At 27.7% G+C, this 49,234-nt stretch carries 30 protein-coding genes, 6 tRNA genes, 1 rRNA gene and 1 pseudogene; 29 read left to right on the forward strand and 9 right to left on the reverse strand.

The window, feature by feature from the left end; all coding sequences use genetic code 4:
• Positions 1 to 243 (forward strand): 23S ribosomal RNA (locus tag ACWXVU_RS01780); the annotation flags it as partial.
• Positions 244 to 807: 564 nt separating this feature from the next.
• Here ACWXVU_RS01780 and ACWXVU_RS01785 read toward each other — a convergent pair.
• Positions 808 to 1,356, reverse strand: a complete 549-nt coding sequence (locus tag ACWXVU_RS01785) for a deoxycytidylate deaminase (RefSeq protein WP_444705162.1) — start codon at positions 1,354 to 1,356, stop codon at positions 808 to 810.
• Between the two features lie 364 nt (positions 1,357 to 1,720).
• On the opposite strand from ACWXVU_RS01785, the gene ACWXVU_RS01790 reads away from it, so the two are divergent.
• From ACWXVU_RS01790 to ACWXVU_RS01855, 14 genes are all read left to right on the forward strand, one after another.
• A complete protein-coding gene (locus ACWXVU_RS01790; RefSeq protein WP_438340877.1) occupies positions 1,721 to 1,873 on the forward strand; it encodes a hypothetical protein in 153 nt (50 codons plus the stop codon).
• Between the two features lie 392 nt (positions 1,874 to 2,265).
• Positions 2,266 to 5,067: an OppA family ABC transporter substrate-binding lipoprotein gene (locus ACWXVU_RS01795; protein ID WP_456012057.1), complete on the forward strand. Its 2,802-nt coding sequence runs from the start codon at positions 2,266 to 2,268 to the stop codon at positions 5,065 to 5,067.
• Positions 5,068 to 5,075: 8 nt separating this feature from the next.
• A complete protein-coding gene (locus tag ACWXVU_RS01800) occupies positions 5,076 to 6,209 on the forward strand; it encodes an ABC transporter permease subunit (RefSeq protein WP_438340875.1) in 1,134 nt (377 codons plus the stop codon).
• 25 nt (positions 6,210 to 6,234) lie between these two features.
• Positions 6,235 to 7,536 carry an ABC transporter permease subunit gene (locus ACWXVU_RS01805; protein WP_438340874.1) on the forward strand — a complete coding sequence of 434 codons (1,302 nt, stop codon included), beginning with the start codon at positions 6,235 to 6,237 and terminating at the stop codon, positions 7,534 to 7,536.
• Between the two features lie 2 nt (positions 7,537 to 7,538).
• A complete protein-coding gene (locus tag ACWXVU_RS01810; RefSeq protein WP_438340873.1) occupies positions 7,539 to 8,669 on the forward strand; it encodes an oligopeptide/dipeptide ABC transporter ATP-binding protein in 1,131 nt (376 codons plus the stop codon).
• Complete coding sequence (locus ACWXVU_RS01815; RefSeq protein WP_456012058.1) at positions 8,659 to 11,166, forward strand: ATP-binding cassette domain-containing protein; 2,508 nt, start codon at positions 8,659 to 8,661, stop codon at positions 11,164 to 11,166. Before ACWXVU_RS01810 ends, ACWXVU_RS01815 begins: the two co-directional genes overlap by 11 nt.
• Before the next feature lie 96 nt (positions 11,167 to 11,262).
• On the forward strand, positions 11,263 to 11,769 hold the full coding sequence (locus tag ACWXVU_RS01820) for a hypothetical protein (RefSeq protein WP_438340871.1): 507 nt from the start codon (positions 11,263 to 11,265) through the stop codon (positions 11,767 to 11,769).
• A 45-nt stretch (positions 11,770 to 11,814) separates the two neighbouring features.
• Complete coding sequence (locus ACWXVU_RS01825; protein ID WP_456012059.1) at positions 11,815 to 12,543, forward strand: triose-phosphate isomerase; 729 nt, start codon at positions 11,815 to 11,817, stop codon at positions 12,541 to 12,543.
• Positions 12,544 to 12,927: 384 nt separating this feature from the next.
• On the forward strand, positions 12,928 to 16,683 hold the full coding sequence (locus tag ACWXVU_RS01830) for a hypothetical protein (RefSeq protein ID WP_456012061.1): 3,756 nt from the start codon (positions 12,928 to 12,930) through the stop codon (positions 16,681 to 16,683).
• A gap of 351 nt (positions 16,684 to 17,034) precedes the next feature.
• Positions 17,035 to 20,643, forward strand: coding sequence for a hypothetical protein (locus ACWXVU_RS01835; RefSeq protein ID WP_456012062.1), 3,609 nt, complete (start codon positions 17,035 to 17,037; stop codon positions 20,641 to 20,643).
• 182 nt (positions 20,644 to 20,825) lie between these two features.
• Positions 20,826 to 24,524 (forward strand): hypothetical protein, encoded by a 3,699-nt coding sequence (locus tag ACWXVU_RS01840; protein ID WP_456012063.1) that lies wholly within the window; start codon positions 20,826 to 20,828, stop codon positions 24,522 to 24,524.
• A 493-nt stretch (positions 24,525 to 25,017) separates the two neighbouring features.
• On the forward strand, positions 25,018 to 26,676 hold the full coding sequence (locus tag ACWXVU_RS01845) for a DNA methyltransferase (protein WP_456012064.1): 1,659 nt from the start codon (positions 25,018 to 25,020) through the stop codon (positions 26,674 to 26,676).
• Between the two features lies 1 nt (position 26,677).
• Positions 26,678 to 28,573, forward strand: a complete 1,896-nt coding sequence (locus ACWXVU_RS01850) for a DNA methyltransferase (RefSeq protein WP_438340865.1) — start codon at positions 26,678 to 26,680, stop codon at positions 28,571 to 28,573.
• A complete protein-coding gene (locus ACWXVU_RS01855; RefSeq protein WP_456012065.1) occupies positions 28,566 to 31,202 on the forward strand; it encodes a DEAD/DEAH box helicase family protein in 2,637 nt (878 codons plus the stop codon). The genes ACWXVU_RS01850 and ACWXVU_RS01855 overlap by 8 nt, the downstream gene beginning before the upstream one ends.
• A gap of 314 nt (positions 31,203 to 31,516) precedes the next feature.
• Here the strand turns inward: ACWXVU_RS01855 and ACWXVU_RS01860 are convergent, their stop codons facing one another.
• Genes ACWXVU_RS01860 through truB form a run of 3 tightly spaced genes read right to left on the reverse strand, consistent with a single transcriptional unit; the run spans position 31,517 to position 34,086 of the window.
• Positions 31,517 to 32,365: an FAD synthase gene (locus tag ACWXVU_RS01860; RefSeq protein WP_438340863.1), complete on the reverse strand. Its 849-nt coding sequence runs from the start codon at positions 32,363 to 32,365 to the stop codon at positions 31,517 to 31,519.
• Positions 32,366 to 32,418: 53 nt separating this feature from the next.
• Positions 32,419 to 33,225, reverse strand: coding sequence for a YcsE-related riboflavin metabolism phosphatase (locus ACWXVU_RS01865; protein WP_444705151.1), 807 nt, complete (start codon positions 33,223 to 33,225; stop codon positions 32,419 to 32,421).
• A gap of 9 nt (positions 33,226 to 33,234) precedes the next feature.
• Positions 33,235 to 34,086, reverse strand: a complete 852-nt coding sequence (gene truB, locus ACWXVU_RS01870; protein WP_456012066.1) for a tRNA pseudouridine(55) synthase TruB — start codon at positions 34,084 to 34,086, stop codon at positions 33,235 to 33,237.
• 348 nt (positions 34,087 to 34,434) lie between these two features.
• Here truB and ACWXVU_RS01875 point away from each other — a divergent pair.
• The 6 genes from ACWXVU_RS01875 to ACWXVU_RS01900 all read left to right on the forward strand — a co-directional run bounded on the left by ACWXVU_RS01875 (position 34,435) and on the right by ACWXVU_RS01900 (position 37,625).
• Positions 34,435 to 34,510, forward strand: a tRNA-Thr gene (locus ACWXVU_RS01875).
• Positions 34,511 to 34,515: 5 nt separating this feature from the next.
• Positions 34,516 to 34,599 (forward strand) — tRNA-Leu (locus ACWXVU_RS01880).
• Positions 34,600 to 34,713: 114 nt separating this feature from the next.
• On the forward strand, positions 34,714 to 35,136 hold the full coding sequence (gene dcm_N / locus ACWXVU_RS01885; RefSeq protein ID WP_456012067.1) for a DNA (cytosine-5-)-methyltransferase N-terminal subunit: 423 nt from the start codon (positions 34,714 to 34,716) through the stop codon (positions 35,134 to 35,136).
• Entirely contained in the window at positions 35,084 to 35,956 is an 873-nt protein-coding gene (gene dcm / locus ACWXVU_RS01890) for a DNA (cytosine-5-)-methyltransferase (protein WP_456012068.1), read from the forward strand. Before dcm_N ends, dcm begins: the two co-directional genes overlap by 53 nt.
• Before the next feature lie 8 nt (positions 35,957 to 35,964).
• Complete coding sequence (locus ACWXVU_RS01895) at positions 35,965 to 37,254, forward strand: MAG4270 family putative restriction endonuclease (protein ID WP_456012069.1); 1,290 nt, start codon at positions 35,965 to 35,967, stop codon at positions 37,252 to 37,254.
• Between the two features lie 230 nt (positions 37,255 to 37,484).
• Positions 37,485 to 37,625 carry a hypothetical protein gene (locus tag ACWXVU_RS01900; RefSeq protein ID WP_456012070.1) on the forward strand — a complete coding sequence of 47 codons (141 nt, stop codon included), beginning with the start codon at positions 37,485 to 37,487 and terminating at the stop codon, positions 37,623 to 37,625.
• 193 nt (positions 37,626 to 37,818) lie between these two features.
• Here the strand turns inward: ACWXVU_RS01900 and ACWXVU_RS01905 are convergent.
• From ACWXVU_RS01905 to ACWXVU_RS01920, 4 genes are all read right to left on the reverse strand, one after another.
• Positions 37,819 to 37,894, reverse strand: a tRNA-Val gene (locus ACWXVU_RS01905).
• Between the two features lie 3 nt (positions 37,895 to 37,897).
• A tRNA-Glu gene (locus ACWXVU_RS01910) sits at positions 37,898 to 37,973 on the reverse strand.
• A 4-nt stretch (positions 37,974 to 37,977) separates the two neighbouring features.
• A tRNA-Asn gene (locus tag ACWXVU_RS01915) sits at positions 37,978 to 38,052 on the reverse strand.
• Positions 38,053 to 38,160: 108 nt separating this feature from the next.
• A tRNA-Thr gene (locus ACWXVU_RS01920) sits at positions 38,161 to 38,236 on the reverse strand.
• Positions 38,237 to 38,407: 171 nt separating this feature from the next.
• Here ACWXVU_RS01920 and ACWXVU_RS01925 point away from each other — a divergent pair.
• From ACWXVU_RS01925 to ACWXVU_RS01950, 6 genes are all read left to right on the forward strand, one after another.
• Positions 38,408 to 38,848 carry a division/cell wall cluster transcriptional repressor MraZ gene (locus ACWXVU_RS01925; protein ID WP_438340860.1) on the forward strand — a complete coding sequence of 147 codons (441 nt, stop codon included), beginning with the start codon at positions 38,408 to 38,410 and terminating at the stop codon, positions 38,846 to 38,848.
• Positions 38,845 to 39,756, forward strand: coding sequence for a 16S rRNA (cytosine(1402)-N(4))-methyltransferase RsmH (gene rsmH / locus ACWXVU_RS01930; protein ID WP_456012075.1), 912 nt, complete (start codon positions 38,845 to 38,847; stop codon positions 39,754 to 39,756). The genes ACWXVU_RS01925 and rsmH overlap by 4 nt, the downstream gene beginning before the upstream one ends.
• A 3-nt stretch (positions 39,757 to 39,759) precedes the next feature.
• Positions 39,760 to 40,821, forward strand: coding sequence for a hypothetical protein (locus tag ACWXVU_RS01935; protein ID WP_455966235.1), 1,062 nt, complete (start codon positions 39,760 to 39,762; stop codon positions 40,819 to 40,821).
• Between the two features lie 66 nt (positions 40,822 to 40,887).
• Positions 40,888 to 42,021 (forward strand): cell division protein FtsZ, encoded by a 1,134-nt coding sequence (ftsZ, locus tag ACWXVU_RS01940; RefSeq protein ID WP_455966233.1) that lies wholly within the window; start codon positions 40,888 to 40,890, stop codon positions 42,019 to 42,021.
• Positions 42,022 to 42,287: 266 nt separating this feature from the next.
• Entirely contained in the window at positions 42,288 to 45,338 is a 3,051-nt protein-coding gene (locus tag ACWXVU_RS01945; protein WP_456012071.1) for a hypothetical protein, read from the forward strand.
• A 791-nt stretch (positions 45,339 to 46,129) separates the two neighbouring features.
• Entirely contained in the window at positions 46,130 to 47,680 is a 1,551-nt protein-coding gene (locus ACWXVU_RS01950) for a hypothetical protein (RefSeq protein ID WP_456012072.1), read from the forward strand.
• 432 nt (positions 47,681 to 48,112) lie between these two features.
• On the opposite strand, the gene ACWXVU_RS01955 is transcribed toward ACWXVU_RS01950, so the two are convergent.
• The gene (locus ACWXVU_RS01955) at positions 48,113 to 48,238 is read right to left on the reverse strand and encodes a hypothetical protein (protein WP_456012073.1); all 126 of its coding nucleotides are present in this window, start codon (positions 48,236 to 48,238) and stop codon (positions 48,113 to 48,115) included.
• Here ACWXVU_RS01955 and ACWXVU_RS01960 point away from each other — a divergent pair.
• A pseudogene (locus ACWXVU_RS01960) lies at positions 48,177 to 48,683 on the forward strand (IS256 family transposase). The gene ACWXVU_RS01955 and the pseudogene ACWXVU_RS01960 sit on opposite strands and share 62 nt — an antisense overlap.
• 127 nt (positions 48,684 to 48,810) lie before the next feature.
• Positions 48,811 to 49,023: a transposase gene (locus tag ACWXVU_RS01965; RefSeq protein WP_456012074.1), complete on the forward strand. Its 213-nt coding sequence runs from the start codon at positions 48,811 to 48,813 to the stop codon at positions 49,021 to 49,023.
• Positions 49,024 to 49,234: the final 211 nt, after the last annotated feature.

Below are 49,234 nucleotides of genomic sequence, written 5' to 3' on the forward strand. Positions count from 1 at the left end.
CTACTCTTAGTACGAGAGGACCGGAGTGGACGCACCGATGGTGTGCCAGTTGTTTTGCCAGAAGCATAGCTGGGTAGCCAAGTGCGGCAGGGATAACCGCTGAAAGCATCTAAGCGGGAAGCCCCCTCAGAGATGAGTATTCCCTATTAAATTCCTTATAGACTATGAGGTTGATAGGCTGGAGGTGTAAGTATAGCAATATATTCAGCTGACCAGTACTAATAAATTGATTGGTTTAATAGTGATTCTATAGAAGTTATCTAAAACAAAAAAGTCGATATTCAGTTTTCAGGGAACAAAAAAAGCTTGCTATAAATATAGGCAATTTTTTTTTATATTTTTAGTTGTTTAATTTTTCCCCAAAAAGTGGGAATTTTTTTTAATTTAATGATGGCTTTATTCTTTTTTTAACTTAAATTTTAGTGGTTTTTATAACCAAAACAAGTTTAAATTGATTTTTTTTATGTTTGATTTAATAAAATATTCATCGATATTTAATAAATCTAGCAACTCTTTTGAGCTCTCAATCATGTGGAGAAACTATAACAAAATAATTAAAATTATCAAGACCTGCTTGATAATTTTAATTATTTATTTCGTAAGAAATTATTTTGATTTTAAAGTAGACAAAAAAATAAAACAATTTCTTATGAAATTCCTAAAGTAGAACTATTTTTTTTCTAATTTTTTATTAGAAAATTGTTAATTCTTAGTCAAATTGCAATATTTTTATAGTTTAAAAATATTTATCAAACATATGATATTAAATTTATTTTTAAGACCTTAAAATTTAAATTAAATAAAAAATTATTTCTTTATTTTAAAATCAATATCAAAATCATTTTTTATTTTTATAAATTCAACACCAAAGGTGCTAAATATTTTTAGGCTAGCTTTAAAATCATCTGCTTCCGGTTTATATTCACTAGCATAATAAACTTTCGATATTTTTGATTGGACAATTAATTTTGCACAGTTATAGCATGGCGAATGTGTAACATAAATTGCTGAACCTGGTTCAATTTTAGAATTAGTTAGATTAGCATTAATTATAGCATTTGCTTCAGCATGAACAACATATGTATATTTTGAATGTAGCACATCATCAGAACAACTTGGTCGATTCCATGGAAAGGCTAGGTCATTATCAACCTCGGTGTTATTAAAACTAGTCGGCATTCCATTGTAACCTAATGAAATGACATAATTATTTGGGCTTACAATACAGGCTCCTACTTTTGTTGTCGGGTCCTTAGATCTAAATGCACTTAATTTGGCTAAGGACATAAAATATATGTCTCATTTAATATTGTCTTTATGTTCGTTAAAAATAATATTTTTTGTCTTTGAATTCATAATAGTAAAATTTTATCACAATTTTAAAAAATCAGACTCCGCAGACCCTGATCTAAATTATTTAGTGAAATAAGCAAAAAAGCTCGGATAAGACATTAACTATGTTAATCCAATTCATTATGCTAAATAATTAGCCATAACAAGTTGAATTAAAAAAATTATATCAAAAATATCTAATATTGCTTTATTTTTTTATTTTATTTTTTATATTAATAAAACTACTAAAACTAAGTCGATTTTTATAAATAAATTTAAAAAGTATTATATTTTTTTGCAAAAAAATTTTAAATGTTGTTAAAATAATAAATGTTAGGAAAAAATGATGGACATAAAAAAAATAAATGAAAATTATCAAATTTCTAGTATGTTCACAGCTATAATAGCTGCATTTTTTGCTATTGAAATTATTAATTTCAACAAGGGTATTATTAAGATGAATTCTATGAATTCGTGAAATAAAAATATTATTCTTGGAGGAATTTGTAATGCAACTTATACATTTAAATATCATAATTAATAAGATTAAAATTAAAAAGAATAATATAGATTTTTCATATTTCAACATTATTTACCGTCCTAAGATTATGGATTTTAGAGGTACATAATTACTCAATAAACATAAGAATTTTCTTAATAAAAAAGTATCTTTTAGCATTTTCTTAATAAAACCCAGATTTAAATAATTTCAATAAAAAAGTAATAAAAATCAATCAAAAATGTATTAAAAAAGTCACATTGAAAGACAAGAGAAAATGCGCCTCTTTAAGAGCAAAACCTAACAAAAGATTAAAAATAATTTATAATTATTTTGTAATTTTATATAAGTCATTTTATATAACTAGATAATAATTTTTTAAATACAATAACACCTTAATGACTTTTATGGAATTATAAAAAATGGAGATTAAAATGAAAAAAGCAAACAAAATATTATTAGCTTCTTTACCTTTACTTAGTGCTTCAGTACCCCTGCTTTTAGCAAGCTGCAGCAACAACTTACAAAGCGGTAAAGTTCATAAATACGTGTTTGAATATAACTCACCTTATACAGGACAAGCATTTGTATATGATGCTTCAAGATCGTATGGTGGATATGTAAGTGTCGCAACGACACAACAAACTTCAGCTGGTTTGGTTCGCATTGAAAATATCGGAGAACCAGTTTTAACTAACAAAGTCAAAAAGGATCAAAGTGGTAAAATAATTGGAACTGCTCAATATATCACAACTCCAACTTGAACAAAAAAGGCATTAGCAATGGCTTCTGCAGTTGTTATAACAGATAAAAATGGTTCTATAACAACATTTGATTCCGATGATGCCGATATCATGGCAGAGCCTAATGGCGAAAAAGACGGAGTTAAATATTACACTTCTGCTTCTGTAGAATTAAAATCGAATAATCAAAAATCTATCAACAGTTTTAACTTTGATAATAAATTAAAATCAGCTACTAAAGTTCAATTTATTATTCGAAAAGGTGTTTTTTGAGTTGACGAAACGGGTAAAAAGACGAAATATGAAGTTAATGCAAAAGATTTTTATTACTCGTGATTAAGAACACTTTCTGTCAGTCAATCATTCAGAGATAAAAATGGTGGTTCTGAGGAACTTGATAAAGAGGCTGCCAAAGTTTTATCAGATGCTTCTTCATCAGCCTTTACTGATAAAGAGGAGTATTCAAATGATTATTTATTCAGTCTTTTCGGTATTGATCATAAGAAGTTTTCTGTAGAAAAAGAATTTATACAAAAAGTAGGACTAGATGATGCTGTAACATTTGAAAAAATTTCTAATCATGATGATCCAGAATTTACAGAGTTCTTTAATAAGTTAATATTGAGAGATTATACCTTTCAGCCAGCTCCTTCGCAATATATTGATGAAAAGAATCAAACAGAGCAATTGCCAGTATATAACTATAACGGTTTGCAAAATGGTGAAACCAAAAAATTTGAAGATAAGATTAAAAAATTAGATAAAAATTCTATAGTATATAAGGTTGGAGCCTATTGATATGGAGTAAGTTTAAAAAACACTTTATATAATGGCGCATATTATATATCACCTCAAAAAGGCCAAGAGTTAATTCTTAAGAAAAATAAGAATTACTATGATCAAAAATTTGTGAATAGCCCTGATACTATTGAACAAATAGTGTTTATATATAATCAAAACGTTGCGGCAGAAACATTTGCAGACAGAATTTTTAATAAGTACAAAGAAGGTAGCGTTTCACAAATTGCATTTAGTCAATTAAATAAAGCACAACAAGATGAAATTTTGAGAGATGGTAATAAATTTGGATTGCGTTACATTCAAGTTGTAAATACAAATAGACCATTTTATAGAAACGTTGCACAACCATTTGTTAGAGCACTTCCTCAAGGGCAAAAAACTAATTTCTATGAATTCAATGATGCTTTTGCTAAATTAGTTTATGGGGCAACAAGAGACGAGCTATCAAAAGGTTTAAATGATCCAAGTGAATTTATATCTGGTCGTGGATTAATTTTTAGAACTTTAATAAATGCTGCAATTAATTGAGATGAGTTTGCTTCGCAAGCAACCAGTTCTCAGTCATCGGCATGAATAGCAAAAGTTGCAGATGGTTCACCAATTGGCGGTAGTGACCAACAATCATCAAAATTCAGAACTCCAAATGATGTCAGAGACAGAATAAACTCTTTATTTGCTCTAAAGGCAGATAAGTCTGGAAAAATTGATTTTGGCACAATAGGCAAAGAAATAAGTCCTAGCGAAAATGAAGAAGTGTTATTTAAAAAGAATGGAACGAGATCGCAAAAACTTGAATCTGCCGGTTTTGAACAAATTAAAGAAGAACTAAAGAAATTAATTGATAATTTTTATAAAGAATTTCCTGAATATAAAGACCAAGATATTGAGTTTAAATATGCCTTTCCATTTATAAATATACCTAAGGGATATAAAACAGCATTTGAAAGTATTCAAGAAACATTTTCACAATTACATCCAAAATTAAAATTATCAATATATTACACTGATAATAAAGATGATCCTAGATTTGATAATTTTAGATCAAGAGGATCAAATGGATCAGAAACTGTTTCGTGATCATACGACTACGACTCAATCGGTTCAGGATATGATGGCCTTTCATTTAGCGCAAACCTAGTTCCAACATTAACTTGAATAGCAGCAAATGATTCAGGTGATAAAAACAAATTAATAAAAGAAAATTATCCAAAAATTTATCAACTTGCAAAGGATATGGTTAAATATGCTAACGAGGATGGACCACATAAGTGAATTGGTTCAGTACCGTTTGCGGATCTTCATTTAGTTGAAAACAAATATAAGGGACAATACCTACCATATACTACCTCTGTTACCTTTGAAAAAAGAACTGAAAACGGGAAAGAACACTATTTTCTAAAAAGAGATAGCAATAATAAAGCAATCCCTTGGACATCACATGATGGCAAGCATGGAACAGATGCTTATGCATGAACAGCAGCATTTTGATTACAATATATTGCAAAACATACTAATGAACAAGCAATTGAGTTAATGGAACAATTTACATCATTCTTTAATATTGGATTCACATATGCAATTTTTAAACAAAAGAACGAATTTGGTAGAGCATTAGTCGAGAAAAAATTTGTCGTACCTGATTCAACAAATCCTGGTGTCGATCTATATGTAGATTGAAAGATTAAAAACTAATTTATACAATGTTTAGATATATACGTCAAAGAATATTATTTGCACTCCTGACATTGTTTATTATAACTTTTGTTGTATATACACTTGTCAGCGCTTTTGGGCAAAGTCCGGTTAAAGCAATAGTTGAAAAACTATTTCAAAATCCTAAAAATAAGCTCTCAATTGAGCAACTTACATATGACAATGAAATAGCTTTTGGGCTTAGATATGAAGATGGTACGCCCATTCCTATCATCGTAAGATATTTCCGTTATATCGGAAATATCTTTCGTGGTGATTTTGGATTTATTATTAATAAAGAAAATAATCCAAATCCTTCTGAATATACTAACATACAATTATTATTTTTTACCCCATTAAAATATTCGATTAGAATTACTCTTCCTGCATTTATTATTAGCTCAATTAGCGGTATAACTATTGGTGTTTTTGCCGGTTATAAAAGGGGAAAATTATTTGACTCTGGCGCTAATTTATTTGTTCTATTATTTGTAGCAATTCCTTCATTTGTTTTAGCTCCGATATTAATTACCATTTCACTAAAAATTGGTATTCCAACCGTAGTTCCGAGAGACGCTCTTGAACCAACATTCGGTAAATTATTTGTATCATATCTACCGCCTGTGTTAATTATTACCTTAACTTCAATGGCTGTATATGTTAGTTATACAAGAAATCAAGTAATTACTGTATTAACATCTAATTATGTTTTAATAGCGAAAACTAAAGGATTGAAGGCTACTCAAATATTTTTTAAGTATGTATTAAGAAATATTTCGATTCCATTATTTAGCTTATTATTTGGCTCATTCCTTGGGCTATTGTCTGGTTCAATTATTATTGAAAGATACTGAGATGTTCCGGGAACAAGTACTGTTATTGCTAATTCATTCCCAACTGGAGAAATTAATATTATTATGTTTTCAACGATATTCTTTACTGGAATTGGATTAGCTGCTGAGATATTTGTAGATGTAATGTTTGCTGTATTAGATCCAAAAATTACATATTCTGCACAAAATAAGAAAAATTATTGGCTATTTTTTAAAGCATTTTTAGAAAGAAAGAAACTTGAAAAAGATCTATATGCAAAAAGGGCATTGAATCAACAAAACCATAATTCTATGTCTCAAAATCCATAATGAAAGGTAGGTTAGAACGTTAAATATGGAAGATAATTTACAATCTCAGATTAAAGAATTTAACAAAAAATACAAAATAAGTTCTGAACTATCTAGAAAGTTCGGTTTTGTTTCTGAAAGTGATAAGGTTCAAACCTCCTCAATAGCAGGGCGCCCTAAAAAAATGGCTATTGAAATTATAAAAAGATTCTTTTCAAACCCAATTGTTGTTGTTTCGCTAATTGTGTTTTTGTTTATATTACTGGCATCATTATTAATTCCATCAAGTCTAGTCACAAATTATACCCCCAACAAACCAATTAATGGTTATGATTTTATTAACTCGTTGCCGCCGGCATATTCACCTTTTGTAACTAAAGCTATAACACCCGACGATCAGATTTATAAATTCTATAATTATGTTGTTAGTCATGGAAAGGAATTAGGACAAGAAGTTGAATGAAATAATTGATTTGCATTCTTTACAAATTCAACAACCATTGACACTAATGATCAAGGTCAATTATTTATTCACTATAATGCTTATCATTTATTTAAAGCGTGAGTTCTGAATGGTTTAATTAACTCAAGACCTAACGGAGTTTTACTAACTGATGAATATGTAACTAAGGTTTTAATACCGCAAGTTCCTACATTAAAAACCATTTTAGGAACCTCTTCAACTGGTTATGATATATGAGTTACAACGTGATATGCAACATGGAGAGGGATTGAAATTGCTATTATTACCACAATAATTCAAGCTGTGTTTGGCATCACTTTAGGTGCGGTCCTTGGTTTTTATGCGGGTAAATTAATTGATACAATCATTATGAGAATAATTAATATTTTTAATGCTCCACCAACAATTATTTGGATTCTTATATTTGTTGGAATCTTTGGGACAAACCAAATTTCTTTGATTTTAGCTATGTCTATTGCTGGATGGCCATTGTTTGTGGGTTTAACAAGGTTATACATAATAACTGTTAAAAACGAGGAATATATAACAGCCTCAAAAGCAATAGGTGCTTCTGCCTCAAGACAAATATTTGTTCACGCCTTGCCTGCAATTATTGGGAAAATTGCTAATTCATTTGTTAAAAATGTCCCAAGTGTAATTTTATGAGTTGCATCATTGGCATTTCTTGGTTTCTTTAAATCTGGGAATGATACTAACTTAGGTCAGATCTTAATTGAATCGGCCTCAGAAGCTAGTGAAAACGTATGAGTAATCCTACTTCCGACATTAATATTATTATTACTATCATTATCGCTAAACTTTATGGCTCTCGGTATTCATGATGCCCTTGATCCTAGAGTAATAACTAAGGGAAAGAGAAAATAATTATGTCACAAATTAAAAAACAAACTACTCAAAAGCGATCATATTTATATTCTAGATTTCAATCGCAAGAAATAATGGAAGATGATAAATTGTTAGAAGTAAGAAATTTACATGTAAGTTTTCCAGCAGGCAGAAAAAAAACTATTCATATTGTTCGTGGTGTTGACTTGGATGTTAAGCGTGGGCAAATTGTAGGATTAGTTGGTGAATCAGGCTCTGGCAAATCAGTAACATCAAAAACGTTAATTAATGTTAATGAGAATGGAATTATAAGCGCTGATAAAATTCAAATTGGTGATTTGGAACTAAGCAACATTTTTAAAAAAGAAAAATATTGGCAAATTGTTCGAGGTCAAAAAATTGGATATATTCCTCAAGACCCCTTAACATCGCTAAACCCAACTCGCACCATCGGGAAACAATTATTAGATGCACTTAATAATAATACTGAGTGAAGTGCTAAAACATATACTGAAAAAAAATCCTATTTATTAGGTTTACTAAAAACATTTGGTTTAAGGGATGTAGAAAAGATTTTTAGTGCTTATCCTCATACACTGTCAGGTGGTATGAAACAAAGAATTGTTATTACTATGGTAGTTGCTCTTAAACCAGATTTAATTATTGCTGATGAGCCAACTACTGCTCTTGATCCTACTGTTCAGGCTAGTGTTCTCGCTTTATTTGAAGAAATTAGACAAAAAATGGGGATTTCCATTATCTTAATTAGCCATAACATTTCCGTCATTGCGAAATTCTGCGATTATATTTATGTTATGTATGCCGGAAGAATTGTTGAAAAAGGTTCGAAAGAAGAAATTTTTACACAACCCGCTCACCCATACACATGAGCTTTAATATCTGCTATTCCTGAATCAAAAGAGGAAAAATTGTATAACATTAAAGGAACGCCACCAGATATGGCTAACCTTCCTGTTGGTGACCCTTTTGCTCCTCGTAATGATTACGCTCTTGAAATTGATTTTATCAAAGAACCTCCTTTAATCCCAATAACTGAAACACACTCAGCTGCTACTTGATTATTAAGTCCTGAAGCACCGAAGGTTGAACTCACAAAAGATCTACAAAATCGTTTAGAATTATTTAAAAAGGCATTTCAAAATGAAAAATAAAGAAGAAAGAAAAGTTATATTATCAATTGATAATCTTAAAAAATATTTTGTTAGTCAAGGTATCATTAATAAAGCTGTTGATGGTGTATCTTTTGATCTTCATGAAGGAGAAATTGTTGGCCTTATTGGTGAGTCTGGTTCAGGGAAGACAACTGTTGGTAGAACAATATTGAGACTTTATGATGATTATAATGGATTTGTGCGACTAGAAGATAAAATAATTTCAGGTAAGCATATTAGCCTATCGCTTAAAAAATATCTACGTAAAAACGTTCAAATGATTTTTCAAGATCCTCATGCTTCTTTAAATAGTCAGCAAAATATTTATACAATCCTAAGAGAACCGTTATTAGTCAACGGTATAATGAAAACTAAAATAAATGATATTTTCAAAGATTGGTTAGAAGTCAAAAAAACATTTAAATATACATTTCAAATTCAAGCCATGAAGCTAGAACTTCAAAATTATCAAGAAATTAATCGCCTTGCTAATCCTTTCTTTTCAAAATGAAAAAAGGCATTCGCTGATTTTAAATTAGATGAGGAATTGAGCCGTGAAGATAACTTTTCGTTGTTTTATGCTTACCTAGAAGAAAAACAAAGAATGGAAAGTTTGATTATTAATAATATGTATTCAAACGCTTCGTCGTTGATAAATTTCTATTATGAAATGCAATCTAAATACCGTCGCGAAGAATTATCTAAGGAAGAATTAGCATATCGAAAAGCACAAGAAGAATTTAAGAAAATTAGTAAATTAAGTTGTTTATCTTGTGAACAATATGATGATGTGAAGGAATTGGAATATCTTCTTACTAAGAAAAAACAACTAATAAAAGAGCATAAACATCAAATTTATATTTCTAAAAATACGTTTAGTAACTTCTGTGTGGAAAATAAAAATGAAAGAGGCTTAGTGAATATTGCACGACTAATGTCTACTGATTTAGATTTCTATTTGTATAATTTAAAAAATGAATATCTATTCAAAGCAAGAGTGATGACCTTAAATTCATTAAAAAAATGTCTAACATTTTTACATTATGAAGATATAAAACAATTGGTTAAAGAGCTTGAAAGTTATGTTTTGAACTTTTATAATACACATCTAGAAAAAATTGAGTATTCAAAGATAATGTTAGCGCAAATTAAGCAAACATTAAAAGAAAATTTTAAGTTTGATTTTTCTAAATATACTGAAATTTCCAATAGAAATGAGCAAAACTTTCGCGATGAGTTAGAACAATTAAATTCACAAATATCTACTTTAAAGCAAAGAATAGCGCTAAAACAAGTTCCACAATATTCACATCAAGAATTGTCACAAGCGCATAAAAAACTTAAAGAAGCCAAAGAACTGTATTTGCAAGGTCGCTCTAACTTCTTAGTAAGTTATAAGAAAATTATTGATGACTTGTATCAACAAATCCAAATTGAAAAGGCAGAGTATCAACGTTTAGTGGCTGATCAAACTATTTGCAATGATTTATACAAAAAACATAAATTTGAATTCATTAAATATGTTAAAAATCTTTATGATACTAAAATTAATTCTCTAACCGAGAAATATAACGTATTAAAAGAATCACTAAAAGCAAAACCTAATGATCTAAATATTTTTAAAACAAATAAAGATATCAAAAGGATTCTTGAAAAAATTCAGGCTATCAAAAAAGATAAAGATACTGTTGTTAAAATGTATAACTCTGATATTGCCTTGAAAGAGGATACATTAAAATCATTTAATATCGAAAGAGATTATTTAAGAAAAGACATTAAGCGTATTTATCTATTACTTGGTATTGACTATAAATGAGTTGAATTAAATCTTAATAAGAAAAATAGCGAAAATGTTGACGTTCATCATACGAAATGGTCTAAAAGATTTAATCTTTATGATTATAAGTTTTCATTTCCATTTGCTAAATATTTAATTTCAGAATTATTGTATAAAATGATTATTTATCGTTCTCTTGAAGATGTTGGTTTATTAAAACAATTTGCATATCGCTATCCACATGAATTTAGTGGCGGACAATTACAACGTATTGTTATTGCTCGTGCATTGATTACTGAACCAAAAGTTATTGTTGCCGATGAACCAATTGCTTCTCTTGATATTTCTATTCAGGCGCAAGTTGTTAATTTGTTAAAAGATTTATGTATTAGAAAAAATATTGGTTTAATATTTATTGCCCATGATTTGAGTATGATTGAATATGTTGCAGATAATGTGCAAATTATGCATTTAGGCAAGATTGTAGAAAGCGGTAAAACGGAAGCTATTTATAATAATCCTTTACACCCATATACAATTAATTTGTTTAAGGCAATTCCCAAAATATCAAATGCTAATGAAAAGTTTCAAAATGTTTCATTTAATATTGATTATATTTATGAGCAACAGTTTCCAAATATGCCAATTAATTATCAAGTTGATAAAGAACATTGAATATACGGAACAAAAGAACAAATTGCAAAATGAGTTAAAAAATAGTTTAACTAAACATTAGACGAATAATATTGTCTAATGTTTTTTTATCTGTTTTAATTATAATTAATTAAGTATAATTAGTAATTAAAGAGAACAGATATGAAGAAAAAAAATTATAGAAAAAGTCAATATAGAAAATCTGGAAGTTATTGATCACGAAGCTGAACACTAGGTAATATTATTTATTTTTTTATTTCAATTTTTTTAATGATTTTAATGATATTATTAACAGGTTTTTTAAAAAAGCAGAGTTCTGTAAAAATAACATGGTCTAATGCAATTAGTGTTGGTTGTGTAACTGTTATGGGTATTGGCTTATTGGTCTTAATTTCTCGTAGCGGATTTGGTAAAGGATTGGCCTCGCCGATATTAAGCTTTTATCATAATTATCGCATTAACATGCGCGCTAAGGCTAAATATTATTCTGGTATGAATCAATTTGAAAAAGATAAGATTTTAAATAGTGAAAGAAATGCTTATAATATCGAACAAGCAAAAAAAAGCAAGAACAAAAATATTTTAGGGTCAACTAACTTGGCTTCATATCTCATTATCGGCATTTCCTCCCTTACACTAGTTATTGGTATGCTAGCAATACATTTATAAGAATTTTAATTAATAATAAATTAAAAAACAAAAGAAGGAATTTTTATGAAATATTTAATCGGAAATTTTAAGATGAATAAAACTTTTTTAGATGTCGAATCTTATATCGATGCTCTTGATTATCTCATAGATGAAAATAAAGCCAAATTAAATAACATTAAGATTGGCATTGCCCCTTCATTTGATAGCACATATATAGCTTATAATAATCCTCAGCGTAGTTATTTATTTGGATTGCAAAATATATTCCATGAATTAAATGGTGCTTATACTGGTGAAGTATCGCTTAATGTGGCAATTGAAGCAAATGTTGATTTTGTAATTATCGGACATAGTGAAAGAAGATTATTATTTAGCGAAACTGATGAATTAATCAACCAAAAAATATTGCATCTTAAAAAAACTAATATTAAAACTATATTATGTATCGGAGAATCGATAAACGAATTCGAAACTGGCCGTACGTTTGATGTTTTACAAAAGCAAATCCAAAGCGCCCTAAAAGGCATTAGTGATTATAATAATTTAATTATTTCATATGAGCCTGTTTATTGTATTGGCAATGGAATTATTCCAAAGATTGAACATATCCAAAATGTTGTAAATTTTATTCACAATGAATTGGATAAAAATGTTCCTGTTTTATATGGTGGCTCTGTTTGCTTTAATAGTATAGAAAGATTGGAACAAGTAAAGAATTTGAGCGGATATCTTGTTGGAAAGGGTTCGCTAAATGCAAATGACTTTGTATCGCTAGCATTAAAAATTAAATAAAATAATGAGTTTTAGCATATAAATTTTATTTTCTTTTACTTAGAGCCATAAATTATGAAGCAAGACAATTTTAAGAAGCACAACTATTTATAAAATCAAAAAATGAAATTTAAAAAAATTAAAATTCAACTTATTTTAAGTTGTTTTTTAATTTTAATGATGTATGAATCTCTTATAATATAAAGACATAAACTTATAAAAAATATGTTATTAAAATTGGTTACTATTAAAAATATTTAGGAAATATTATAATTTTTTTCTCGTGCTCTATACAATATAAGTGCATATATAAATTATTGTATTAATATAAAAAACATTGATTTTAGTCATAAAAAAGCATAATGTTATATATGCTTTGATGAAATATTTTATAAAGGAATAATTATGATGAAAAGAAAAAAACTAGTGTTGGCATTGTGTTTAACATTGTCAGCTAGCTTGGTTATTGCTGGAGCAACAGCAATAACTTATACGTCGATTAAAAAAAGCAATCAAATAAGGCTTCAAAGAGATTTATTGATTGCCGAAAAAACAAAACTTGTTAATCAAAAGCAAGCGCAATTAGAATCTGCAAAAGATAAGTTAACAAAAGCGCAAGATAAACAAAAAGAATTGAGTAAGAAAATTAGCGATATTGAAAGAAATATTAAAAATATTCAATCTTCAAATCAAGATATCCAAGATAAGATAGACCAAGCTAGTTTGAATTTAGTTAGCAAGGAAGCAGAACTTAACACTTCTAATAGTGCTTTAGAGATGGCGAGGACTAAGTTAGAAGATGCTAAACAAGAGCAGAAAAAAATTCAATCTGATTTTAATAGCGCCAAAAAACTTTTTGATGAAAAATTAGAAAATTTTAATTTAAAAACAGCGCAATTAGAAGAAGCTAATAAGTTATTAAAAGAAGCAAAAACAAAGAAAGAATTAGCACAGAAGCAATTGGAAGATGCCAAAATTTTAAGTCAACAAAAATCAGGGGAATTAATTCAAAAGGAACAGTCCCTACCCCAATTAATGCAAGCTATTAAAGATGCTACTGATGAGAAGAAAAATGCTTCGGATAAGGCAAGTAAGGTTTCTACTGAGTATGAATCAAAAAAGAAAGATCTAGATAGCATAACAAGCGAATTAGATCAATTAAAAACGCAGCAAAATCAACTTTCTAATGAATATATGTTGGCTAAGCAAAAATTAGATGGATTATCAGAAGCAGTTACAAATAATGAAAAACGCATTGAAGAAGCTGTTAAAAAAATCAAAGAAACTGACAATACGATTACTTTAAAAACAGAAGAAGTAAATAATTTATCTAATGATATAGAAAAAATTAGAGAACCTCACAACATTGTTTTAATGCAACTAGATGAAGCAAAAAAACACTTGTCGATAAGCGATGAAGATTTAAAACAAAAGACAGAATCATTTAACAATGCTAATCAAGCCTTGATAGAAGCACAACAAGAATTGCAAAATGCTAAACAAGAGATAGTTGATGCCAAACAAAATCTAGATCAAAAAACAATAGAATTAGCCCAAAATGAAAAAGAAAAAAATAGACTTGAAAAAGAAAAAGAGGTTCTTGAAAATAATCAAAGAGATTTACGCCAAAAATTTGATGATCTCCAAATGCAAGAGCAAGAGGCGCAAGTTGAATTTGAAGAAAAGAAAGATGAGTTAGAAAGAGTTTTAAAAGAATATGCACAAGTGGCTCAACAATTTGAACAAGCACAACAAAAAGTCGACGAAATAGAACAGCAAAGATCGGAAGCCTTAAAAAATTTAGAAGACGCTACAAATGCACCCCAAACTAAACCAGCTGAAATTTCGGAATTAAAAAATAAAATAGCTCAAATACAGCGTTCATTAGAAGAAATTAAGAATAAACAAGAGCAAGACCAAAAAATATCTGATGATGCAAAGCAAAAATTCCCACAATTAGATGCTAAATACCAGTCTAAACTGCAAGAAAAAACCGTTATTGAAGAACAATTGGCAGAAAAAAGAAATAATGAGAACGAAGCTAAAAACGAACTAGATCAAAGAATTTTAGAATTAAGCCAAAAAGAAGCTTCTAAGAGTGAAGCAATGCAAGCAAAGCAGGAAGCTGAGCAAAACAAAGATACATTAGCTCAGGAAATTCTAGTTTTAGAAGATGAATTAGTTCAATTAGAAGCTAAAATTACTAGTGCAAATGCTGAATATGAAAAAGCCGAAAAAGAAGCCCAAGAGGCTAAAGCGGAATTTAATAAGATACAAAAAGAGAAAAATAGACTTTTTGAAAAAGTTATAGATTTAACAAAAAAATTAAATGCAAAAAAAATTGATTTTGCTGAATTTTCAAAAGCTGATAAAGAAGCTTTTAATTATCTTAAAAATACCTTTAATCCCGCAATGACTAAATTAAGCAATAAAGAGCGAGAAAGAAATAATAAAAAGACTAACAAGGATAATTTAGAAAAACAAAAAGTCAAAACACAGGAATTTGTTAACACTAAAAAACAAGAATTAGAAAATGCTAAAGCACAAATAGCAGAGAAGGACGAATTATTAAGACGTCTAGAAGTTGAATTAGAAAGCTATAACAACGCCAAAAGTGAGGCAAGTGCTAAGTATAATACTGTTTTAAATACTTTGAAAGCTACGGAAGAGAAAGCTAGAGTCATTTTTGCTGAAACAAATACACTTCAAGCGGAAGTTGAGACTCTATTAAAGTCTCAAAATGATGCTGATACAGCTATTGAACAAGCCAAAAATGAAATTGATGCTAAAAATGAAGAAATAGAGCAAACTAATAAACTAATCGAGCAAGCTGAAAAAGATTTAGCTGACGCAAATGAAAATAAAGCAAAAGCGCAACAAACCTTGGAAGAAGCTAATCTTAAGAAAACAGAAGCCGAAGCTGAAAAAGCCAAAATTGAACCAGAATTTAAATCAAAATCAGAAGAAAAGGCTCAAAAAGAGGAAGCATCTAGTGTAGCTGAAGACGCTTACCAACAAATTAAGCAACAAAAGGATAGCTATTTCGAAAGCTTAGAAGAATTAACAACTGAGATTGCTCAAACAAAAAGCAATATAAACCTACAAAAAAATATTATTTCCAAAGGTAAGGAAGCGCTTGAAGCAGCAAAAACTAGAAATGAAGAATCCACAAAAAGAGAAACTAGCGCATTAAATGATTTAGCTCAAAAAACAAAGGAATTTGAGGAAAAACAATTAGCTAAAAATGAATCTGAAAAAAATAATCAAGACTTAGTTCAAAAGAAAAATGAAGCCCAGAAAACCTTTGATGAATCTGATCATAATTTCCAACAAAAAACAAGAAACTTGGAGCAAGCGACAAATGATTTAAAAACTGCGCAACAAGAAAATAAGAAAGCTAAAGAAGAAAAACAAGCTGCGGAGGCTGATTTAAAAATTGCTAAAGCTGATCTTTCTAACAAAAGAATGCAAGCACAAGAAAATGCAAGTAGAGCCAAAATGAAATTAGATGAAAAGACTAAGGAAGTTGATTCAAAAATCGAGGCAGTAAATCAAGTTAAAAGCATTGAATCTAAGGCAAAGGAAGCTAAAGATATTGCTGATCAAAAACATAATGAAGCAATTCAAAAATTTAATGATGCTAATAGTAATTTAAGTAATACAAATAAACAAATAAAAGAAATAAAAGAGGCTATAGCAAAAGCTAGCGAAACAATTGCCAACGCACCTCAAGCAATTGAAAATATAAGTAAAAACATTTCCCAACAAGAAAAAAATATTCAAGAAAAGCAAAATGCTGTAAATGTTGCATTGCAAGAAAAACAAGCCGTTCAATTTCCTAAGGAAATGAAGGAAAAACTGCTAGATGATGCAAATAAAAAAATAGAGAAACAACAAAATGATGTTGAATCTAAAACAAATTTAATAACTGAAATAAATAAAGAATTAGAAGATATTAAAAATCAAAAAGCAGAAGCCGAATCAAAAATCAATAATTTTGGTACTAAAATTCAGCAAGAACTAAAAAATAAAGAATTAGCACAAAAAGAATTAGATAAACTTACTAGTGAAGTTAGTCAAAAAATTCAGGATGTCGCAGAAAAAACCGAGAGTCTAGAAGCTGCTAAACAAGATTTACTAAAAGCCACCCAAACAAGATAAAAAATATTTTTAAGTAAAACAACCAATTTCATTTAGAAGTTTCTTGTTTTACTTTTTTATTTATCTTAATATATGACATGTTAAAACATGCAAAATAAGAAAAAATACAAAATAAAACAAAAAATAGATAGGGCGATAATTAAATAATTTATTAGCACTAATCCTAAAAAAAGCACAAAAAAGCATAAAAAATGAGTATAAAGTACCATTTATTATCTGTTTTTTAGTATATGTCTTACTATATATATATATATTGTTTTGATTAAAAACCGATATTAGGCTAGTTTATTTTTATATTAAATAATTTATATATATACATTAAAATAAAGCGTTTTTATAGGTGGTATTGTAATGAAAAAAAAGAAAATTACCTTAGCATTGTTTTTATCATTATCGTCTGCTTTAGTTGTGACAGCTGGTTCTGTTTTTGTTTATAGTATAAGCAAAAAACAAGATAGCTCTAATTTGCAATCTTTAAATAAAAAGATTATTGAGCAGAAGGAAAGAGAATTATCTCTTGCTAAAAACATGCTGTTAAAGCTAAAAAATAAGAAAAAAATATTAAACAAAAAAATTAATGAAATAAATAAAAATATCGAAAATTTTGAGGCTTTAAATGCAGAATCTCAGGATAAATTAAAGCAAATAGAAAATGAGACTATAAAAAAAGAAAAAGAAGTTTTAGAACATAGTCGAATTTTAGAAGAAATAAAAAAACAACTAGATAATCTAAAATCGCAGCACGAAAAAACCATATCGGATTTTAAAAAAGCAGAACAAGTTTTTGAAGAAAAAGCTAAGAAATTAGCATTAAAAACTAAGGAATTAGAGGAAGCTAAAAAGGACTTAGAGCAAACTAAGAATCAAAACAAGTTACTTCAAGAAGAGTTAAGCAGATTACAAGCTGATGTCCAAACAAAAATGAATGATTTAGAGTCACAAAAGCGTATAAAAGATAGCGCTAATCAAGTCATACAAACAGTAAAGGAAAATATAAAACAAGTTACCGAAGAACAAGATAAGGCCAACAAAAATCTTTCAGGAAAACAGCAAGAGCTAGCAGCTTTAAAAGATGAGCTTGAAAAATTAAAGCAAAAACAAAAAGAAGCTCAATTAAATTATCAAGAAGTAGAAAATAAAATAGAATCTCTAAGCAAACAAATAAGCGATGCTGAAGCACTTATAGAGCAATTAACAAAAGAACTAGAAAAAAAGTCTAGTGAGGCAAGCATTAAACAAGAAGCAGTCAATGTTGCAATAAATGAATTGCAAGCTGCATTAGAAAAACAAAAAGAAGCTATACAAAAATTAGAAGAAGCAAAGAAAAATTCACAACAAAGTGCAAATGAATTAGAACAAAAAACTAAGAATTTAGATATGGCTAAGAAATCATTGGATATTGCATTAGAAAATCAACAAAAAGCCAAAGATGAATTTGAAAGTGCAAAAACAAATGCTAAGTTAAAAGAATCTGATTTGACTCAAAAAAACAAGGAAAAACAAGCAATTCAAGAAGAAATACAAAAAGCCAAGCAAGAAAAAGATAGGCTGCAAAAGGAGGTTGATAGGCTAGCTGAAGAAGAAAATAATGCAAGTATTGAATTGGAAAATAAAAAAGATTCTTTAGAAAAAATCAATAAACAACATGCACAATTAAACGAAAAAATACAGCAAGAAGAATTAAAAAATCAGCAAATTAAGCAACAAGAAGAACAAAAGCAGCAACAATTAACTAACGCCATTAAAAATATACAAGACAAAGAAGCAGAAAGAAAGACAAACAATTCTGAATTAGCACAAGCTCAAGCAGAACTAGAAAAAGAAAAGCAAAACTTAATGGAAGTTGAAAAATTAAAGAGCAAAACTAAATCAGAATTAGAGCAGGCTTCAAAAAATGTTGATACTATAACACAAGAAAAATCAATGCTTGAGGCCGAATTACAAAGCACAAAAGAAAAAGCCAAAACCGCAAAAGATGATTTAGATAAGAAAACTGAAGAATTAAAATCGAAACAAAGCACAAAAGAAGAGGCCAATAAAGTTAAGGAAGAAGCTGAATCTAAAAAATCCAATATTGATGAAAAATATCGTCAATCGCTCTATGAACATCAAAGATTAGATTCTGAGATAAACCGTAAAACACATAAACTAAATCAAATAGAAGTTGAAATAAAAGATTTAGAAGATGATATTCAAAATACTGATGATGAATATGAACGAGATGTTTTAGAGAACCAACTAGAAGTAAGAAAACATGAAGCAGTTCACCTTGAAAATGAATTGGGATGACTCAAAAAGCAAGAAGAAGATGCTAGAAATGCCTTAGATGATAATAAAAAAGCCCAAGAACAAGCAGCCCAAGAACTAGCCCAAAAAGAAGAATTATTTAAAAAAGCAGAAAAGGAGTGCCAAGAAGCCAAATCATCAAAAGAGCAAGCAGATAAAGATTATAAACAAGCTAATGAAGAAAAAACAACTAAAGAAGCACAAGTTTCGCAAAAAGAATCGCAATTAAGTGAGTTTCAAAAAACTAAAGAAGAATTAACAAATAAAAACAATGAAGTTAATGCTTCATTTAAAAGTGCTACAAGTAAGGTTCAAGATGTCGAATCTAAAATACAAGAATTAAAAACGAATGATCAAAAAATACAGCAAAATATTGAACAAGAAACACAAAATAAACAAAAAATTGAAGAAGAAATAGAAAGTATAAATCAGCAAAAAACTAATTCGCAACAAGAACTAAAAAAACTAAAAGAATCACTTGCACAAAAAACAGAGGAAATGACTGAGGCAGAACGTGCTAAAAATGATGCTCAAACAATATTTGATGATGTAAAAAAACAAAAAGCAAAATTTGATGGTCAATTATCTTCCATTTCAACAACAATTGCACAAAAAACTAGTGATTTAAATCAAAAATCAAATGAAATTTCTGAAGCAATGCAAGCATTAGAAGAGGCAAAAACTAAAAATGAACAAGCTAAGAAAAAACATGATGATGCAAATGCAAAAGTGGAACAAAATAGAAGCAATGTGCAAACGAATCAACAAGAAGTAGATGCAGCAAAGCAAAAAAATCAACAAAACCTTACAACTGAAAGCAATATTCAAAATAAACTAAGTAATTTAGAAGAAGAAATTAAGCAAAAAAGAGAATCATTAGAACAAAAAACCAATGAATTAGATGATATCAAACAAAAAATGGCAGCTGTAGCACAAAAGAAAAAAGATGCAGAAATGCTACTGCAAAAATTACTAGAAGATAAAAAACAAGCTGAAGAACTAAGAAAAGAAAAAAGAGAAAAATTAACTCAAGAAAATGATAAAGTTACCCAAAAAATAAAAGATGTTAAACAAAAAGATGATGAATTTAAGGAAGCTAAAGAAGCAAAGGCTGCTATTGATAATAAATTGCTCGAACTAGAAAATGAACTAATGAATAGAATGAAAGAATTAAAAAAAGCTAATGATGAAATTCCTCTCTTAAATGAGTTAATCAAAAAAGCTAAGGAAGATATTTCAAAAGTTCAACATCAAATTGAAGAGCAAAATAAGAACATTAGTTTACAAAAAAAGAACATTGAAGCTAAAACAAATAATAAAAATCTTCTTTTGCAAGAAACACAAGCATCGCAGTTTTCAAAAGAAATTATTAAAAAGCAATTAGATGAGGAGTCTAAAAATATTGCTAACTATGAAAAACAACAAAAAGAAAAAGAAAATTCCTTATCGATATTAGCACAGAAATTAAAAGACCTTAATAATCAAAAAACAAAGAATGAAAAAAACATAGATCAAATGGTTAATTCGATTAAGCAATTATCAAAAATCAAGGATGAGACACACCAAGAGTTAAATAAAATTAATAAGGAAGTTAATAAGAAGAATCAAGAAGTTTTGCAAATAACAAATAAGTTGGATGAATTAAAAAAAGATTTGAATAAATTAAAAAGATAGCAATTTTTTTAAAACATGATAAAAAGAGGCGGCATATAGCCTCTTTTTATCATTATTTCATAATGATACATAAACACTGGTAGCAAGTTTGCAAAAAAAAAAAAAAAAAATGTTAATATTTTCTTGAAAAATCTTGGGTATTTTACAAAAGCTAATTTTATCAAAGAGAGGTATAAGAAATTATGAATAAAAATGTAGAAGAAAACAAAGTAAAAAGAAAAAAACGTAATGTTATTTTATTAACATCAGCTTTATTGGCAGCATCAATTACAACCGGAGCTATTGCAGCCTTTTATCTTACAAACAAAAATAAGCATGATAAAAAAAGCCTTTTGGCTTTGGAGATAAAAGACCAGAAAATTACTGCAAACTCAGCGATCTTTCATTTAAAAAATATTGATAAAAATGATGAAACTAACCGTTCTTTTTCAGTTTTATTTTATGCTAAAAAAACTCCTTATAATGTGCAAAGAAAGACTCATGTTATTAATAAAGAAGAAAAATCTATGTCATTTGGGATTAATAATGAAAAACCTTTATATCCAGATACTGATTATGAGTTTCAGATGATTTATAATGGTGAAACAGTTTTAATTCATCACTTTAAAACTTTGAAGCTAGAGGAAAAAGACAAGCAGGCAGAACTTGAAAAAGCAAATAAAGATCTAGAAGAAGCAAAAAAAGCTAGAGAAAAGGCATTACAAGATCTAGAGCAAGCTAAGAAAAACGCTTTATTAAAAAATAATGATGTTATTTCTAAAACCAACGAGCTAAGTGAAGCAAATAAGAAACTAGAAGAAGCCAAAAAATCTAAAGATGAATTGGAAAAACAATTACAAAGTATTAAGGAAAAAATTAAGGAATTTGAAAAACAAAAAAAAGCAGCCGAACAAAATAAGCTACTAACAAATAATAATGTAATTTCCACCACTAAAGAAGTTGAGCGTTTAACCAAAGAACTTGAAGAAGCAAAAAAAGCCCTAGAAGAGGCAAAAAATAAAAAAGATAAGGTTAATTCAGATCATGATAGCGTTAATAAAGATGCTATTCTAAAATCTGATGATTTAGCTAAAAAAGCCAAAGAGTTAGATGAAGCAAAAAAAGCATTGCAAGATGCGATAAATGCCCAAAACAGTGCTAATTCTGAATTTGAACAACAAGAGGAAAATATCAATAAAAAAATTAAGGATCTTAATTCAAAAACAGATGAATATAATAGTGCATTAAGGGCTAAAAATGAATCTGAAAAAGAAATAAATCGTATGCAAAATGAAGTTGCAGAGATAAATAGAATTCTTAATACTCTTGATACTGACAAAACCCGAATCAATAATGAGTTAAACAACGCTAAGCAACAATTAGCTTTAGCAAATCAAAAACTTGCAGATATACAAAAAGAAGCAAATGATGCTAGACAAAAAGCTGAAGACCTTACCAACGAAAATATAAGACTAAATAATGAAGTACAACAAGCTAATGAATTAGAAAAAGAGAATATTAACGATATAGCTCGTATTTCTAAAGATTTGCAAGATGCAAATTCTGAATTGTCAAAGGTAAAAGAAACTCAAAACAGTATTGCTGAACAAATAAAAAAATCCAATTTTGATTATGAGCAAAAACAACAAAATTTAAATCAAAAAACCAAGGAATTAGAAGAAGCTAAAAAAACGTTAGCACAAGCCACATCTGAAAACCGAGAAATTGAGACTCAGCTAGAAGAAGCAATAAGAAACACTAAGCAAAAAAATGATGACTTAATGCAGAAAAACAAAGCAAAAACCAACGCAGAAAATGATAGAAATAAATTTCAAAAAGAGCTAGATAGCGCATCAAAAAATGAGACTGATAAAGACCAATATGCTAATCAATTGAATAATGAGTATGAAATATTAAAGCAAGAACTAAAAAGGCTTCAAGGTCTAAAGGATAGCGCAGCAAGCGAAGTCGAAAGAAGAAATAGAGATCTTGAAAAAACAATTATAGATTTAGCACAAAAGCAAAAAGATATTGACCAAGCTAATAGGATGAAAGTAGAGCAAGAGGGCATTAAAGAAAATCATAATAAAAAACTTAATGAATTGAATCATGCTTATGAAAATTTAAAAACAATAATTGGTTTTGAAGATGATAAGCGTAACGAAGAAGAAAAAGAACTGGAAAAGATATTAAGAAATAAGAAATCATTGGAAGATAAAAAACAAAAGGCATATCAAGCTTATTTGCAAAAAAAGGCTGACGCAGAGCAAAAGGCAAAAGATTGAAATAATTCAAAAAGAGGTAGAGATGAATATTTTATTAGGCAACATAAAGAATCTCTATATAATGAAGCTTTAAGAGAAGAACAAGAAGCTAAAAGAAAATGGTTGGATGCTGAAGGCGAATATGATAAGCAAGAGAATAATGAAAATGCTATTCATAATAAAATTGCTGAAATTAATAAAAATACAACTATTTTAACTAGTTCTCTCAAGAAATATGAAGACCAGATAAATCAGCAACAACATCTAATTGGTGAAGCTTCGCAAAAAAATTCAGAAATTGAAGCTGATATTACCAAGAAAACAAATGATAAAAGGATGCTAGAAGAATCTAAATCTAACAATGAGCAGCTAAAATCTCAATCTGAACAGAAACAAAATACAGCAATAAAGTCCGTAAAGGATAAGGAAGAAGTAATTAAACAAAAACTTAGTCAATTAGGGGTTGCACGTGTTGAGGCAGAACAAGCACGCCAGGCTAAAAAAGATGCAGAGCATCGATTGCAAGAAGCTAAACAAGAACATGATGATAAAGATAAGCAACTTCAGAGCACTCAAAAATTATTGCAAGAAGCTAAAAACAAAGAGTCTTTCTTACAAGAAAAATTAAATGAATTAAAACAAAAGGTTAATAATGAGACAACTTTAGTATCTCAAAAGCAGGGTGCTGTTGATGATGCTAATAAGCAAGTCCAAAAAACGCTAAAAAGCAAGACGGATTTGGAAAAGAAATTGCAAAGTGCGAATGAAGAAGCTAGCATGAAACAAGAAGATGTCAATAAAAAAACAAAGGCGTTAAAAGGTGCAAATGCTAAGCATCAAGAGTCGCAAAAAAATCATCAAGCGTTAATTCAAAAACAAACCGATATTCATAATAAATTGCAAGAGGCACTTAATAATATAGCTCTGGCTAATCAAAAGTACCAACAAGAACTTGAAAATACAAATAATAAAAGTAAAGAAGTTGCTGATAAAAATAATGAATTAAAAAATAATGCTAAATTGATTGAACAAGCATCGCAAAATAAGGCGAAAACAGAGCAAGATCTTATAAATTTAAATACTAATTTAGAAGAAAAAAAGAAGGAATTGGAAGATAAAAATAATAGTTTAAGTGAATTAAATCAGGCAATACTTCATGCTAATAACCTTAAGGACAATGCTAAAAATAAGGTTAATTTAGCTAATCAAGATGTAAAAAATAAAACTGATTTATTAGCTCAGAAGCAATTAGATTATGAAAATGCTGAGAAATCAAATAATGATTCTTTACTTGAAAAGAACAATATTCAAGGCCAAATAAAAGATGTTGATAAAGACTTTGAAAATAAAACTCATGATTTGTATCAAAAGCAAAAACAACTAGACAAAGCGATTTTAGATAATGAAAAAGCAATCCAAAAAAATAAGGAAGCAGATTCTATGATTAACACAACGAATAATAATCTTCAGAATGCTTTATTAGAGGATTTAAAATTAAATAAGAAGATTTCCCAATCAAATAAGGAAATTAAACAAAAAGAATCTATTTCAAATAGTAAAATCGAAGAACTTGATAGGGCTAAAAAAGAGGCTTCAAAAGCTAATGGATTGCTAGAATCTCTTAATATGAAACATTAATAATCATATATTTTTAATAAACATTTTAGGTTTTTAGTTTTCAAAATAAATAATTCACGGTAGTGTAGTAAATTTTGTGTAAATTTATCTCCTGCTTACTTTTTGAGTAAGAGATTTGAGAATAGCGATCGCACGAATATAAATTTATTAGACAAAAAACAACCGAACAACATGACAAAATTGGATAAATTTTCTTCCAAATATGTTGTTTGGTTATTTTAATTATTTAATCTTCTTTTTCAAAAATAATTTGTAACTAATTAAAAACAGATTCTCAATTAGGAATAACTGCTGTTGTATTTATGAATAGTAATAAAATACTTGCTAATGTCTATAAAATTTTGTTGTATTTCTTAACAATATCACCTTAACTTAGATAAAATTTTTATATAATTCAAACAAAATTATAGTTTTTTACTTCCCACAACATAAGTGAACAAGATAAGAAATTTAATTATAGTTTTTGCAAAAAAACCGCAAAGAAAGGACTAATATGGAACCAAAAATCACGTCATTAACTCAATGTTTATTAGATATACTTAAAGATAATAATAAGTATTATTCTTCTGAACAAAATAAGCTTTTATTAGGTGATATTTTTGCTGCAGTTAATAATCATGATAGCGATCTTTTGGAAATTCTTTATTCTAATGAATTAATATGCAAAAATTTCTTTGTTAAGGTTAAAGACATCTGAATTTTTAATGACAAAAAATTCATAGATTTTATCAACCTAAAAGACTTTATGCCTGATAGTTTTACTTCTTTTAAAAATCGCATTGGCCTAGTTGATAACAATGGACACTTTCTTGACGAAAGCAACGATGTTGTACTTTCATTCCCCTTCAAAGATTGTGTTTTAGTTGGCAATCAAGACAAAGACGACCAGAAATGTAGTGAGGTTATGCTCAATGAAACTCTTGGGCTTGATGATATTAATAGACTTCTTGATCCTAAAGTCCTAGTTAATGCAAAACGTTATAGCTCACAAGGAGTTGAACAAAACATATTATTTAATAAAAAAGATAATCTTATCATTAAAGGGAATAATCTTATAGCATTAAGCTCTATATTAAAGAGATATGAGGGAAAAGTTAAATGTATCTATATCGATCCACCTTACAACACTGGCAATGATTCATTTAATTATAATGATAAATTCAACAATTCAACATGACTTGTATTTATGAAGAACAGATTAGAGCTAGCCAAAAAATTATTAAGGGATGATGGAAGTATTTTTATAAGTATAGACGAAAATATGAAGTCATATTTAGATATTTTGATTAGAAGTTTGGGATTTGATTATTTTAAAGAGTTAATATGAGAAAGCGGAAAACCTTTTGGGTATAAAGCGACTAGCACTATATGGCCTCGTGTTCATGAAACAATCTATCATTTTTGTAAGGTGCGTAGTAAAATTTTTTATAAACCTACCTATACATTTGAATTATCAAGTTCAGGTTCTAAAATAATGACTTCAAGCATTATAAAAGCAAAGGAAAACGGGATTTATTCAATGGATTGGATCGTAGGAGCAAAACAAAGTGTAGGTTTTGGTGCAGGTCAAAAACCTGAAGAATTGATAAAAAAACTCCTTGATGCTACTACAAATGAAGGTGATATTATTCTAGATTTCTTTCTTGGTTCAGGAACAACCGCTGCTGTAGCACACAAAATGAATCGACAATATATTGGTATTGAGCAAATGGATTATATTGAAGACATCACACTAGCAAGGCTTAAAAAAGTTATTGATAGTGAACAAGGCGGAATATCTCAGTTAGTAGGCTGACAGGGAGGAGGTTCATTTGTGTACTGCGAATTAGCCCAAAATACACAAAAATGAGTGGATTTGGTAAAAAAAGCAACTAGTAAAGACATTGTTTGTGTTAAAGACCAAATACTAAATTCTAATGACATAATTCCTTATTTAAGTAAAGCAGAAATTGAATCTAGCTTAAGTACTTTTGATTCACTTAGTCTTGATGAGAAAAAAGCTCGTCTTATTTCAATAATTAACAAAAACAAATTGTATGTAAATTATTCTCAAATAGATGATGAGTCATATGGAATTAGTGAAGCTGACAAACAATTTAGCAAATCGTTTTATGAATTTAACAATATAAATAGATGTAATAGAAAGGAGTAATATGGAACCAAAAATCACATCATTAACTCAATGTTTATTAGATATACTTAAAGATAATAATAAGTATTATTCTTCTGAACAAAATAAGCTTTTATTAGGTAATATTTTTGCTGCAGTTAATAATCATGATAGCGATCTTATGGAGATTCTTTATTCAAATGAGTTAATACGCAAAAATTTCTTTGTTAAGGTTAAAGAAATCTGAATTTTTAATGACAAAAAATTCATAGATTTTATCAATCTAAAAGACTTTATGCCTGATAGTTTTACTTCTTTTAAAAATCGCATTGGCCTGGTTGATAACAATGGACACTTTCTTGACGAAAGCAACGATGTTGTACTTTCATTCCCTTACAAAGATTGTGTTTTAGTTGGCAATCAAGACAAAGATGACCAAAAACGCAGCGAAGTTATGCTTAATGAAACTCTTGGTCTTGACGATATTAACAGACTTCTTGATCCTAAAGTCTTAATTAATGCAAAACGCTATAGTTCACAAGGTGTAGAACAAAACATATCATTTAATGAAAAAGATAACCTTATTATTAAAGGGAATAATCTTATAGCATTAAGCTCTATATTAAAGAGATATGAGGGAAAAGTTAAATGTATCTATATCGATCCACCTTATAACAGAAACGATGATTCCTTTCAATACAATGATAAATTCAACCATTCAACCTGACTTGTGTTTATGAAGAATAGACTAGAGTTGGCCAAAAAATTATTAAGGGATGATGGTGTGATTTTTATATCATGCGATGAACATGAAAGATCATATTTAAAAGTTTTAAGTGATGGAGTATTTGGAAGAGATAATTTTATAGCCGATTTTATTCGCAAGACTAAAAGTACTACCAACGATGCTAAAACTGGTATAAATATTCAACACGACAATTGTTTATCCTATGCAAAGAATAAAGAAAATATTAATCTTATTGGTGGTGAGAAAAAATTATCAAAATATAAGAATACAGACAATGATCCTAAAGGTCCTTGAATAAGTGATAACCCAAGTGCCAAATCAGGTAACAAAGAAAATAATTACTTTGGTATTAGAAATCCATATACTGGTAAAGAAGATTATCCACCCGATGGTAGATATTGAATATTTTCGAAGAATACAATTGAAAAACATATTGCTTCAGGAAAAATTTGTTTTAAAAAAGAATACAATAAAAATCAAAGAGGTTTCATATATAAAACATGGTTATCTGATTTAAAAACTAAAGGTAATACATTTAATTCACTTTGGTTTGCCTCTAATGAATATATGAACCAAGTAGCTACGAAGGATGCGAAAGAATTAGGTTTTGTCGATGAATTTAAATACCCTAAACCAGAGTCCTTTATTTATTATCTTATTTTACATTCAACAGAAGTTGATGATATTGTTCTTGATTTCTTTCTTGGTTCAGGAACAACAGCTGCTGTAGCACATAAAATGCGACGTCAATATATTGGTATTGAACAAATGGATTATATAGAAAACATTACTGTTTCTAGATTAAATAAAGTAATCAATGGTGAACAAACTGGTGAATCAATATTGGCAGATTGAACTGGTGGTGGTTCATTTGTGTACTGCGAATTAGCCCAAAATACACAAAAATGAGTGGATTTGGTAAAAAAAGCAACTGAATACAACATTGTTGATGTTAAAAACCAAATACTAAATTCTAATGACATAATTCCTTATTTAAGTAAAGCAGAAATTGAATCTAGCTTAAGTACTTTTGATTCACTTAGTCTTGATGAGAAAAAAGCTCGTCTTATTTCAATAATTAACAAAAACAAATTGTATGTAAATTATTCTCAAATAGATGATGAGTCATATGGAATTAGTGAAGCTGACAAACAATTTAGTAAATCATTTTATGAGGTAGAGAATGAATAATAATTTAGCTGATAAATTAAAAAATATATTAGATTATTTTCCACCTAAAGACCTTGACACATTTATTGTAAATGGACTAAATCCTAAAATTAAATTGAGAGATTACCAAACTAGAGCAATTCAATCATTTATTTTGTATTATCTTGATGAAGGTAATACAAAATTACGTACTCAAGATAAAATACACAACCTATTCCAAATGGCAACAGGGAGTGGAAAGACAGTAATAATGGCTGCTTTAATTCTATTTTTATATCAACAAGGTTATAGAAACTTTATTTTCTTTGTATCACAAACCAATATTCTTGAAAAAACTAAAGAAAACTTTGCAAATCCAGCAAGTTCAAAATATTTATTTGCTTCGCCTTTAAAATGCTTCAATAAAACAATAAAAATCAATATTGTTGATAATTTTCAAGCTTCAAACATTGATAAAGACTCAATTAATATATGTTTTACAACCATTCAAAAATTACATAATGACATTATTAGTCCACGCGAAAATGCTATGAGTGAATATGATTTTAGCAATCATAAAGTAGTATTTATTAGCGATGAATCTCATCATCTAAATGCAAGCACAAAAGCCAAAAGTAAAGTACAAAAACCCGAGATATTTGAAGAACCTTCTTGGGAAAACACTGTAATTAGTTTATATAATAAACATCCCGAATCGCTTTTACTTGAATTTAGTGCAACTGCAGGTCTTAATAATGAAGATATTAATAAAAAATACGCTGATAAACTGATTTTTGACTATCCTCTCAAAACTTTTAGAGACGAAAAATGAACCAAAAACTTTCAAAACATAAGTTCTGAGACAACATATTGACAAAGATCGCTTATAGCATTAATTATTAGTGAATATCGTCATATGCTTTTTAATGATTTAGGCTTAGAAATAAAACCTGTGGTTTTATTTAAGTCAAAAACAATTGTAGAAAGTAAGAAGTTTTTTGAAGAATTTAAAGAAAAAATTCAAAAACTAAGTATTGAAGATATAATCGCTCTTGAAACTATTGATATTCCAATTATGAAGCAAAGTCTTAGTTACTTTAAAAATTTAGGACATCAAGACTATCAATTATTAGTTAATCTACTCAAAGAAAGTTTTCGTGAGCAAACACTAGTCATTATTAACTCATCCACTGAAAGTGCAATTGATGCACAAACGCAAGTGTTGCTCAATACGTTGGAAGATAAAGACAATGTCTTGCGAGGTATTTTTGTAGTTGATCAACTAAATGAGGGTTGAGATGTACTTAACCTTTTTGACATTGTTAGACTACATGATGAACGTCAAGAAAATACACGTGTAAAAACCAACAAGTATACAATTAAAGAAGCTCAATTAATTGGACGTGGAGCCCGTTATTGTCCTTTTGTGTATAACAATGATGAACAGAATCGAAACAAACGAAAATTCGATGCAGACTTAAGCAATAAATATCGTGTTCTAGAAACTCTTTATTACCACTGCAAAAACGATTCACGCTATATTAATGACCTTCAAAACACACTTAAGCAAACCGGTCTTATTGATGATGATAATGGTAAAGTAGTTGAAATTAAACTTAAAGAAGAATTTAAAAATTCAGAATTTTTTCAAAATGCTTTAGTTTGAACTAACAAAAGAGTTCCAAAACAAAATAGTATGCCAAGCGAGCAAGATAAAGTTAATTTTACTAAAACTATTGATTTTAAAATTAGACAAATTAAGGCTAATGAGGAAAAACTTTTTGATTTAGACACACAATCAGATAATGAAATAGAAGAACTTAAAATTGTTCAACAACTTAATCTTCAAGATGTTGAATATCACATTCTTGAGGGCTGTGCGCTTTATTTTGAAACACTGAAGTTTGATTTTCTAAAATCTAAGTTTTCTAATCTTAAATCACTTCAAGAATTTTTAACTTCATCTGATTATCTAGGTTCAAATGTTAAAATTATCTTTAAGTCTAATGACTCGAAAGCAAAAATAAGTGGAAGAGATATTTTTAGTGCTGTTATGGATGCATTTAAACAAATTGAAAATTATCTTTATTCGCTCAAAGATGCAAGTGTAGGTGAAAAAGTTCTACGTCCTAAATATCTTAAAGATGTTATTGAAGATAAATTAATATATGTTGCTAATGTTGAGGATGAAGACGGAAATGGTAACCCTCAAAGTAAAGCAAGCGATAAACTTAGAATGGATCTTAGTTCTAAAAAATGATATGTTTTTAATGAAAATTATGGAACAAGTGAAGAAAAAGAATTTGTCAAATGATTTAGTGATAACTATGCAAAGCGACTCGAAAACAAAAATATTGAATTCTATTTAGTTAGAAATGAACGTTTTAGTGATCTTGCACTTTATGATTTTGATAGTGGTGATCGTTTTGAACCTGATTTTCTTCTTTATTTCAAAACCAATAAAATAAGTTCGCAAGTATTTGTTGAACCTAAAGGTACACATCTAATCGAACATGATAATTGGAAAGCGAATTTATTGAGCTTGATAAACAGTGACATCAATCTTATGCCAAATAATGGTAATTGAAGAGTTATTGGTATGCCTTTTTTCAATAAATTAAAAACCACCGAATTTAGTCAAAAATTTGATGATTTTATTGAAAGTCTGTAGCATTCGTGCTTTAAAATGCTATCGTAGATAATTTTGTGTAGAGATGACTAAATAGCAAATATTTAACAGAAGATTTTTACACCAAATTATCTACAGTACCACCAAACAACATATTTGGAAGAAAAATTCTCCAATTTTGTCATGTTGTTTGGTTGTTTTTTGCATAATAAATTTAGATTTTCGTAATTGCTAATCTCAAATCTTTTATTAAAAAAAGTAAGCCAGAGATAAATTTACACAAAATTTTTTATACTACCTTCAAAATAAGTTTGAGACTGATTTATACAAAATTATCCACAGTATCCAAATTTAATTTATTTAGCAAATCATTTTTTGGCAATTTGTATATCGCTGTCTTGAATTTTATTTTCATGATTAAGACTGATATATCTTATTAATGCTTCAAACTCGACAAATATTTCTTGATACTTGCTTGGAATTATATCAAGATCTAAAAGATAGGCAACATTATCAAAACCTTCATCATTTTTTATGCCAATTTTAACTAAACCGTGATATTCTATATCATTAATTACAACGTTTGTAATATAAATTCCTGATTTAATTTTTTTGATATTTTCAGGATATTTAAAATGAAATTTATCAAAATTGGTAATAAAAGCATATTTTTCAATAAGTAGATTATTTATTGCCGAAATGTTGCCTTCATCAATTAATTCGTTTATTAATGTTGAGGAAATTTTTCTTTTATTAATCTTTCGTTCGTTTGCTGTATAGACTTCAAAATTTTTTTTAAGGTAATTAACATCGCCACTTCTACGAAAGCCAAAATAAAAATCATTACCGCATACAACATATTTAACGTTATTATTTTTTAAATTATTGCAAAAGTCATAATGTGAAACATTCATTGTATCTTCATTAACATCAACCAAAAATACGAAATCGAATCCTAAATTAAATAATGTATATAGTCTTGTTTGGACTTGGAAGGCCTTGCTTTCATGTATTTTCGACTTTTTATATGGTTGGTTAAATAGCATAATTGCTAATTTGTAATTTGCCCCTGAATTTTTTAGGTCCTTTGCAATTTTGATTAATTCATAGTGTCCTAGATGAAGAGTTTCAAAACTGCCTAAAACCATAATTAAGTCATTATTTATTTCAAAAATTTGTTTAAAATTTCATTCAAAAATTTTCATATTAATAATTTTACTTTAATTAATAATTTTAAAAATAAATAAAAATTTTACGATTACTCGTAAAATCCTTTTTCTTTTAGTTTGAAATATGGTCCATCTTCGGTAACAGGTAAACATATTTCATTAGCAACATCTTTAGTGGTATCTTCTCCATTTCCCATAGCTATTCCTAAACCAACTAGTTTTAGCATCTCAATGTCATTTTCAGAATCACCAAATGCAACCATTTCACTTGGCTTAATATCCAGCAGTTTGCCCAATACTTCTAGACCCACGGCCTTGGTAATGCCTTTAGCTGAAAGAAATATTCCCCCAGGTCATGTTGCTAAAACTCACATATTCATATTATGGTGCTCGAATAAAATATTAAGTTGCTTAGCTCAATATTCGGGATTATTTGTGCTAACAGTGATTAGATAGTTTTTATCATTTTTTGTTTCAAATTCTTTTTCTGATATAAATTTATCTTTATAAGGTAGATAGAATCAGTGATTTAGATTAAATAAATCATTATAATAGCCCCATTTATATCCTACAAATGAAAATGGTATCTTTCTTTCATTAGCAAATAATCTGAACTTTACAAAATCATTATAATCAATAGTTTGTTCAAATATGTATTCATTAGTTTTTAAATCTAAAATAAATGTTCCATTTGCACCAATAAAATAATCAACATATGGATTATGTATTTGTTTTCCGACTGTAAAAATATCACGTCCTGAACAAAGCACATTAATATAACCTGCATCTTTTAATTTGCGAAACATTTCTTTCATTCTTAGAGAAAGTTCATCTATGCCGAATGGTAGCAATGTACCGTCTATATCAAACACAACCATCTTGTACTTGTTATTCATTTTAACCTCTTAACTAGGCAATGAAAATATACGGTTGAATAAAACCTTGTCGAAGGTTATGAAACCGTTATTTATTTGTCCTCAACCAATTATTTGATTATTAAATGTAAAAAGGCCTTTTCCGTTAAAGTTTTTAAATCTATCGAAAAAAACCGATTTTGACTTTATTAATTTCACTTCAAAATGTGTAAGTGTATATAATTTTACTCTAAAAAGAGAGTTTATGTTATTGATTTGCTCAAAATCGAGACTTTCATTTAATTTGATATTCCCAATTTTCTCTCGCCTTAAAATATTTACAACAGCATCCGTTTCAAGATATGTTCCAATATCATGAATTAATGACCTTATGTAAGTTCCTTTTGATACTTTTGTCCTAATGATGAATGATTGTTTTTGATAGTTAAAATCTATTAACTCCAAGTTGTGTATTTTAATATTACATTCTGCTAATGAAAAATCTATGTTTTTTCTAGCTAAATCATAACTTCTTTGTCCATTTATTTTTTTGGCCGAAAAAACTGGAGGAATTTGTTTGGTTTGATTTTTAAAATGTTTTAGCGCATTTTCTAATTGCTCCTTGGTAATCATTTTTTTATTTTTTAAAAAAATAACTTCTTCACCTTCATCATAACTTTTAGAAGAGCAATGAAGTGAAGCTTCAACAAAATACTGTTTTGTATCATTAATAAGTCATGGCAAAACTTTTGTATCATCATCACTAGCAACTATTAAAAGACCTTGGGCTAACGGATCAAGAGTACCGCTATGACCAATCTTTTTAATATTATGTTCCTTTGCAAATTTTTTAATTGCAAAAAAACTTGATTCTCCTCTTTTTTTATTAATCTTAAAAAACATTTTTCCTCAATGTAATTTATTATATCATTTTTAAATTATTTAATCAATTGAAGGGGTTATTGATGAGATAACTGAATATCAAAAGCTTTATCTTCTTAGTTTTTAAATTAAGTGTTGGATTTATGTATTAACGAAGATTACCATATTTATCATGAGACAAGTTTTACTTGATTTGCTAGTTAAAAAATATCTCTTTATTTTATAAAAAACACTAATTTACTAATTTATAAAAGTGTATAAAATAAAAATAGGTGTTTTGAATCATATTTCAAAAAATTAAAATATATGCTACTTTTTTTATTAAATAACAAAAAAATTATATATAATAATATAGCATTAAATAAGTAAGCCGTTTTAGCTCAGTTGGCAGAGCAACTGACTTGTAATCAGTAGGTCGTAGGTTCAAGTCCTATAAACGGCACCATATATGCGCGAGTGGTGAAATTGGCAGACACGTTAGTTTTAGGCACTAATGCTTCCGGCGTGAGGGTTCAAGTCCCTCCTCGCGCACCATATCATTAAATATGTTGTTTAGAAAGGTTATAAATGCCTTTCTTTTTTTATTTTAAATTTTATAATGAAAAAATAATTAATATAATTCAAATTGCGCGCTAAACTTAATATGTTATGAGGAAAATAAAATTATTTGAAATGTTTTCAGGCATTGGCAGCCAATATAAAGCTCTTAAGAATTTAGAGCATAAATTGAATTTTAAAGCAGTTAGTTTGGGTGCTTGTGATTTTTATATTGATGCAATTATTTCATATATGATAATTCATTATGGTAGATTGAATGCAGAGACACAAATTCCTAGTTCTATGCAAGCTGAAATTTTATCTACCAATACGTTTAGTTCAAATAGTAAGAATATTGTAAATAAAAAATATTTTGAAAGAATGCATCCTAGTAAATTAAGCGCAATTTTCCCTTATTTATATGCTTTTATAAATAATGAATATTTTGAAAAAGTGTATAAGCAAAATATTGAGAAAATAGATGAGCCACACACACATAGAGAGAGAGAGAGAGAGAGAGACTTGCAACTCTAGAGTAACAAAGACTGACATAAAACAATTTGAAAAATTACCTAATGATATTGATATACTAACTTATTCATTTCCATGCCAAGATCTCTCACAGCAGGGAAAACAAAAAGGGATAACAAGCGAGAGCAGAAGTGGTCTTTTATATCAAATTGAACGAATTCTAGAAAACAATCTAGATAGGTTACCAAAGGTTTTATTATTAGAGAATGTAAAGGCACTAACAACTAAGAAGTTTATAGGTGATTTTAAAAAATGAATTAGTGCACTGGATAAATTGGGTTATAAAACTAAATGAAAGGTAATTAATTCAGTAGATTATAATAGCCCCCAGAATAGAGAGCGTGTTTTTGCTGTATCATGTTTAGGCAAAAATAACTTTGAATTTCCCAAACCTATATCTAATGAAAAAGATTTGTCGAATCTTATTCGATTCAATAATAATGGAAAAGACTTATCTAGTTTACTTAAATATAAAAGAGAAAAGTTCATTAAAACTAATAAGAACATTTATAAATCTAAAATGCTAAATTACTCAAGTTTTAATTCAGAAGCATATTTATATTTGCCTAAGGGTTTTGGACCAACATTAACTGCTTCAGGTGCAAATAGTAGATTGAAATTTTATTTTAAAAATAAGAATATTATAAAGACAATGGATGAAATAGAAGCTTATCAATATATGGGATTTTCTAAGCAAGAAGGTATTAGAGTGAAATCTACAGGCTTGTTGACTAGTGAAAGAATGATTTACACTTGTGGAAACTCCATATCTATTGAAGTGTTGGAAGCATTATTTACAGAGGTGATAATAAAATGCTTGTAATGTCTTGGATGGATTTGTGAGAGGAGTGTAAAAAATATTCATTTAATTTTGTGTCAAAAAATTATTGTGATTCAACATCAACTTCTTCAAAATTTAAAGGTAAAATTAATTTACTTTTTTCTAAGAATGAAAATTTTGTCTTACATTGAGAAATTGAATTTATAGAATTATGAATCGATTTATTTACAACACCATCTTGATTAGAACAGGAGAATAGCAATTTCCATTATCGCAAGGATCTATTTGATTATTTGAATATAAAATGTGATAAGGAATATAAGCAAGAAAAGAGACCCAATAGATCAAGCAATAAATTGATTAAATTAGAAAATAAAGAATTAATGATAGCTAATGAATGATTTAATTCAGAACATTATCAAAGCACAATTAAAAACATAACTTCAATTATTAAAGGCAATAACGTTGCTGGGTCAGCTAAAAATCCAAAAAATGCCGAAATGGTATGAGATATAGAATTAAATATTAGTGAAACAAAAGGACAATATAACCAATATAAGTATAATTTAATAATGTTATTAGATGATTTGTTTCTTTTTGAAAGAGATTATTCTAAAATCAAAAAAGATGATGTAGAAAAATTCAAATTTTATGTAACTGACTCTAATATTGATGAGTGAGTAGCTAAAATTTTTAATATTGAAATAGAGGACGATATTGGTCCGCTAAAAAAGGAAATTAAAAGATATATTGAATTTATAAATTCTTCAATTCAAAATAAAAATGATATTATTAAGAATTTTAATAAACTAATTAAGCAGCAAATGAATGTGACAAAAGTCCTTAGTGAAAATGCAAGAAAGGAAATTAAAAACGAAAGAAACAAGGTTTCTAAAATAAAGGTTTCAGTTTTTGAAGGTTCTAACGCCTCTGAAAATGCTCATATCTATCAAATAAAAGATATTAATAATGATATTGAAAAAGAAATTGAAAAAATGGTGGCATTTTTTAAGTCTAAAAATAATAAATATGCTGGCATAAAGAGCAATGTATTTAAGGTCTACCATTCTGAAATTGAACAGCAATATAAGGATATTGTAAATAAGTATAAGGTGTTTGTGACTGATAAGGAAAATTTGCTTAATCTTACATCAACAGTTCATAGGTTATTTGATAAGAATTATTTTACTTATAGCGAAAGTGGCGAGCAGATAATTTTAAGAAATAATATTTTAAAAAATGATCTTGATGTTTTATATTTATATAAAAATATTCCAATTCATTGTTTATCTAGTAAAAGAAAAGAATATCTTAAATTAAGAAGACTTCATATTTCATAATATTTGCTTTTATAAATTTAGAGAAGCATATTAGTGCTAATTAAAATTATTATATCTACCTTCATTAATTAGCGAGAAAAATGAGCCACAATATTTTGAACTTCTTAAATTAGGTTCCATATTATACTGTGGTACCATATATAATTTTGTGTAAAAATCTCCCAATAGCAAATATTTAAATTTAAATTATTTATACAGGAGATTTTTTAATACGCCAAAAAAATATTAAAATGCTAAGCGCAAGAGAATTATATGATAAATATAAACCAATAATTAAAGAAGATGTTTATGAAATTATTAAGAAAAATACAAAAGATCTTATAGAAATCATGATGCAAGAAGAAATTAAAAAACTTTCTTGTATATGATAAATATGGACATGAAAGATCGATAAAAGATAACTATTGAAATGGTAGTTATTCCAAAAATGAAAGATCTAATTTTGGAGAAATGGAACTAAAAATCTTATTATGTTGGTTTATTTGTTATGCACTTAAATTAGCGGATAACAAATAAAGCATAAAAAAAATGCCGTGAAGGCATTTTTTATTGGTGATTTACAAATGGTGGAGAATGAGGGGCTCGAACCCACGACCCTCGCCTTGTAAGGGCGATGCTCTCCCAACTGAGCTAATTCTCCAAATGGTGACCCTAGCGGGACTCGAACCCACGCATGTATGGATGAAAACCATATGTGTTAACCACTTCACCATAGGGCCATACTGGCGCCGACTATTGGGATTGAACCAACGACCAACTGGTTAACAGCCAGCTGCTCTACCGCTGAGCTAAGTCGGCACTCATATAAGTAAATGCTTAATTATTATAACCTAAAAAAATATTTCTTAATAAAAATTTTTAATTTATTTATATAAGCACCATCATATCTCGTATTATCGGCAATTATGGTGCTGGTTAGAGGTATCGAACCCCCGACCCACTGATTACGAATCAGTTGCTCTACCATCTGAGCTAAACCAGCATGTAAATTATTTTAGCAAATTTTAGTAAAAAAGTAATTTTCTAAATTATTAATTATTCATTTGTTAATTTTAAAAAATATAAACTTGTCGCTTTTTATTAAAAAAATACTTTTTTCAAAAAATAGTTTATAAAAATAGTAAAATTTGGTTGATAGTGGGAGGAAGTGGAAATGTATGGTAAATACGAGCGAAGCTTAGATGACAAGTTAAGAGTTGTCATTCCACCTAAAATACTTAATGATTTAGGAAAGGAATTTTTTATCACAATTGGTTTTGACAAACAATTAGTTTTGAGAGATAAGGTTGAGTTTGAAAAACTAAAATCTAAACTTGAGGATAATAATTTGCTTAATAGAGATTTGAGAGAATTAAGTAGATTTATCTTTGCAAATACAGAATTAGTTGTGCCAGATAAGTCAAATCGTATTATTATTCCGAAACATTTAGCTTTTAAAACCACTATCAAAAAGGATGTTGTCTTCATCGGATCAGGAAACACCTGTGAACTTTTTGCAAAAGAAGTTTATGATGCAAAAGAAAGATATTTCGAAGATGAAATTGACATTAATAATCTAGCTCAGAAATTATTTGAACAAGGGGTTAAATTATAGAAAAACATATTCCTGTTTTGCTAAATGAAGTAGTTAGTTCATTAGACATTAAGCCAAATGGGATTTATCTTGATTTAACTTTAGGAAGAGCTGGACATAGTGTTGAAATTTTAAAAAAAATAAAATACCAAGGTAACGGGAGACTTATTTGCTTTGATAAAGATATTGAAGCAATACGTGATTCCGAACAAAAATTAAAATTAGTGAGTGACCTTTTTATATTAGTTAAGAGTGATTTTAGATTCTTGAAAGAAGAATTAGCGAAACTTAATATTGAAAAAGTTGATGGAATCTTAGTTGATCTAGGTGTATCTAGTCCACAACTAGATGATGCTAGAAGAGGTTTTTCATATTCACAGGATACAAAACTGGATATGAGAATGGATTTGGATGCAGAACTTAATGCACATATAATAGTCAATGAGTGAGAAGAAGATAAAATTGCACAAATTTTATACGATTATGGTGATGTAAAGCTAGCAAGAATAGTTGCGAAATCAATTGTTAAAAATAGACCAATTAGTACTTCTTTTGAATTAAATGAAATTATTAAAAAAGCATTACCAGCCAAAATTGTTAGACAAAAGAATCCATCGAAAGCTGTATTTCAAGCTTTAAGGATTGCGGTTAATGATGAATTAAATGCATTAGATGATTTGCTAAATCAGGTTATAGATTTATTAAATGTTAACGGCAAGTTAGCTATTATAACCTTTCATAGCAAGGAAGATGCAAAAGTCAAAAGATTCTTTCAAAATTTAAATTATGTAGATCCTAAATTAAAAAGATTGCCAGTTCAGACTGAATTAAAGTGAAAACAAAAAATTATTTTTCCTTCTCAAAGCGAATTTGAGAATAATAAAAGATCACGTAGCGCAAAAATGAGAGTGATAACAAAAATAGGTTAATTTATGAAGAAAAGTGTTATTATAGCATACAAATTTGAGGTCAGCAGTTTTTCTGTTGAGGTTATAGAGCAAAATTCTTTTGGAAATATTTTGATTTATAAAAGAAGCATTAGTAGCACAATTTTTAACCTATTTGAGTTAGATTCATTTATTTGCAAAACTAAAAAAGAAATTGAAGCAACCATATCTTTGACAATAAAAAATGTTGTTGTAATTATTCAAGATTCACCTTTTTTGAAAATTAATAAGAAAATAATTTCTAATAAAAGTAATCAAAAGCTAACTAATTATGAATTAGCTAAGAAACTATACTACTTAGAAAAATCAAATAGTAATTACTTATTTGATTACTCATATCTAAATAATGATAATAACAATCAATTAATAAGTCTTAATCTTTTAGAATGAAATGTTGCCAAAAACATTTTTAATCTATTTAAGAAAAATAACCTAAATATTTTAAAAATTTATGACTATGAATTTCTTAAAAATATTTATTTTAATCAACAAAGAGATTCTGGAATAGCTACCCAAATTTATTTAGATGATTACAGCTTGAAATTAAATGTTTTAAAAAATGATGTAGTTATAATTAAAAAAAATGTTAATTTAGGAATAGATTATTTAATTGAATTCATTGCTAAACAATTGAAAACTACCAAAAAAATAGCTTATACTAAATTTAATTTATGGCAATGTAACTTAAATTCTGGCAATAATTTATTATTTAAAAAAGTTCTGGGATATTATTTAAAAAAAATTAATGATTATGTTGAATCTTTTTTAAAAAATATAAAAGATATTAATATAAAAGTTAATTTTAATGTAAGTAATAGCAAATTCCTAGAAACCATAAAAACGTTTAAAAACTTTAAAATTTTAAGTTATTTATCAGACAAAGCTTATTGCGCAATTGATGTTATTAGTTATGAAATGATGGGAATTATTAATCTTGTTAACAAAAGACAAAATACTATTAAAGAAATGACTATAACCTCTGAATTATTTATTTTAGACGTAAATAAACGAGAGGAAAAAGGATATTCTTTTAATTACAAAAAATAAACTCAATTTTATTTATATAATTTAGTTAAATTAAAGATAAAGTAGAAAAAAGTAAGGAGTACTGCCATGCCAGAATTTGAAAATTTCAATTCCGTTGCTAATATTAAGGTTATCGGTGTTGGTGGTGGTGGAAATAATAGTATTCAAAGTCTTCTTGATACAAAAATTGATGGATTAGAATTTGTTGTTGCAAATACAGATAGACAAATTCTAGATAAATTTGATAAATCACTAACACTACAATTAGGTGATAAAAAAGGTATCGGGGCTGGTGCTAATCCGGAAATTGGAAGACAGGCTGCCGAGCATTCAACACATGAAATAAAGGAAAAGATAAAAAATGCTAGCCTAGTAGTCATTACTGCTGGGATGGGTGGCGGCACCGGTACTGGAGCGGCCCCTGTGATTGCCAAATTAGCTAAAGAACAAAATTCTTTGGTAATAGCAATTGTAACTACACCCTTTTCATTTGAAGGAAAAAAGCGAAGTCAGATTGCACTCCAAGGGATTGAAGAATTAAAGAAAAATGTAGATTCTTATATTATTATTTCAAATGATAAATTGAAAGAATCTTTTGGCGAAATTTCTTTTAAGGATGCTTTTAAGGTTGCAGATAATATTGTTAAGCAATTTATTAGAACTGTTGTCGATATTATAGCTGTACCTGGTTTGATTAATTTGGACTTAGCCGACCTAGAAACGTTAATTAAAAACAGTGGTGAAACCATTGTAGGAATCGGACAATCAACTGGTGAAAATGCGGCGCAGAAAGCAATGCATAATGCGATAAGCAGTCCTATTTTAGAAAGTAATATAAAAGGTATCACTAAGGCAATAGTTTATTTTTCGTCATCAAGAAATAGTACTATCAATGATTTTGAAGCCGCAATTGATGTTTTAAAGAATGTTGCTGGCGAAAATATTGATGTTATATTTGGCGTTGGTTCTCCTGCTAATGAAGAAGCAGAAAAACTTGGTGAAATTTATGTATCTGTAATTGCTACAGGAATAAATAGAACCAACAATAAAGAAGAAAATGATTTTAAACTCACAAATAGTGAAATCGAAAATCATACAGATGATGATACACAAGAATATTTGACAATTTCAGGTTTTGATTCATCTAAATCTAAATCCCATTTGAATAATAAATATTCAAATGATGATGAAAGCAATGAAATTATTTACAATAAATTTTAAAATAAGAAGATGTAAGAATTCCTGTTTTAAAAGTAAATTATTTTAGAGAGAGGCAGTTGCCTCTTTTTTATTACCCAGGGTTAAAAAGCATGAATATATTGGATAAATAAGCTAAAACATATACAAATTTTATCATTATTATAAATAATGATAGCCTTACAAAATAAGCAACTTTGCGAAAAAAAAAAAAAAAATGTAACATATAACCTATAAAAATTGAAAAATATTTGAAAACGATAGCTTAAAAAAAGAAAGAGTATAAATTTATGGAAAACACCAGCGAAAACAAACAAAAAAAGAAAAGACGTGGCAACATTATTTTAGCTTTATCCCTTTCGTTATCAATTGTTGCAACAGGCGCTTTGGTTGCTTATTATTTCTTAAATGCCAATAAAAATGGAGTTAATGGTGCAAATGATATTAAAGGTTTAAAAATAAAGGACCAGAAAATTGCTTCAAACTCAGCAGTGTTTAATTTAAAAAATATTGATGAAAATGATAATATGGATAGAACATTTTTAGTTTTATTTTATGCCAAAAAAACACCATATGAAATAGTTAGAAAGTCTCACACAGTCGGAAAAAATAGCGAAAATATGCATTTTGGGATAAATAATGAGAAACCGTTATCTCCTAATACTGATTATGAATTCCAGATGGTTTATAATAATAAAATTGTTTTTATTCATCAATTTAAAACCTTAAAGGCTGAGCAAAAATATTCACAAGATGAATTAGATAAAACAAACAGCGAACTAGAGAAAGCAAAGCAAAATGATTTATTAAAAAACAGGGATGTAATTTCTAAGACAGAAGAATTAAACAAGGCTAATGAAAAACTAAATAAAACCAGGAAAAATAAGGAAGCTTTGGAAAAACAACTTCAACTTATTAAAGAAAAAATAAAAGCGCTTGAAAAATCAAAAAAAGATGCGGAGCAAAATAAACAAGAATTAGAAAATAGCGTTATTTATGTGAATAATGAGTTAGATAAACTAACCAAAGAATTAAATGAAGAAAATAGGAAACTAGAAAAAGCTAAAAATAAGGTTAAAAATGCTCAAGAAAGCGTTGAATCTTCAACTTCTAACGCTATTGATATAGATAATGATTTAGCAAAGAAAACTAAGGAATTAGAAGAAGCTAAAAAAGAATCAGAAAAAGCTAATAATACTATAATTGCTCTTAATAGTGATAAAAATAGAATAAATAATGAATTAAATAATGCTCAAAAACAACTAGATCAAGCAAATAAACAACTTAATGATGCAAAGCAGGAAGTAAGTGAGAAAACTCAAAAACTGAATAGTCTTATTTCTACAAATATCGAATTAAACAATCAAGTTCAAGAAGCAAGTAGACTTGAAGAAGAAATTTCCATTGACGCAGGTCGTATTTTTAAAGAATTAGAGAAAGCAAATAATAATCTAGTAAAAGCAAAGGACAATCAAAAAAACATCTTAAAACAAATTGAAAATTCTAAACGCGAATATCAAGAAAAAGAGCAAAATTTTAATCAAATAAATAATGAATTGGAAGAATCAAAAAGATTATTGAAACAAGCTCAAGATACACAAAATAACTTACAAACACAATTAGATGAAATTAAAAAAAATAAAAAGCAAAAAAATGAAGAGATTAATAAACTAGGTAATGAAATAAAATTAGTTGATGGAACCATTAAGAAAATAGAAAAATTGATTGCTGATATTAAAAATGACGAAATCGACAAAGATCGTTATGCTAATCAGTTAAACATTGAATATGAAATTTTGAAACAAAATTTAAAACTCGCAAATGATCTTAAAGATGGGGCTGCTGAAAGTTCTATAAATATCGAAAAAAGAATTAAGCAAAATTTAGAAGAAATAAAACAAAAAAAATTAGATATAGCTGAATTTACTAATCAAAAAAAATTATTAGAAAATAACCTAGTTGAACTAGGAAATAATCGTACATCTATGAGAATCAAGATCGGAGAATTATCTGAATTGGTTGAAAAAAATAAGAAACTAATTGATTCATATAATAAAAATATAAGTGATTATCATGAAACATTAGATAGAATTGCTGAGGCCAATGGATCTGATACTGGTATTGGTGATGGAGGAGCTGCGGCGGAGGATAGAATTTGAGAGATAATTGATCGACTTCAATCTGAAAAGAGTGGTATTGAGAAAGATTATGAAAGGGCACAAAAAGAATTGGCAGAATGGGAAGAAAAAAAGAAAAAACTCGAAAAGGAAATTGTGCCAGTAGTAAAAGAATATTGAGATTTTGATGGAAAAATATTACAAGCAGAGAAAAGACTGTTGGAGTTAACTAAAGAAAAAGACGAAAATATTGAAAGAAAAGCCCAATCTGAAAAGAAACTAAAAGAAGCTGATGCTAATGTAGCAATCAAAGAGAAGCAAAAGAATGATAAGTTTGAATTATTACAATTGGCAAGAGCAGAAGCCACTGAAGCTAAAAAACGCAGAAAAGATGCAGAAAACAATTTAAGATTAACTAAGGAAAAATGAATAACAAAAAATCAAGAGATTCAAGATGCCAATAATGCATTAAATAGTTCTAATGATATTTTAGCTGCATTGGAACAAAGCCTAAGGGACGCAAAAAAAATTGTGGATGAAAAGCAAAAAGAAGTAGCTAAAAATGAGAAAAGTAAAAGTAATGTTGAAGTGCAAAAGCAAAATTCTTTTATGAATAATAAGAGATTAATGAAGGCACTTGAAAGTATTAACAATGATATTTCTTTAAAAACTGATGTGTTAAATCAAAAAAGTAACGAATTAAGTGATTTAAATAAAAGACGTGAACTGCTAGCTGCTAATAAAAATGCATCTGTGCAAAAAGCTAACAAGAATAATATAGAATTGCAAAAAGTTCAGCATGAATTAAATAGTGCTAATCATAAAGTTCAAAGTTTATTTGAAAATGTAGGCCAAAAAACTAAGGAAGTAGAGCAAATAATAAAAAAACTGCAAGATATTGAAAAAGCTATCAATAAAACAAATAATAATAATAATAATAATTTAACAAATAAAAAACAAAAAGAATATGAAAATGCTAAGCAAAAAAATGATGCTGCTTTACTGAAACTAAATAATGAAAAATATAAACTCAAAGAAGCACAAAAGGAATTAGAAAAAATAGCTATTGAAATTAATCTAAAACAGCAAAAATTAGAGAAAGCAAAAAATAAATTTAATGATATTTATAGTCTTAATCAAGAAATAATTAAAACAATAAACGATGCTGATTTAAGTATTAAAAATATTCTTAGTGAAAGTGATAATATAAAAAACAAATTCTAAAAAATGAAAAAGAATTAAAATCAGATGAAGAGAATGTATCTGTTAAAGAAAAAGAACTTCAAAAAATAAAGAAGCAATAAAATAGTGCATAAACATTTCATAAATTCACTAAGGGAATGCTGAAATGCTATTTAGATTAATAAATTTTTCAGAAGTTAAGAAGTATCGTTTAGCTTAAAAAAATTAAATAAACTTTAACTTAAAGCTTGATTTTTTAAAAAAAATAAAAAAGGTAGCAAAAGTAATCTTGCTTTCCTATGCCCTCCATTTAAGTCTAAAAATAAGGAACATAATTTAAATCTTTTTAATAAGGAAGTGTAAGAATTTTTTGTGTAAATTAATTTCTAGTCTACTTTTTATTAAGAGATTTGAGTATGGTAATTACGCAAATTTAAATTTATTATATAAAAATAACCAAACAACAAAATAATTGAAAAAATTTTTGTATCTGATGTTTGGTTATTTTTTTGTTATTTATCATTTGTGTCTGCTGAGAAACTGAGTCTGATTAAAGAGATGCCTTAAATTGGAAACAACATTATCTCATTTTTAAGTTAATTTTAATTGTAAAATTCTCATAAATATAAATTATTTGACGAACAAGTTAATGATAATGATACCTTTATTTTTGCATATGTTTTTGATAATAGCAAATTCGTAGTAAAGCTAAAATAATATGTTATGGCATACAAAAAAAACAAATTTTTGCTATTTTGCTACCAAATTTTGCAAAAAAAAAAAAAAAACTATAATTTTGTTTTGTATATAAAAATTTTATCTAAGGAGATATCATGAAGAAATCTAACAAAATTTTATTAACATTAGCAAGTATTTCAATACCTTTTATAACAGCTGCAACTGTTATTTCTTGCAGTTCAAATAATGATAATAAACCTAGTAATCCTAAAATAGAAGATCAAAAGAAACCAGAAGATCCTAAAAAGAAAGAAGAAGGCAAAGAACAAGAAAAGAAACCAGAAGATCCTAAAAAGAAAGAAGAAGGCAAAGAACAAGATCATGATAAAAAACCTCATAAACCGTCTATAAAGTTAGACGAGAATGCTTTCAAAAACATTGCTCCAGATATTATTTTTGATTATAACGAGCCTTCAAATGAACAAATCCAAAAGATAATTAATAATTATTATAATCAATATCTATATCAAAAATACGACCCCTCAAAAGAGGGGGAAGGAATTAGATTTTCTTTTTCATTAGAAGAAGAAAATAAAAATCCATTAAATACTGATAAGATTATTTTTAATAAAGACATCATTATCGATGGTAAAAAACAAAAGCAAAAACAACAAGAATATTTAAAAGAATTATCTAAAACCATTGTTTCTGATTTAAAAAATAACACACAAGCCTCTTTAAGTGGTAATAATAACAGTATAACATTATCTTTATTTGAAAAAGAACAACAAGAAGAAATTTTAAATACCTTTGAAGAACATATTACAAATAAATGAAATGATATAACAAAATCTTTTGTTTATGATGAAACATTATTTACTTCTAATAATCTTAGTGTTGAAAGTTTTAAAAACAGCATAAGTGAATATTACAAAGCAGCTGATCCTACAAAGAGAACTATTAAACAACTATTGCAAGACAAAGCAGATGTTGATAGATATTTCAATATGCTAAAACCTTTGTTGGGCGGGTATGTAGATTTAAAAGAATTTGGAGATAAATTTGTATTATTCGGTTCAAATTCAAGAATTATTACTAAGGAAGATATTAAAAAGAAAAATAACGCTATCAAAACTGGAGATTTTGAAAAATTAAAAACATATCGTAAAGAATCAATTAAAAAATTAGAAGAAAAAATTATATATAAAAATTGATTAGAAAATTTAAATGATAGTTTCTATATTCTTCAAACAAATAAGGATATTCATCGTATGCAAAATTACAATATCGCTTTAACTCAATTGTTTTATGCACTTGATGAATTAAAAATAGGGCAACCACAAAACCTTTTGATGCATGATACTTCAAAACTTGATTCTTCTAAATATACAAAATCGCAAGTTATAGATGCAATAAATTCTCAAGGTAGAAATAATAAGGAATTATTTGAAAAACTTAATGAAGCATTTTATGCTACATATAAAACTGATAAAGTAAATGTACTAACTCGATTATTTGAAAGAAATAATAAAAAAGAAAGATTTTACAAAACAGAACTATATTTTGTTGAATATTTAGTCGTTGTAGAAGGTGGAAATATTAAAACATTAAGAAGATTTTATTTTGATAATAAAGAAAAAGACGGGTTTGAAATAACAATTGACAATAGGGCTGGGCAAACTCTTTACCTTGGTTGAAAAAACTAAAGAAAAAAAATTGATTCTTTTTTGACGATTTCTATTCTTTTGTTGCAAATATAGAGCAATAGCTAAAAATATTCAAAGAATATAAAAACCCTAAATTAGAAATTAGGTACCATAGATAATTTTGTTTAAAAATCTCCCAATGGCAAATATTTAAATTTAAAATATTTACACAGGAGATTTTTTAATATGCAAAAAAAGATATTAAAATGCTAAGCTCAAGAGAATTACATGATTAAATATAAACCGACAACCAAAGAAGATGTTTATGAAATTATTAAGAAAAATATAAAAGATCTTATAGAAATTATGATGCAAGAAAAAATTAAAAAACTTTCTTGCATGAGATAAATATGAACACGAAAGAACTATAAAAGACAACTATCGAAATGGTAGTTATTTCAAAATGTAAGATCTAATTTCGGAGAAATTGAACTAAATTCCAAGAGATAGAAATTCAAGATTTGTATCAAAAGTAGTTTCTAAATTTCAATACGATATTTCCAAAATTGAAAGCCAAATTATTAGCTTATATTCAAGAGGTGTATTAACTAGGGACATATCAGATACATTAAAAGATATGTATGCTATAGATGTTGATCCAAGTTTTGTAAGTAGAGTAACTAATAAGATAATTCCACACATAACAGAGTGAAGAAATAGATCATTAGAAAAAACTTATGCCATGGTTTTTATTGATGAAATAAGATTTAAAGTTAAAGAAGAAAATAAACTTGTTGAAAAGTCAGTTTACATAGTTATGAGATACTCTTCGGAAGAATATAATGATGTTTTGGGATCCTGAATAGGAGAATTCGAAAGTGCAAAATATTGAATTCAAGTACTAAATGACCTTAAATTATGAGGGATTTAGGATATATATCTCATGATAAGCAATAATTTAGCAGCAATTAAAGTAGTCTTTCCTAAAAAACAAATTCAAAAGTGCATAGTTCATCAAATAAGAAATTCTACAAAACATGTTAACTATAAAGATTTAAAATAATTTGCCCAAGACATAAAAAATATTTATAAATCCAACAGTATAGATGAAGCATCTAGATTACTAGATATTTTTGAAGAAAAATGAGATTCTAAATATCAGTATGCGCTTAAAAGTTGTCTAAAAAACATTGATAAATTTTAACTTTCCAACAGAAATTAGACAGCTAATTTATATAACAAACGTCATCGAAAATTTAAATAGAAATATTAGAAAAATATCAAGAAACAAAACTCCATTTCCTGCCGATGGCTCTTTAATAAAAATAGTTTATTTTGCAATTCAAAATCAGTTAGAAAAATGAAATAAAGTTTTTCTTAATTGAGGCCTTGTTTTTGTATAATAAATTTTGATTTGTGTAATTGCTATTCTCAAATTACTTATAAAAAAATAAGTCAGAAATTAATTTACACAAAATTATCTATAGTTCCGGTTTTAGAGTCATCTTATTTTTTATATTGATGGCTTAAACCAGTAGACTCAATTGATAAAACTAAGGATAACTTTTATTTATAAAAACAGAATTTTTTGATATTTTGTTGATAAATTTCACA

It is taken from the genome of Mycoplasma sp. 2575, from assembly GCF_053851635.1.